Annotated in this window: 55 protein-coding genes, 2 tRNA genes and 1 riboswitch (2 of these 58 only partly in view); of the genes, 26 read left to right on the forward strand and 31 right to left on the reverse strand. The window is 54.0% G+C overall.

Features of this window, described 5'->3' with window-relative positions; all coding sequences use genetic code 11:
• The 9 genes from AC2FJE_RS05165 to AC2FJE_RS05205 form a co-directional block, all read right to left on the reverse strand.
• A protein-coding gene (locus AC2FJE_RS05165; protein ID WP_496755427.1) for an NAD-dependent epimerase/dehydratase family protein crosses the window boundary here: on the reverse strand, positions 1-956 show its 5' portion. 154 nt of this gene lie to the left of the window's left edge; only the first 956 of its 1,110 coding nucleotides appear in the window; it begins with the start codon at positions 954-956; its stop codon lies off the left edge, out of view.
• A gap of 311 nt (positions 957-1,267) precedes the next feature.
• A complete protein-coding gene (locus AC2FJE_RS05170) occupies positions 1,268-1,966 on the reverse strand; it encodes an SDR family NAD(P)-dependent oxidoreductase (RefSeq protein WP_496755428.1) in 699 nt (232 codons plus the stop codon).
• A complete protein-coding gene (locus AC2FJE_RS05175; protein WP_496760715.1) occupies positions 1,963-3,261 on the reverse strand; it encodes a DUF4910 domain-containing protein in 1,299 nt (432 codons plus the stop codon). The genes AC2FJE_RS05170 and AC2FJE_RS05175 overlap by 4 nt, the downstream gene beginning before the upstream one ends.
• Before the next feature lie 2 nt (positions 3,262-3,263).
• Positions 3,264-4,532: a methyltransferase domain-containing protein gene (locus AC2FJE_RS05180; protein WP_496760716.1), complete on the reverse strand. Its 1,269-nt coding sequence runs from the start codon at positions 4,530-4,532 to the stop codon at positions 3,264-3,266.
• Positions 4,533-4,962: 430 nt separating this feature from the next.
• Positions 4,963-5,838 carry a hypothetical protein gene (locus AC2FJE_RS05185; RefSeq protein ID WP_496755431.1) on the reverse strand — a complete coding sequence of 292 codons (876 nt, stop codon included), beginning with the start codon at positions 5,836-5,838 and terminating at the stop codon, positions 4,963-4,965.
• Positions 5,839-5,850: 12 nt separating this feature from the next.
• Positions 5,851-6,948 (reverse strand): Gfo/Idh/MocA family protein, encoded by a 1,098-nt coding sequence (locus AC2FJE_RS05190; protein ID WP_282170090.1) that lies wholly within the window; start codon positions 6,946-6,948, stop codon positions 5,851-5,853.
• A gap of 604 nt (positions 6,949-7,552) precedes the next feature.
• Positions 7,553-8,212, reverse strand: a complete 660-nt coding sequence (locus AC2FJE_RS05195; RefSeq protein ID WP_282170089.1) for a hypothetical protein — start codon at positions 8,210-8,212, stop codon at positions 7,553-7,555.
• A 5-nt stretch (positions 8,213-8,217) separates the two neighbouring features.
• Complete coding sequence (locus AC2FJE_RS05200) at positions 8,218-9,075, reverse strand: hypothetical protein (RefSeq protein WP_496755432.1); 858 nt, start codon at positions 9,073-9,075, stop codon at positions 8,218-8,220.
• Between the two features lie 344 nt (positions 9,076-9,419).
• On the reverse strand, positions 9,420-10,553 hold the full coding sequence (locus tag AC2FJE_RS05205) for an aminotransferase class I/II-fold pyridoxal phosphate-dependent enzyme (RefSeq protein WP_496755433.1): 1,134 nt from the start codon (positions 10,551-10,553) through the stop codon (positions 9,420-9,422).
• A 154-nt stretch (positions 10,554-10,707) separates the two neighbouring features.
• On the opposite strand from AC2FJE_RS05205, the gene AC2FJE_RS05210 reads away from it, so the two are divergent.
• Together AC2FJE_RS05210 and AC2FJE_RS05215 are read left to right on the forward strand one after the other, a co-directional pair.
• Positions 10,708-12,453, forward strand: a complete 1,746-nt coding sequence (locus AC2FJE_RS05210) for a GMC oxidoreductase (protein ID WP_496755434.1) — start codon at positions 10,708-10,710, stop codon at positions 12,451-12,453.
• A gap of 385 nt (positions 12,454-12,838) precedes the next feature.
• Positions 12,839-14,014 carry a site-specific integrase gene (locus AC2FJE_RS05215; RefSeq protein ID WP_496760717.1) on the forward strand — a complete coding sequence of 392 codons (1,176 nt, stop codon included), beginning with the start codon at positions 12,839-12,841 and terminating at the stop codon, positions 14,012-14,014.
• 184 nt (positions 14,015-14,198) lie between these two features.
• On the opposite strand, the gene AC2FJE_RS05220 is transcribed toward AC2FJE_RS05215, so the two are convergent.
• From AC2FJE_RS05220 to AC2FJE_RS05235, 4 genes are read right to left on the reverse strand one after another with little or no spacing between them, the layout of a single operon-like run.
• Positions 14,199-15,293, reverse strand: a complete 1,095-nt coding sequence (locus AC2FJE_RS05220) for an SAVED domain-containing protein (RefSeq protein WP_496760718.1) — start codon at positions 15,291-15,293, stop codon at positions 14,199-14,201.
• 24 nt (positions 15,294-15,317) lie between these two features.
• Positions 15,318-15,785, reverse strand: coding sequence for a Mov34/MPN/PAD-1 family protein (locus AC2FJE_RS05225; protein WP_496760719.1), 468 nt, complete (start codon positions 15,783-15,785; stop codon positions 15,318-15,320).
• Positions 15,757-17,502 carry a ThiF family adenylyltransferase gene (locus tag AC2FJE_RS05230; protein WP_496760720.1) on the reverse strand — a complete coding sequence of 582 codons (1,746 nt, stop codon included), beginning with the start codon at positions 17,500-17,502 and terminating at the stop codon, positions 15,757-15,759. The genes AC2FJE_RS05225 and AC2FJE_RS05230 overlap by 29 nt, the downstream gene beginning before the upstream one ends.
• Positions 17,499-18,731, reverse strand: coding sequence for a cyclic GMP-AMP synthase DncV-like nucleotidyltransferase (locus tag AC2FJE_RS05235; protein WP_496760721.1), 1,233 nt, complete (start codon positions 18,729-18,731; stop codon positions 17,499-17,501). The genes AC2FJE_RS05230 and AC2FJE_RS05235 overlap by 4 nt, the downstream gene beginning before the upstream one ends.
• 976 nt (positions 18,732-19,707) lie before the next feature.
• Here AC2FJE_RS05235 and AC2FJE_RS05240 point away from each other — a divergent pair.
• Together AC2FJE_RS05240 and AC2FJE_RS05245 are read left to right on the forward strand one after the other, a co-directional pair.
• Entirely contained in the window at positions 19,708-21,351 is a 1,644-nt protein-coding gene (locus AC2FJE_RS05240; RefSeq protein ID WP_496760722.1) for an AAA family ATPase, read from the forward strand.
• Positions 21,348-22,235, forward strand: a complete 888-nt coding sequence (locus AC2FJE_RS05245) for an HNH endonuclease (RefSeq protein ID WP_496760723.1) — start codon at positions 21,348-21,350, stop codon at positions 22,233-22,235. The genes AC2FJE_RS05240 and AC2FJE_RS05245 overlap by 4 nt, the downstream gene beginning before the upstream one ends.
• 162 nt (positions 22,236-22,397) lie before the next feature.
• On the opposite strand, the gene AC2FJE_RS05250 is transcribed toward AC2FJE_RS05245, so the two are convergent.
• The 3 genes from AC2FJE_RS05250 to AC2FJE_RS05260 form a co-directional block, all read right to left on the reverse strand.
• Positions 22,398-23,576, reverse strand: coding sequence for a hypothetical protein (locus tag AC2FJE_RS05250; protein WP_496760724.1), 1,179 nt, complete (start codon positions 23,574-23,576; stop codon positions 22,398-22,400).
• Between the two features lie 877 nt (positions 23,577-24,453).
• Positions 24,454-24,822, reverse strand: coding sequence for a DUF3768 domain-containing protein (locus AC2FJE_RS05255; protein ID WP_496760725.1), 369 nt, complete (start codon positions 24,820-24,822; stop codon positions 24,454-24,456).
• Between the two features lie 342 nt (positions 24,823-25,164).
• A tRNA-Lys gene (locus tag AC2FJE_RS05260) sits at positions 25,165-25,240 on the reverse strand.
• Between the two features lie 211 nt (positions 25,241-25,451).
• On the opposite strand from AC2FJE_RS05260, the gene dapF reads away from it, so the two are divergent.
• Complete coding sequence (dapF, locus tag AC2FJE_RS05265; protein ID WP_496755533.1) at positions 25,452-26,294, forward strand: diaminopimelate epimerase; 843 nt, start codon at positions 25,452-25,454, stop codon at positions 26,292-26,294.
• On the forward strand, positions 26,291-27,547 hold the full coding sequence (gene mtaB / locus AC2FJE_RS05270; protein WP_496755435.1) for a tRNA (N(6)-L-threonylcarbamoyladenosine(37)-C(2))-methylthiotransferase MtaB: 1,257 nt from the start codon (positions 26,291-26,293) through the stop codon (positions 27,545-27,547). Before dapF ends, mtaB begins: the two co-directional genes overlap by 4 nt.
• Before the next feature lie 91 nt (positions 27,548-27,638).
• Here the strand turns inward: mtaB and AC2FJE_RS05275 are convergent, their stop codons facing one another.
• From AC2FJE_RS05275 to AC2FJE_RS05290, 4 genes are all read right to left on the reverse strand, one after another.
• Positions 27,639-28,424 (reverse strand): cytochrome c1, encoded by a 786-nt coding sequence (locus AC2FJE_RS05275; RefSeq protein ID WP_058272709.1) that lies wholly within the window; start codon positions 28,422-28,424, stop codon positions 27,639-27,641.
• Between the two features lie 17 nt (positions 28,425-28,441).
• Positions 28,442-29,773, reverse strand: coding sequence for a cytochrome b (gene petB / locus AC2FJE_RS05280; protein ID WP_108860628.1), 1,332 nt, complete (start codon positions 29,771-29,773; stop codon positions 28,442-28,444).
• A gap of 15 nt (positions 29,774-29,788) precedes the next feature.
• Positions 29,789-30,373, reverse strand: a complete 585-nt coding sequence (gene petA, locus AC2FJE_RS05285; RefSeq protein WP_058279154.1) for a ubiquinol-cytochrome c reductase iron-sulfur subunit — start codon at positions 30,371-30,373, stop codon at positions 29,789-29,791.
• A 116-nt stretch (positions 30,374-30,489) separates the two neighbouring features.
• The gene (locus AC2FJE_RS05290) at positions 30,490-30,738 is read right to left on the reverse strand and encodes a hypothetical protein (RefSeq protein ID WP_496760726.1); all 249 of its coding nucleotides are present in this window, start codon (positions 30,736-30,738) and stop codon (positions 30,490-30,492) included.
• Between AC2FJE_RS05290 and AC2FJE_RS05295 the strand changes: the two genes are divergently transcribed.
• The 3 genes from AC2FJE_RS05295 to AC2FJE_RS05305 all read left to right on the forward strand — a co-directional run bounded on the left by AC2FJE_RS05295 (position 30,737) and on the right by AC2FJE_RS05305 (position 32,445).
• On the forward strand, positions 30,737-31,285 hold the full coding sequence (locus AC2FJE_RS05295; RefSeq protein WP_496755437.1) for a helix-turn-helix domain-containing protein: 549 nt from the start codon (positions 30,737-30,739) through the stop codon (positions 31,283-31,285). The genes AC2FJE_RS05290 and AC2FJE_RS05295 overlap by 2 nt on opposite strands.
• Entirely contained in the window at positions 31,282-31,815 is a 534-nt protein-coding gene (locus AC2FJE_RS05300; RefSeq protein ID WP_496755438.1) for a GNAT family N-acetyltransferase, read from the forward strand. The genes AC2FJE_RS05295 and AC2FJE_RS05300 overlap by 4 nt, the downstream gene beginning before the upstream one ends.
• 186 nt (positions 31,816-32,001) lie before the next feature.
• The gene (locus tag AC2FJE_RS05305; RefSeq protein ID WP_108860625.1) at positions 32,002-32,445 is read left to right on the forward strand and encodes a c-type cytochrome; all 444 of its coding nucleotides are present in this window, start codon (positions 32,002-32,004) and stop codon (positions 32,443-32,445) included.
• Between the two features lie 52 nt (positions 32,446-32,497).
• Here AC2FJE_RS05305 and AC2FJE_RS05310 read toward each other — a convergent pair whose 3' ends face one another.
• Both AC2FJE_RS05310 and AC2FJE_RS05315 read right to left on the reverse strand, forming a co-directional pair.
• Positions 32,498-33,106: a glutathione S-transferase gene (locus AC2FJE_RS05310; protein WP_108860624.1), complete on the reverse strand. Its 609-nt coding sequence runs from the start codon at positions 33,104-33,106 to the stop codon at positions 32,498-32,500.
• A 74-nt stretch (positions 33,107-33,180) separates the two neighbouring features.
• Positions 33,181-33,792, reverse strand: a complete 612-nt coding sequence (locus AC2FJE_RS05315; protein WP_108860623.1) for an FMN-binding negative transcriptional regulator — start codon at positions 33,790-33,792, stop codon at positions 33,181-33,183.
• A gap of 53 nt (positions 33,793-33,845) precedes the next feature.
• Positions 33,846-33,993: riboswitch (FMN riboswitch) on the forward strand.
• Positions 33,994-34,065: 72 nt separating this feature from the next.
• Between AC2FJE_RS05315 and AC2FJE_RS05320 the strand changes: the two genes are divergently transcribed.
• The 5 genes from AC2FJE_RS05320 (at position 34,066) to cobO (ending at position 37,984) form a co-directional block, all read left to right on the forward strand.
• Positions 34,066-34,506 (forward strand): 6,7-dimethyl-8-ribityllumazine synthase, encoded by a 441-nt coding sequence (locus tag AC2FJE_RS05320; RefSeq protein ID WP_496755439.1) that lies wholly within the window; start codon positions 34,066-34,068, stop codon positions 34,504-34,506.
• Between the two features lie 94 nt (positions 34,507-34,600).
• Positions 34,601-35,701: a chorismate synthase gene (gene aroC, locus AC2FJE_RS05325; RefSeq protein WP_496755440.1), complete on the forward strand. Its 1,101-nt coding sequence runs from the start codon at positions 34,601-34,603 to the stop codon at positions 35,699-35,701.
• The gene (locus tag AC2FJE_RS05330; RefSeq protein WP_496755441.1) at positions 35,685-36,347 is read left to right on the forward strand and encodes an HD domain-containing protein; all 663 of its coding nucleotides are present in this window, start codon (positions 35,685-35,687) and stop codon (positions 36,345-36,347) included. Before aroC ends, AC2FJE_RS05330 begins: the two co-directional genes overlap by 17 nt.
• Before the next feature lie 44 nt (positions 36,348-36,391).
• The gene (locus AC2FJE_RS05335) at positions 36,392-37,327 is read left to right on the forward strand and encodes a DMT family transporter (protein WP_496755442.1); all 936 of its coding nucleotides are present in this window, start codon (positions 36,392-36,394) and stop codon (positions 37,325-37,327) included.
• 57 nt (positions 37,328-37,384) lie between these two features.
• The gene (cobO, locus tag AC2FJE_RS05340; protein ID WP_496721281.1) at positions 37,385-37,984 is read left to right on the forward strand and encodes a cob(I)yrinic acid a,c-diamide adenosyltransferase; all 600 of its coding nucleotides are present in this window, start codon (positions 37,385-37,387) and stop codon (positions 37,982-37,984) included.
• Between the two features lie 37 nt (positions 37,985-38,021).
• On the opposite strand, the gene AC2FJE_RS05345 is transcribed toward cobO, so the two are convergent.
• The 4 genes from AC2FJE_RS05345 to AC2FJE_RS05360 all read right to left on the reverse strand — a co-directional run bounded on the left by AC2FJE_RS05345 (position 38,022) and on the right by AC2FJE_RS05360 (position 41,013).
• Positions 38,022-38,219: a hypothetical protein gene (locus AC2FJE_RS05345; RefSeq protein WP_496755443.1), complete on the reverse strand. Its 198-nt coding sequence runs from the start codon at positions 38,217-38,219 to the stop codon at positions 38,022-38,024.
• A 373-nt stretch (positions 38,220-38,592) separates the two neighbouring features.
• Positions 38,593-38,958, reverse strand: coding sequence for an SPW repeat domain-containing protein (locus AC2FJE_RS05350; protein ID WP_496755444.1), 366 nt, complete (start codon positions 38,956-38,958; stop codon positions 38,593-38,595).
• Positions 38,959-39,067: 109 nt separating this feature from the next.
• On the reverse strand, positions 39,068-40,018 hold the full coding sequence (locus AC2FJE_RS05355) for an AraC family transcriptional regulator (protein ID WP_496755534.1): 951 nt from the start codon (positions 40,016-40,018) through the stop codon (positions 39,068-39,070).
• A 128-nt stretch (positions 40,019-40,146) separates the two neighbouring features.
• Complete coding sequence (locus AC2FJE_RS05360) at positions 40,147-41,013, reverse strand: branched-chain amino acid aminotransferase (protein ID WP_282119717.1); 867 nt, start codon at positions 41,011-41,013, stop codon at positions 40,147-40,149.
• Between the two features lie 158 nt (positions 41,014-41,171).
• Here AC2FJE_RS05360 and AC2FJE_RS05365 point away from each other — a divergent pair, with 158 nt between their 5' ends.
• The 7 genes from AC2FJE_RS05365 (at position 41,172) to AC2FJE_RS05395 (ending at position 47,075) form a co-directional block, all read left to right on the forward strand.
• On the forward strand, positions 41,172-41,684 hold the full coding sequence (locus AC2FJE_RS05365; protein ID WP_058272723.1) for a MarR family winged helix-turn-helix transcriptional regulator: 513 nt from the start codon (positions 41,172-41,174) through the stop codon (positions 41,682-41,684).
• Positions 41,681-42,382, forward strand: a complete 702-nt coding sequence (locus AC2FJE_RS05370; protein WP_058272724.1) for a response regulator — start codon at positions 41,681-41,683, stop codon at positions 42,380-42,382. Before AC2FJE_RS05365 ends, AC2FJE_RS05370 begins: the two co-directional genes overlap by 4 nt.
• A 69-nt stretch (positions 42,383-42,451) precedes the next feature.
• Positions 42,452-43,378 carry a histone deacetylase family protein gene (locus tag AC2FJE_RS05375; protein WP_282119718.1) on the forward strand — a complete coding sequence of 309 codons (927 nt, stop codon included), beginning with the start codon at positions 42,452-42,454 and terminating at the stop codon, positions 43,376-43,378.
• Positions 43,375-43,617 (forward strand): exodeoxyribonuclease VII small subunit, encoded by a 243-nt coding sequence (locus tag AC2FJE_RS05380; RefSeq protein WP_058272726.1) that lies wholly within the window; start codon positions 43,375-43,377, stop codon positions 43,615-43,617. The genes AC2FJE_RS05375 and AC2FJE_RS05380 overlap by 4 nt, the downstream gene beginning before the upstream one ends.
• A complete protein-coding gene (locus AC2FJE_RS05385) occupies positions 43,618-44,484 on the forward strand; it encodes a polyprenyl synthetase family protein (protein ID WP_496755445.1) in 867 nt (288 codons plus the stop codon).
• A gap of 14 nt (positions 44,485-44,498) precedes the next feature.
• A complete protein-coding gene (gene dxs, locus AC2FJE_RS05390; RefSeq protein WP_496760727.1) occupies positions 44,499-46,427 on the forward strand; it encodes a 1-deoxy-D-xylulose-5-phosphate synthase in 1,929 nt (642 codons plus the stop codon).
• A 213-nt stretch (positions 46,428-46,640) separates the two neighbouring features.
• Positions 46,641-47,075 carry a hypothetical protein gene (locus AC2FJE_RS05395; RefSeq protein WP_159090026.1) on the forward strand — a complete coding sequence of 145 codons (435 nt, stop codon included), beginning with the start codon at positions 46,641-46,643 and terminating at the stop codon, positions 47,073-47,075.
• A 78-nt stretch (positions 47,076-47,153) separates the two neighbouring features.
• Here AC2FJE_RS05395 and bfr read toward each other — a convergent pair whose 3' ends face one another.
• Positions 47,154-47,639: a bacterioferritin gene (gene bfr, locus AC2FJE_RS05400; RefSeq protein WP_108860610.1), complete on the reverse strand. Its 486-nt coding sequence runs from the start codon at positions 47,637-47,639 to the stop codon at positions 47,154-47,156.
• 359 nt (positions 47,640-47,998) lie between these two features.
• Positions 47,999-48,074 (reverse strand) — tRNA-Thr (locus AC2FJE_RS05405).
• Positions 48,075-48,297: 223 nt separating this feature from the next.
• Here AC2FJE_RS05405 and AC2FJE_RS05410 point away from each other — a divergent pair.
• Genes AC2FJE_RS05410 through arsB form a run of 4 tightly spaced genes read left to right on the forward strand, consistent with a single transcriptional unit; the run spans position 48,298 to position 52,407 of the window.
• Positions 48,298-49,131 (forward strand): arsenate reductase/protein-tyrosine-phosphatase family protein, encoded by an 834-nt coding sequence (locus tag AC2FJE_RS05410; RefSeq protein WP_496697450.1) that lies wholly within the window; start codon positions 48,298-48,300, stop codon positions 49,129-49,131.
• Positions 49,128-50,126 carry an ArsJ-associated glyceraldehyde-3-phosphate dehydrogenase gene (locus AC2FJE_RS05415; RefSeq protein ID WP_496755447.1) on the forward strand — a complete coding sequence of 333 codons (999 nt, stop codon included), beginning with the start codon at positions 49,128-49,130 and terminating at the stop codon, positions 50,124-50,126. Before AC2FJE_RS05410 ends, AC2FJE_RS05415 begins: the two co-directional genes overlap by 4 nt.
• Positions 50,123-51,388: an organoarsenical effux MFS transporter ArsJ gene (gene arsJ / locus AC2FJE_RS05420; RefSeq protein WP_496755448.1), complete on the forward strand. Its 1,266-nt coding sequence runs from the start codon at positions 50,123-50,125 to the stop codon at positions 51,386-51,388. Before AC2FJE_RS05415 ends, arsJ begins: the two co-directional genes overlap by 4 nt.
• Entirely contained in the window at positions 51,385-52,407 is a 1,023-nt protein-coding gene (arsB, locus tag AC2FJE_RS05425; RefSeq protein ID WP_496697456.1) for an ACR3 family arsenite efflux transporter, read from the forward strand. Before arsJ ends, arsB begins: the two co-directional genes overlap by 4 nt.
• 26 nt (positions 52,408-52,433) lie before the next feature.
• On the opposite strand, the gene glf is transcribed toward arsB, so the two are convergent.
• From glf to AC2FJE_RS05440, 3 genes are read right to left on the reverse strand one after another with little or no spacing between them, the layout of a single operon-like run.
• Positions 52,434-53,582, reverse strand: coding sequence for a UDP-galactopyranose mutase (glf, locus tag AC2FJE_RS05430; protein ID WP_496760728.1), 1,149 nt, complete (start codon positions 53,580-53,582; stop codon positions 52,434-52,436).
• Position 53,583: 1 nt separating this feature from the next.
• Positions 53,584-54,474, reverse strand: a complete 891-nt coding sequence (locus AC2FJE_RS05435) for a hypothetical protein (protein WP_496760729.1) — start codon at positions 54,472-54,474, stop codon at positions 53,584-53,586.
• Positions 54,471-55,271 carry a glycosyltransferase family 25 protein gene (locus tag AC2FJE_RS05440; protein WP_282119727.1) on the reverse strand — a complete coding sequence of 267 codons (801 nt, stop codon included), beginning with the start codon at positions 55,269-55,271 and terminating at the stop codon, positions 54,471-54,473. Before AC2FJE_RS05440 ends, AC2FJE_RS05435 begins: the two co-directional genes overlap by 4 nt.
• Before the next feature lie 586 nt (positions 55,272-55,857).
• Here AC2FJE_RS05440 and AC2FJE_RS05445 point away from each other — a divergent pair.
• Positions 55,858-56,745, forward strand: partial view of an ABC transporter ATP-binding protein gene (locus AC2FJE_RS05445; protein ID WP_496697462.1) — the start only. The gene runs 909 nt beyond the window's last position; 888 of the gene's 1,797 nt are visible here — the first part of the coding sequence; the start codon lies at positions 55,858-55,860; the stop codon falls past the right edge of the window.

The following is a 56,745-nucleotide window of genomic DNA, read 5'->3' on the forward strand; positions in this document are numbered from 1 at the left end:
TCTTCCGAGACTTGAAAAACCGCTTTGCCCTGATAGCCAAATTCGTCGCGGGCAATTGCGATAACACGCTCGGCCAAATTAGCCATAGAGATTTCGGGGTCTTCAATACCAATGTTGTAGGCTTCGCCCGGCTTTCCGTTCAACAGAATCTTGTAGTAACCGCAGACGGCATCCGCGACATAGCAAAATGTCCGAGTGGGCGCGCCATCGCTGAACATCACGATATCGCGTTCAGCAAAGATATCGCGGGCAAAATCCGGCAGCACTCGGCGGTCCGAAATTTTCAGGCCTGGGCCGTAGTTATTGAACGGGCGCGCTATCGTTATCGGCAGATCGTGTTGTTGGGCGAACACTACGCAAAGCGTTTCGCCGTATCGCTTGGACTCGTCATAGCAAGCTCGCGGGCCAGTGCACGACACATTTCCCCGGTACGTTTCCGGAGTTGGAATGTTTTCGGGGGTTGGATCACCGTAGATTTCGGATGTTGAAAAAAAGAGAAAACCTTTGATCGGTTTTTCCTTTGAATGCTGCGCCAAAGCGTAGTCCAACATATACCGCAATCCACCGACATTGGCGTCCATCGTCTTCAGCGCGTGTTGGCGGTAATAGATTGGCGAAGCGATCGAGGCCGCGTGGATGATGTAATCGAAATCGACCATGTCATCCGGCAACGGTTCCGTAATGTCATGGGTTACCAGTGCTAGGTTGTCATCATCCTGTATGGACTTCAGCCAATCCGGTACGCCGCGCATGTAATTGTCAAACACTGTTATCTTGATCGGTGCTTGACCCGAAACGTTGTTCCAATGGACCACGGATTGCACCAAATAATACCCCAAAAAGCCTGCCCCTCCGATAATCAAAAGGCTTCGGCCTGACATGGTTTCAAATTCTGGTCCAAGCTTGGAAGCGATATATTCCAAATCGGTGAACACAACTTCTTGAGCGGTTTTCACGAGGCTTCTCTCTGCAAACTCAATGATTGGTGATACGGAACTTTGAATCTCGCGATGAACACAACGCTGCTTACTGCAGGCATATTCTTTCTGGTTCGAAGTCTTGAAACCAAACGGAGACCTGGGTTGGTGTCGACTGTATTCAACTTGATTCACCGAAGAAAAATTTCATTTAGATCTTAGCATGCACCGCAGTGGATGAAGCAAAAGATTGTTAAGTGAATTCAACTTGCGACCCCGCCAAGTCAAACGGAGTGAATGCTGCAACTATCCAAGTTGCATTGTTGCAGCTTGGTTTTTTACCTGGACGGCTAGAACTTTTTAGCCGGGCGCACATGAATGTCGGTCACTTCCGCTGTGTTTGCCGACAACAAAGACTGCAGCACAATCTGCGATATGTCATCCGGCTGCAGTAGAAGGTCTGGATTATAAGCTCGGTTCTCTTCTGCGAAAATACCTTGCTGCATGGCACTTGCCGTTCGCCCAGGAAAGACGCTTAAGACACGGACGCCGACCGGGTTCAACTCATCACGCAAGGCGTCGGCAAAGGCTTTGAGCGCGTATTTGCTGGCTGAATAGGCGCCGGTGCCACCTCGGGCGTTGTTCCAAATCGATGAGTTCAAAAATACTACCGATCCATGTCGGGCTGATAGCGCGCGCGATAACGCCTTCGTCAGAACCCAAGGCGCGCGCAAATTTATTCTCCACATCCGGTCTAATTCCGTGATCGGCGCACGCGCAACGGTGCCCATGGCAAAGTCGCCAGCGGCGTGAACAAGTATATCAAGCTCATCGATAGTGGATGAAATTTTGTCGGCAGCAGCTTCCATCGCCCCGTCGTCAGAGAGGTCAACTTTATGCCAGATAAGTCGGTCACTCTGTTTCGTTTTACGCGACAATGCATGAACTTCGGCACCTTCGGCCACCAAAGCCTCGGAAATTGCGCCGCCGATTCCGCCGCTTGCCCCTGTAACCAAGGCAACTTGCGACTCAAATCGAGCCAACCTCATGACGCGATTACCAGCAAGCCATGTTGCAGCAAAATTTCAGCCGCACGCGCCACACGATCAAACCCAAGTTGAGATCGCTCCGCGATATCCAAAAGACTGTGATCCCCATCCGAATAGTTCAGCACCCAAAGCAACGCCATCTGCTGCTCCTTGGAATCCGATCTGCCACCAATCGCGTCATACAAGCCACGTCGTCCAAGCATCGGTTCCCCTTTCGGGTTGAGGTTCATGAACTTTTTGTCACGCTCAAGGATATCGATTACCTTCTCCAACCTAGTCAACGAGTCTTCCAACGCTTCCGGTCTGACGAATTCGGGATTGTCCGCCGAGGTATGATACTCTGGGAAACTGGCATATGGCGTTCGGGAAAAACAGCCCATTGGCATGTCAAAGCCCGGCGAACAAAACTGCCTTTCGTCATAACCATAGGGTTCGAATTCCAGCATTTTGTGATCCGGTTGATCCTGAATCACCAATCTGACTGCCCGGTTGATTTCTGTGTCATCTCGGCGGCTTTTCTTGTAGTGAATCGCCCCCGGATCGCCAAGGTTTGCCAGCACCAGACCATGCTTGACCCGGTCAACGGTTGCAGTGTTGCGCGCGAGCCAAGTGATCGAGCCAATTGTGGCGGGGATAAACAGAACACGGATTGTGTGCTGCGGCTGCGGCCCTTCCAATAGTCGACGTGCAAGTTCAGTCGCAACCACAATCGATGATAGGTTGTCATTAGCCAAAGAGGGATGGCAAATGTGGACCGACAGAAGAATTTCATCCTTCGTTTGCCCTGATATGACACACTCAGCGTAGGTGAGAGATCCGTCCTCAAGCGTCGCGTCCACGACGACCTCATATTCCCCTTCCTGCATAGCCTCAAGATCACGGTGCGGCAGACAAAAACCCCAGTTCTCCGCGTAGTACCCGGTTCTATAGGGAATCCATTCGGGATTCGAAGGATCCGAATGCAGGTGTGGCTTCAGTTCCGACAGTGACATACGGGTGTGCACCGGACGACTATAGCTTACGATATGCAGATTGTGCTTTTGGAAATCGATCACCCTGTTCCCGGAGGCATCAGCAACCCAAGCGTCGCGAATGGTCCATTCCTTTGGGACATGCCAATCCAGAACGAGTTCGCCTGAAGGGACCTCGGTGACGGAAAGTGGAATATGCTCGCCTATCAGCGAAAGCGTTTCGCGTACACCTGGGCCCGTGATTGAACGGCATATTGGATATAGGCGAACGAGCTGAGAATGAAGCAACTCCCCGACGGTGGTATCCGCGCGGTCCGCCATCATCACTACTCCAAGACCTTTACTTCGGGCAATGGAACAACAAATCTTCCGCCCCATTCGACGATACCCTTCATCGAGTCCATGATCTCTTCTTTGATGTTCCATGGAAGGATCAGCACATAATCGGGCCGAGTCTCGAAAATCTTATCGGGCGCGTGAATCGGAATACGTGTTCCTGGCAGCAACTTGCCCATTTTGGCAGTGCTCACATCAACGGTGTACTCAAGAAGATCCGTCTTGACGCCACAAAAGTTCAAAAGGGTGTTTCCCTTGGCGGGTGCTCCGTAACCGACGACGGTTTTTCCAGCTTCTTGTGCGTCCATCAGGAACCTCAACAGATCCCGCTTTGTTTTGTGAACCTGTTTCGCGTAATCCCGGTATCGATTGAGCGACGTTAATCCCTTAGCCACTTCGCGAACTTCAAGTTCGGCCACGGATGGCAACACCGGATGATGGGTATCCACGTCCTCCGCACGGCAGGCGAACACTCTCAACGACCCACCTTGTGGCGCGATCTCTTGCACCTCGAAGACCTTGAGCTTGTGGCGTTCAAAAATCTCCCGAACTGCAATCAATGATAGGTAAGAATAATGCTCGTGATAGATCGTGTCGTAATAGTTCTTTTCGATCAGATTCAGCAGATGCGGGAACTCCATTGTAAGCACCCCGCCCTCTGCCAAGGCGGGATGGAAGCCGCTCACAAAATCGTCAATGTCCGGGACATGGGCCAGTACATTTGCACCGTGCAGAAGTTTAGCCTGCAGGCCTTCGCTTTGCAGCCACTCACCAGTTTCACAGCCGAAAAAGCGAATTTCCGTTGGCAAACCTTTTTCGCGCGCGACCTTTGCGACTCCTGCCGATGGCTCAATCCCCAGCGTAGATACGCCATTTGCGTGAAAATATTGAAGCAGATAGCCGTCGTTGCTTGCGATCTCGACAACCCGGTGTTCCGGGCCGATCCCAAATCGTTCGGTCATCTCGGCGACATAGCCTTTTGCGTGATTCAGAATCGTCGACGAAAAGGACGAGAAATAAGCATAATCCTCATTGAATATGGTTTCGCGCTGTTCGACAGCTGGCAACTGGACCAGCCAACAGTGTGGGCAAACATATGCATGAAGCGAATAAAATGGCTCTGGCTCGAGAACTCTGGACGGATCTACATACGAATTCGCCAGCGGCGTGGCGCCTAGATCGACAAATGTTTCGGCTAAACCTTTGCCGCAACCTCGGCACGAAAGCTTGACGCTCTTTGGAAAAACCTGATCGGGCATAACAACATTCAAAACAATGAACAAACACGAATTTGGTAGCATAGATGGAACGTCACCCAAAGCCATTTTTCCTGACTAGGTAGACTCTTAGGTCGCCAATCAAACCTAAGTATCGGTTTCATTGATCTGTGAAAAATGAGGCATATGAAACAGCTGGTCACCGTTTGTTTCTGGCTTTTCAAGATTAGTCAGGAATCATCGGCGCTTAGCGTTCTGGCCCTTAGACCGATTTTAGCACCCGCACTATGGTTGAAAATCACAGCGTCAGCGCGCAGAGCATTGCGCATCGGATTCCGGCCAACCCCACCAGATATGCATGCTCCCGGATCCAAAAAACGCAATTGTATCGGGCATGCCTTATTGTTTGCAAAAGTTTGACAATAAAGACACCAGGAGTGTCGGAACGGCCGAGTAGCTTGACGGGCTCAATTCATGCATTGCGTCGCTCGCCAATGTATTTGTCAACCAACGCCTTTGTCCCACGAATATTTCCCGCGCTTGAAGCCCCGAACACAATCGACTCAACGCCCGGGAGCTCTGATATCCAGTGGATTGCTTCATCTGCGGGGATCGCCCCAGAGGCATAAACAGACATAGCGACAGCCCGCACACGTCCGGATTTCAATGCGTCAAGATAGGCATCATATCCACCAGACATACGGAAGCCGATCTTGTTGATATTCGAACAGATTATTGGGCGTTCAATGCCCTGCTTTTCCAGTATATCAAGAAGCAGCGGCATGTTCATTGTGATGTAAGCAGGCTCGGCGCCGTATTTCTCTTGGATGTGATCGTGGAAAATTCGGAAAGCCCGATGGAACCCCACGCCAATCAACAAATCAGCAAAGACGTTCTGTATGAAAACAACAGGAGTTTTTGCTCCCGTGAACATCTTCATCTCCATATCAATCATTGCCCTGGCGATGCCATCCATTTCTTTTGATGCTAGGGCTTTTGTCCCCGCAAGCGCGGTTGCAAACAGACCATCATTAGGCATGAGGTGTCTTATGGCCCCCAACATACCGTGGTCAGTTACGGCGTTGGCGTATTTATGCGCGTAGGGCATACAGGGGTAGAACTGGAAATCGCTGTAACGAACGGGATCGGCCCGAACACGATCAGCCACTTCTGAAATCTGATCGTGGGTCGTACACATGAAAGTGCGAATACCCACATCATAGGCAACATCCAGAACGTCCATAATCGCGTCAGTTCTCTGAAAACGCATCGCTTGCGCCCGCGCTTTTTCTTCGGACATGTGGTTGACGCCAAAAAACTGATTATCGCCGAAAAGCAACTTATCCACGTCATGCACTCCTTAAAGACGAAACCATCCACGCCTTTTCGCGGGCGCGGGCTGCGTGACGATCGGGGCTTCACCAACAGGCATACCGGTGTCGGCATTGGACAATATCATCGACATAGTTTTGTCGGTTTCGGTGGCAGAAGCAAAATCGTTTAAAATGAGGTCTGGTTTTCCTTGGGCCACAGCGGTGATAAATCCATCAAGCTGGGCTGAGTATTCTTCGCCTCGCAGATAGAACCACACGTCGTCCGTAAGATCTGTCGTATATCTGACGTTCCAGCCTTTGGTATAAGTCGGCAATTCAGGATCAGCATTTCGCAGATAAAGCTGACACTCCTGACGGTCAGCGAAAAGGCGTCCATTGGTTCCAATCATTGTGATCTTCGTCGACATTTTTCGATGGCTCTCGTCAGACCAGTTGACTGAAAGCTGTGCCGTGGGTCCATTATCCCATCGTAGGGTCGACATCACCTGATCATCTGCATCTTCTGAGAAAACGCGCGTGAGAACTGAGCCGGAAACCTGCGTTGGAGTACCAAAGAACCAGTTCAAAAGGTTCAAAGGGTGAGCCGCATAATCATAAAGGCAGCCGCCGCCTTCGGAATTGTCAGTGCGCCATGTGCTACGCCGATGACGCAGTACGACGGGTCCATAAGCTTCGGCCTGCACGTGTGTGATATTACCCAGTGCTCCGGAATTCAGGATTCTCCTGACTTCCTGGAACGCGCCAACATATCTGTAGTGATAGCCAACCTGCGTGACGACGCCCTTGTCTTTCGCCAACTCCGCCAAACGGAGGCTATCCTGCCAGTTAAGGCAAAACGGCTTTTCGCAAAAGACGTGCAAACCTTTTTCTAGGGCGGCGTAGGCCATGGACGCATGCAGACGTGACGGGGTCGCAATGACGACCGCATCCAAATTCTGAGTGGCAAGCATCTTTGCGTAGTCACTGTGAATTGTAACTTGCGCGTTCTTTTTTAGCACATCGCTGATGAATCTGGAATCATCACAGGCTACCGCATTGGCCATCGGATGCACATTGGCTATGGCATAGTGTGACAAGCCCATTTTACCCAGGCCAACAACGGCAATGTTGATTTTGTCCGCCATTCTCCAGTGCACCTCAAACTCATTAAAAAAATTGACGCATGTCGCCACGAAGGTTGCACAAACGTAGACAATTCCAGTGTCATACACCACCGGGCGAAATTCAAATTGCAATGCTAGTACTTTTTGACGCAGTGGATCTTCAGATGGGTATGGGTGCCTCGACAATCATTCAAAATGAACCGTAACAACTTGAAGTTCTTTGTTACCAACGCTGTTACATGCTAAATTTGTTGGTGCGACAGTAAATTGAAGTCTGCAATTACAGCCTCAGAATTAACACAGACGCCGCGTTGACAGCGCGACCTTCAATAAACGCAACTCGATTAGACGACACAAACAAAATCGGTAACAGTTTGAAACCACCCTAGTGTTATGTTTCTAAATTCGAAACACTCTTAGGCAGAATCACTCACACGAAGCCACATACAATGGCGACGCCAAAGGCTCATCGACATGACGCTTGGGCAATACCTTCGATCACCCCTGTGCAAAAAGACAAATAGCAAACGCGTGTCGGTTGGGGTTGACGTGCGCATCAAACGGCCGTTGGACCAGATCCATTGAATTTGTGCATCACCCAACATCTGCTGCTTAATAGAGGCCGCTAACGTTTGGCAAAGGCCTTTTCGTATCGGGCGTCAGGCCAGACGCACAGCAGACCGTTACTTACCCGTGCCAACAGTTCGGCGTCATCTTCGTGGTCCGTCACCACTGTGGCATCATCCAATTGTCCAGCATCAAAATACGCTTCGGCATTCGCAAGCTTGCCTGCGCGGCGCCACTTCCAGCCGGATCTTAAGGAAGCTGCTGCAAGCTCAGGTCGGGTTCCGGGGTAGCATTGCAGTAAGGGCGCGATAATAGCTTCATAACCATTTGAGAAAACGACAAACCGCGCCGGCCGAGCCTTGCCTATTAGGTCCTCAAGTGCTGTGTTGGCGAAAGTGCGACCAAGCTTGGGAGCGATGCGTGCCCAACTGCGAAGGGTCCATGGCATCAACGTCGCGATGGCCATCACACGAAGCCAATCACGATAGTCTCGCGCCCGTCGCCGCCCGCCAATGACCCTCCACGGGCGTGTCAAATCAAGACCGCGCAAGATTGCCGCTGCCAAAGGAGCAGGACGCGCATGGGCCAGAAAGCACTCGGTAGAATTGCGCAACCAAAGTGTCTCATCGAAATCCACGATCAGCAGCTTGCCCGCAGCTTTTTCCATGGCATGTGTGAGCTGTTCAGGAGAAGCAGTTTCGTAAAGGGGACGCTGCATCACCATTAACTGTCCATACCGCCTGAAGACGACCATTTGTCGTGCTGCACATGCTGCATCTCACGTACCACTTTTCTTGTTTGCTTGAACCCTCGCAAGCAGAGCCACCCCAGAATAATGCCCCCGTGAATAAGGTAGCTTTCGCTCAGATTGGATGGCAACAACAATAGCCAGATCGACAAGAACGAGAGTATTCGCAACACTTTAGACGGAAGTCCTACAAGGCCACTGCGTCCGTATCGGTACACGATGTATGGCACCCAACGGCGCAGGCATTGCGCAAATATGAGGGCTGCGCCCGCAGCAGGCAGGTAAAAGAACAGCAACGGAAACCCGTATTTCAGGATCTGTAAGGGTAAATAGACCCATACGCGGCTCAACTTATCGATCCGGTTGTACGCATAATAGACCGCCCGAAGACAACCCAGTAAAGTGATCCAAGTAAGCAGGTATAAGAGTACAAATAGCCCGGTTGCTTCGGGTTCTGTAACCCACGCAGCCAGCAATGCCCCAGGCGCCGCAAACGCCACCGCCCACAACCAAGCTTGGCGTTCGGAGAAGTACGTCGCGGCCCTGTCAAAGCCAGGCGTTACCTTGGCTTCATGTTCAAGGCTTGCCGACACCGCGTCGTTTTCGAAGTAGCCGATCTCGTAGACGGTCCAGAAAGAAATGTGGAAGAAAAAAATGGCTAGGGCGACGCTGATTGGATCCGATGAAAATGGCACGAATGCCAACAGAACCAACAGCAAATCATCGCCAAGATTATCGAGAAAAAACGGTAGGCCGGTAGACTTGTTGCGTTTGAAGCGAAACGAGTAGTCTAGCGGAACATACCTGCGCGGACTTTTTACATTGTTATCCATAAAGAACCTTTTACCGGGGCATTAGACGCACACGCATATCAATCACTATTCGTTTATATTTTGACGACTCTACGATTTTTTGACGTGGTCGCAAAACAGATCAAGTTTCGACATAAGACTGCTGCCGCATTTGCGAATAGATGCTGTTTCCCTAAATCATTGGAAGCAGAACGTTTCTTTCAGATGTAAAGAAGGACAGTTTTTGACGTCTCGAGACCTTTTTGGATGTCGACTGCACATCAGTTCGGGCGGCAGGACGGTGCTTTGCGCGTCAACTCTGGGCCCCTTTCAATCTAGATACCTACTTTCACAATCGCGCAAACCAAAGTCCGAGGCGCATGAAATTATCCCTTGGAAAAATCGCGCGCGACCATTTTCACCAATGCGAGTGGATATCGCTCTCCAATCCCGACCCGGCAACTGCGCCGCAAAATATCCAGTGTTCGCGGGCACATGTCCGGAGCATATTCGATCGGCCGTTGCGCCCATGCCCAAGGATCGACCTTTGGATGGAAGGTCCTTTTTTCCAGGATCGGATCCCAGTTTGAATAAACGTGTTTAGTGCTGTCAAAAACACGACTAACCCCGCGGCGTTCGGCAAAAGCCTCGGCTTCGTTTTCCGTATCAAATGTAACGACGACACCAAGTGCATTCTCGGGGTCATTTTGTGGAGTGAGGGGGAAGCGACCTTTTTCTAGTGCTTCTGTCACCACCTCGTATCGCTGCTTCATACGTGAGATAACGCGGTGCAGTTTAGACAGTTGCGTATTCATCATGGCACCAGAAATCTCGTTTGCCCGCAGATTCAGCCCAATGAACAAAGGAGAGGGTTCGGTAAACGCATCATTCCGATAGGAAATCCCGATGTCGTGGTAGTTAAACGCACGAAAGTAGTCGTTATCGCTGCTTAACAAAACTGCGCCGCTTTCGCCGATGGTTATGTTTTTGTGCTGATTGAAACTGAAGGCGCCAGCGTCGCCAATTGCTCCGCAGTACTGACCCCTGTACTTTATCCCGACGGCCTGGCACGCATCCTCTACAACCAATAAACCGTGTTTCTTCGCGGTTTTAAGTATTGCGTCCATGTTGCACGGGCGGTTGCTCATGTGCACCGGCAAAATCGCCCGTGTGTAGGGTGAAATTTTGTTTTCTATGTCCCTTGGATCAATCGCCAGCGTCTCATCAATTTCGACCAGAATTGGCACCGCCCCAACGTGGACGACTGCCGCCGCGCTTGCCATCCATGTATATGCGGGAACCAGCACCTCATCACCGGGCCCGACACCCAAAGATGCAAGGGCCACGGTAAGGGCCGAGGTTCCGCTGTTAACCATCAGCGTTTGTTTCGCACCGGTCAGTTCGGACAATCGTTGCTCAAAACGGCGACAGTATTGGCCAGACCCAGAGTTTCGAAGCAGATCACCCCGAGCGATCGCTGTTCCCGCTGCCAACCACTCTCTAAATCCCAAACGCTGCACGCGACCGTCCCCCTGTCCCTGTTTTCAGATGGCCGTGCGAAGGTTTACAGATCGCTAAAAAGATGTTTCCAATATTCATCTCTAATTTACTCGCAAAATTCACCAAATAACTTTTTCCAATCGCGCCAGATAAAAAGCGCTCCGACACAACAATATGGAAATTATTCAACTCCAAGAAGTACCGCATGAACAGGTGATTCGAACAGACGTACTGATCGTCGGCGGCGGAGCCTGCGGTTTGACCATTGCCCGAGAATTGATCGGGTCAGGTCTAAATGTGGTCGTGGCTGAAAGCGGTCTGCAACAAGAAACACCTGAACATTCAGCGCTCAACACCGTGGACATGCCCGATGCAGTTCGATCTCAAGCTCGGGCCAAATTCAATTCAGGTCTGGCGACACATTGGGATCAAGACAGCCAGCCATTCGGCGTCCGGTGTCGTGGCCTCGGTGGGTCCACATTGGCGTGGGCTGGGAAGTCTGCAGCTTTCAGCGAAATCGACTATCAGCAGCGGGAATGGGTTATCGGCTCGGGTTGGCCGATTTCACAGCGCGAGCTTGCACCATATATCGAGCGAGCCGGACAAATACTTAACCTTGGTCCACAGGTATACAACTCTGCTTTGTGGGAGCTTTTAGGGACGACTCCGGCGCAACCTTCAATCGACCCGGCGGTATTCGAGGATTGTTTCTGGCAGTTTTCGCGTGGCCGAGAAAACCCTCTCGACCTTTTGCGAATGGGGAGCGAATTCGCCAATTTGACCGCCAAAAACGTGCGTGTTCTGCTCAACGCTACTGCAACTAAGATAAACGTCGACACTACCGGAACCCGTTTCGAAAGCGTGAGTTTTGCAACGCTGTCGCCAGAAATCCGTAATGTTACAATCCATGCGGAAAAATGCGTCCTGTCGGCAGGAGCAATCGAAAACGCAAGGTTGCTACTGGTGTCCAACGATGTTCACCCAAATGGCTTGGGCAACCGTTTCGACCTAGTCGGACGCTATCTTTGTGACCATCTGCAGGCGGAACTCGGTTATTTTGACGCCTCCGACGCACAGAGAATGACGCAGCGATTTGGCTTTTTTGGCCTCCCCACAGATGGGCGCACGCATATGTACTCTAGTGGGCTTGCAACCTCCCCGGCAATTCAGCGAACCGAAAAGCTGTTAAACGGCGCTATTTTTTTTCTGGAGGAACGTTCTCAGGAAGATCCGGTCAGTGCGTTAGGGCGGTTATTGGGCGGCAAGAGCCAATCCAGATTGCAAGACGTGATGTTTGTGGCGCGAAGCCCGGTTTTTGCTCTTAAGGCCGCTGGAATGAAAGCACTGAATAGCGGAAAGCTCCCCAAATCCGTTCGCAATCAGATCGCCGAAGCTGCTGCTGCACTCTTTCCAAATTCCTCTGTCCGCGAATTTCGTTATCGAGGGCTCCCACACAAGCTGGATGGCATCGTGGCCCATGCAATAATCGAACAAGCGCCCAATCCTGAAAACAGAGTCGTGCTTTCAGATCGTCAAGATCAACTGGGACAACACCTACCCAAGGTAAACTGGTCGACCGGTTTTGAAGAGCGCCACACACTGCTTCAAATGGGGAAGAACTTTGTATCCGAGTTCAAGAAATGCGGCTTACCACCCCCTCAGGTTTCCGAGTGGCTGCGCAATGGAAAGCCGGATCAGGCGGATATGTTTGATGTCGGGCACACCATGGGGACCACGCGAATGTCACTGTCACCAAGGGAAGGGGTCGTTACAACTGATTTGAGAATTCGAGATATTGAGGGACTTTATGCTGCCGGCGGTTCCGTTATGCCAACGACGGGACACGCAAATCCAACACTTATGATGATGTCCCTATCGATTCGCCTTGCAGATCACTTTAAGCAAAAGGGGGCTTCTTAGGCTGAATACTCGTTTCGCAGGTGTTCAGGATGAGTCCATTCCCAAGCGGTGAACGGACGAACGATCCACTATTTTCTTTCGGCTGAAATCAGATCCCTACATACAATGAATGCTACGGTGCTTCTTTGATCACTTTGTAGCAAGGATGGATAATTAAAAAAGTGGTGAGCCGTGCAGGATTCGAACCTGCGACCCACTGATTAAAAGTTAGTTCAAATGGCTTTTATACGGTTTTCCATGTTGCGCTATGTTGGTGTATAACCATCTGAAATACATGCGTTTTTATTGAGATTCACTCGCGCTCTCCTCATACTGTTTGTCACAAAGTACCACGCCCGATGGTTGCTAGGTGGTTGCTGTGGCTGTTTTTGAGGAACCAGAGCTAATGAAATTGACTAAACGACAAATCGACAACGCTACATGCGATGAGAACAAAGCACGTCATCTTTGGGATAAGAGTTTAACTGGGTTCGGCGTCAAGCTGTTGCCCTCTGGAGCGAAACGATACGTCGTCAAGTACCGCTCTTATGGTGGAGGGCGCCGCGCCAAACAACGTTGGTATACGATTGGCACGCATGGGCAAATCCCATTTGAGCAAGCCAAAGAAGTTGCACGGCAGATTTTGGCGGCCGCGAAACGTGGCGAAGATCCACAAGGCGAAAAGCTAGCCATAAGAGGCGCTCCAAGACTTGTGGATGCTTGGGGGAAATTCGAACGCGAGGAGCTAGCCAACAAGAAGCCCGCGACCATCCGAGACTATACCTCATGCTGGGAGCGGCACATTGGCCCAAGGTTGGGCAGCAGCAAAGCTGTAGATGTATCGCGTTCGGACGTTAGCCGCTTACATCAGTCGCTGAGTGACACGCCATACTTAGCAAATCGGATGCTGGCCGTGTTGTCTTCATTGATGAACAGATGCGAAGCATGGGAGTGGCGAGAGCAAGGAACCAACCCATGCCGCTATGTGAAGAAGTTTGAAGAGCAATCTCGGGAACGGTTCTTGTCCGGCCCCGAACTTGAACGGCTCGGTAAAGCAATGCGCGATCTGGTAGATGAAGGTGCAATTTGGCCGGATGTAGCCAATCTAATCAGGCTCCTATTGCTGACAGGTGCCCGCAGGAACGAAATCGCCAAGTGTGAGTGGGACTGGGTCAACTGGGAACAGAAGCGAATCTCGCTGCCCGATAGCAAAACCGGGGCGAAACCACTGTTCTTGGGGGATAGCGCACTTCAGGTCTTACAATCACAGAAGGTTACTACCCGCGACCCTCATTCAGTTTACGTTTTTCCCGGCAAGAAGCAGGGTTCACCATTGGTCAACCTGTCAAAACCTTGGAAAGTGATCTGCAAGGCGGCAGAACTGAAAGACTTAAGGATACACGATCTTCGCCACACTGCGGCTAGTATCGCCGTGGGCCAAGGTGTAACCCTTCCGATTATTGGGCGTTTGCTTGGCCATACACAAACACAAACAACGGCTCGCTACGCTCATGTTGATAGCGACCCTACGCTGGCTGCGGCTAATGTAATTGGCAACGTTGTCGGTGAATCCATCCGATAAGTGCAACGCTCATCATCGACTGGCTTTGAGATGAATGGTCACAATTCCGAATTGGACATGATCTTGCGGCAGCAGGCGGAAAGCAGACCTTCGCTGCAGTTGCAAAGCAGCCACATAGGTCCAAGCAAAACGGCCTCTCTTCATGTTAAGCGAGCTTACGTGTGAAAGCTTACTAGATTTTGCGCTATTGGGCCGAGACAAACTCGGCTCTCTCGACTCCCCCTACTGGCATTCTCACGCCCCAAGGGTAGGAGGGATTCTGCCCTCGTTCATATTGGTAGACGACGATCTCTGGCAAGTTTCGTTTGTCGTAGCGCCGACCAAAGGTGAACACCACACTGTTCGGCGCAGCCAATACAAGGTGAACTCGCTTTACCCCTTTCATACTAATTTGCTTCAAGGTTTCCAAAAACTCCTGAGCAAGGCGGTTCTGCTTGCACTGCGACCAATGTGCATCTGAGGACAGTCTATCTAGTTCCATGTGTACGACGGGCGCAGTAAACGTTGACGCCAAATCCTCGTTGGAAACCGGATAGGAAAATGCCACCGCGAGTACTGCTTCATCTGATATCTCTAGGTCTTCTAAACCGGTAACCAAAAAGGAGCGTCCGTCGTCCGTACCACCTAAATCCCGCCAACCTTCTCGGATACGATCCCAATCGAAAATCGAGATCGCGCCTTCGTCGTCCAATAATACCCCTGTCAAAAAGGTGTATGGAACTGGAGTTAGACCACCATAAACTAAGCGAACATCGCTACGATCCACGCCATCTTTGTGGTGTTTCACCGAACGATGTGCCGCTGCAATCTCTTCCAGGGCTCTTGCCGGTTCGATGACCTTGCCGTCAAGCCGGTTTCTAAGATCCAGTAGTATTGACGTAGGCATCCCTGAGTGTTTCGACTTGGCGACGTCAACCAAAGGAGAGCCGTCATCATCACGTAACCCACGCCCTTCAACGACCAGAAGGCGTTTTTTCGAAGTCCGTTGAGCTTCTCCCCAAAAGCGCACGATGACCAATGCCAATGCAACTAAAACTACAAGAGCACAAATCGCAAGTATCCAGAGGTCAGTGGCCGCAATTGCTTCTTGAGCGCGAACAACTCCCTTGGGAACGGAGTCAAAAAACAACCGAATTAACGTTACGATGAGTGGTGGCCCAGCAAAAACGGCGATCAGGACGGCAAACGCGGAAGTCAGAAGGAAACGTTCTATTGACGTGACTCTGAACCACCAATCAGTAGCCTTTAGAATAAAATTTTCGAATAGTCTCTTAAGCATTATGGCTTTCTCTAGGGTTAATGATTACGCCTCCTGGACTACTTCAACAGGTGATGGGCGATAGCCATTGACAAACAAATGAGCGCTGCAATCAAATCTCCAGAACCACCGCAGTCTAACAATCAATAGAACTGCAAAATCGACGCCACCGGAACCATCAACCAAATCCTGCATTGCTCGCAAGTCTTGCAAGCTGGGTTGAACACTAAAACTAGGGTGCGAATGCCACTCACCCAAATAATTGAAGCGTTGGTAGTCCGTGCCAGTTTTGTCAAAAAACTCCGATAGATTTTGATCATGCACTTCAGCGTGACGTGTAAAACGAGTGGCAGAACCTGATACTGCGTCAACGGAGAATTCAACTAGCCTGAATGCTTGGTTTCCAACTTCTTCCGCCATTAGCATTCCTCCAATCTCTCTGCGACCAGCGCGCCGCAGGTGAGATTTCAGTTTGCGAATAACGCTATTCGGCAGAAAGAGTTGCACCGGCATCTTCCTTGGGAGGCAAATGCTCCTGCAGCAATTTCAACATTTCGTCTGCTGAGAGTTGGTCGGAAGTGGCCCCCCATTGGCCTTCTGGGGTCAAATCTATGGGTCTGGTATCAAATGGCTGCTCAAACAACCACTCGGATGAAAAGCCGATTACGTAGGCTGAAACAGGGAAGATACTAGCCTCTAAACGAGCCAAGATGTCGGAGGCAAAACGAGCAGCATGACCAGCTACGACGCCCACTTCGGCATCATCTGCTATTAGTGGACGTCCTTCTTGATCTTGACCGACATACCGTCCTTCATCTTCGGGTCTGATCCAATCAACACCTTGTTCCTCGCACCAAATCTCTATTTGCTTCCTTGCCTCTAGCGGCACAGGGTCAGTATCTGGTCGAGCACGAGCAACAAATCCACCAATACCCCCGGCGAAAACTTCTGCCCAAACCATGGGTTTCTTTTGTCGGGTCGCAACTGAAGAAACCATGTTGAACGCCACAGGCTCTCCAGTGGCGTCAATCAATAAGTCGCAAGACCCCAGCCCTTCTAAGGCTCCAGCCATCGATGCAGCGCTTTCTTGCCCTCCAAGTTGCATACGCAATGCTGTGATATCACACGACGGATTAATCTCGAGGAGACGGTTCCTAAGGGAAACAGCTTTGTGCGCACCCGTATCACTTAGAGTAAGTTCGTTTCGGACCACGTTTTGCGGGAAAAATATGTCTTCATCGATGAGCAGAAACGCACCGATCCCGGAACGGCACAAACTTGCCGCGATTTTGGAGCCAAGAGACCCACACCCTACGATACCGACTTTGAAATCTACGAATCTACAATAGTCGGAAGGAATTCGCGGTGCATCTTCTGGCACACTCATCGTCTTGTAGAGCATGACATTCCGTCTGTTGGGTTCGCCATATATCCAATATAGCTCCCAGTTTCCGGCGTCGCCGATCAATAGATGAGTGTCGTTGCCCGAGCCCATCAACGTGCTGGAGAGATCATCCAATCCGGCGTTGGCTAGCGCCTCATGCAGCGTCTCCTGTGAGTTGGCACCAATCATACCTGTTGATGGAACTCGCACTGCAAATCCGTTTTCTTCTCGAACAGCCTTAGGTAAGATGAGATCAGTCTCATATCTTGAGGCTTCTTTCTCTCCCAGTCGAATAATTGATGCGATGAGAACTGACCCTGCAAATCGATCACGAAGCGCAAGTATTTGAGATGACGATGCTGGCAAATCGTCGAGAGCTGCAATGTCTGCCGATGTGGTCAGAAAACGAAGATGCTTGCTCCTAAAGTCACGCCCTGTCGAAGCTACGTGTGCTGATCTGGCGTGGACTCTTTCACCGTCTTCTGGATTTTCTTCCGCCAAGAGCCTTTGGCAACTGGTCACCATGTCGGCACCTGTGATGCTCGGAAGCCAGTTGTCGGGCCTGTGTTCCAGACACAACTCGCCTTCCGGGCCATACTGGTGATTTGAAATCTGTGAACCGTCGCTAGTTCGGATCATCGGTGGTGCGTCTGGAAACACGCCGGGATATTCCATTGCCAAATCAAACGTCTTTTGACCGTGAACGATTTGGAATTCTACACACATCAGCAGGTCCGGCGTTGCCCGCCAGCTTTTCAGCTCAAGCCAATCAACCGCCGCTTCAAGCTCGGCTATGCGTGCTTTCTCCAGTGCTAAACGAGAGCTGTGAAGCAGCCACCAAGTCATGCAAATCCATCCGGTTTCTTGGGGGTGCGTGGTGTGTCTGAAAACGAAACTTGTGGCGCTCCCCCAGCAGCCACCGCTGTTGCGGGCCGAAGCAAACCTCCGGATCTTGCGAGCTTCATTGCTTCGTCACTTGCCGCATTAGTTAAATCGTGGCCCAACCGGTCTGCAAGAATGCTGGACATTCTCCTATGCTCAGCCAAACGGGCCGCCGCTGAAAAGTCTTCACGCGCTTGTGTCAGCCAGGTTTTAAACGCCTTCGCGCGCTCAGGATGGTCCTCCCATTTGTCAGCAAAGTTTTCGGTCGAGTCGGTCGGGTTTCTTACAATGAACTTGCCATCTTCAAACTCTATTCCATCCTCCATCCGAGTAAGAATCGCCAACAAAGCGGTGCCAATGGTCGTTTCCGTACTATACGCGTGCGCAGAAAGCGTGGTGATAATGATTGAAATCGGTGCATCCGTCATGTCGTCTGCGAACATAGTGTCACGATGCCGCTTTAGAATCATAATGGCTGCTTGCAGCGGCGTTCGTACCCGGTATGTCGGAATATCCTCGACACTAGCCTGCACGCCTTCAGCACGCATCTCTTCTAGCAAGATTTGCCGTCTTCGCGTGAACTCATCACCCATCCGTCGTTTGAACCACTCAGCGTAGCCGCGGGGATTTGAGCGCGGCCAGTCGCTTGTTGTTTCAAAGTAGGCTGGAAGCACCTCATTATCGGTAATAGCTATTGCTGTGTCGGCGAAATGAGCGTCCAGATTGCGTTCTTCTAGGAAACGGCGCTGATCAGAACCATTTGGAACGCTAGGAATTATATCCATGTGGAATTGCGCATCATCAGAATATTCCAAACGCCAACAACGCCGTTTGGGCGTCACTTCCTTTTTTATTCCTTTCGATTTTCGGTAAAGTTTGATCTCGTCGCCAACCAGCTCTTTTAAGTCATGTTGTGTGAGTTCAGTTTTCGAAAGAGAGGTCACTGAACAAACACAATCGATGTCATATTCCTCATCTTGTGATTGTGGCTTTATGACGGTGCCGAGCCGAAAAGACCCTTGCACGTAAACCTCAGGTTCTAAACGACCCACAGTGGAGTCTTCACGATGTAGCCAATCGCCGAGAGATTTGTAACTTTTTTCAGCTTGTTCGTATCGCGTAGGGGGAATCTCCAAAGACTTGGCTAGCGCTTCCAAATAGGTTTCAGCTTGTTTGGTAATGTTAATAGTCAATGAAATAATTCCTGTTTTGTTCTTATCACCAACTGGAGATTGTCAATGCCCCTGTCAAGGTTGTGTAGTAGGGTTTTTCCACAACTTTAGAAAATTTTCCGTCGCGCAATTCTTGCGGTTTGGGCAAAGAAAACCGAGCCAAACATTCAGGGAAGTGCGCAGCCGTCGGATGATCACTTTTTGGGCTGCTGGCCCAACATTATTGTGACCTCTGGAGTGTTGGCTTTGGGCCGCCCGTACAACTTTGCGAGGTGCGCTATCTGTGCATTGCGGCCCTTAGTGCATTGCGGCCCTTAGTTCGCACAGCGAGAATAGTTATCCTCCAACTTTCGCTACGTGCTTGCGCGGCGCCTCAACATTCCTCATACGGCACCCGTAGAAGCAATCTGGCGCTAGAACGCAGCACTTTCATTCGGAGTTATCGCCAGTACCAACATTACGTAGGAAAACCGAACGGCGATGCTCTGCGCGCTAGAGCGCCACTCGACACGGGTTCGCTGCAAACTAAGGTTAGCACTTTCGTTACAATGTCATGGCGCGTGAACACCGCGCAAATGGCGACCAAAAGATGTGGTTTTCTGCGCATTACAGATTCGGTCATTCTTCAACCCGGACACATAGGCTCTAGTTAAGGACTAAGCGTCCTTTTGCAGATTGGGGGACAAAGACTGCAGGCAGCCCAAACGCTACATTCGACACAGTTGCGGCGTGCCCCGCACCGCGCGTTTGAGCGATTAGAGCCATTTGCCATATACCCAGTATGACGCGGCGCTTGCTAGAAACACCGATCCAGCCACTAGTTTGGACACTGCTTAAATACTTGTGCCCACGGCGTTTCTTGAAAGTTGTTTTGCTCCTTTTACTCATCTGACAACAACTATAACGTTTATTTTGGCAAGCAGCCGCAGGTTTAAGCATAGCTGCCTTTTAATCTGTGTTCTGACGATCTTGCCAAGTTGCCAATAAGAGAAAGTCTATGAAGTTCAGTATATATCCGCACTCTAGAAGCGGACTTAACACAATCACGGGCCAGGTGGGATTGCAGCAGGACAACTGGGATGATTACCGTTTCAAAACAACCTACGGCCTATATTATCAGCCTACAACCAGCCCGGATCTTCTTTATGTTGGTGGCGTAAAGATCCTGAAGCTGAGCCAAAAAGAACTGGATCCCCTTCAGATTAATGAGCCATTTGAACGCCTCGATGATCAATGGTGTTCAGTGGGTGCCGATCTCGATTACTACGAGCGGCTTTCAACTATCGACGCTCGTGACCGAAACGAGATTCTGATAGCGCTCCGCGATGTAGTGGCCAATCCAACTCTCATTCCAGAATTTCAAAACGAGCTTGGTTGGCGAAAGTCACTCTTCCGAGACAATTCACGATGGGATCGCTTCCTTGATGATGCGACCGCCGTCCACAATAAAGACTTCTCCAAACTCGCCAATCTTGAAACACCATTCTCGTTCACGCCAAATGATTCTTCGGACGTGCTACCCCTGAATTTCTCCGCGCCGACCGTCCCGAATTACTACCAAGAAATGAGAAAGCTTGGCCCGAGTGAGAAAGAGGTGCTATTGCCTCAACGTGTCGTAGCTTTGATCGGGCGAAACGGCTCAGGAAAAAGCACGCTACTTTCACGGCTCTCTCATGTTGCTTTTGCGTCCGGATCAGCTCGCGAACAAAAGACGATACGAGACCTTGGCGTGTTTGATCCTCCCGAAATTAATTTCTCTCGCATTATCACGATCTCCTACAGTGCCTTCGACAGCTTTGATGTTCCGGGGCTTGATGGGCGGGACCGTGTTCAGGTCGCCAAAGACATAGCAGCGGGTCAGGGCCGGTTTGCCTATTGTGGTCTCCGCGATATCTCCGCCGAAGCCGAAGAACGCGAAAACGGTGTCATAAGCGCCACTGCCCCAACATCCGCACCTCAAGCGATCACACGACTAAAGTCGATTGAAGCACTCGCCTCTGAGTTCGAACGCTACGTCACAATGATCAACAATGGCGGGCGTCGCGTGCTGTTTCGCGCCGCGCTTGAACCGTTGCTGTCTGAACCGTCTTTTGCTCAGCGCGGCGAAGGGGGTGAAGCAGAATTTATTATGAATGAGCCGATGAGCTCGTTCATGAGTTGGAGTACTGGCCATAAGATTGCACTGCACGTGGTTGCGTCACTTACTGCGCGCGCCGCACGAAAGTCATTGGTCCTATTCGATGAGCCAGAAATGCATCTTCATCCGCCACTCATCGCCGCCCTTATGCAAGCGATCAGAATCATCCTTGAAGAGGTCAATGCCTTCTGCATCGTGGCGACCCATTCACCAGTTGTCGTACAAGAGACCCTTGCTCGTCACGTGCGCATCGTATCGCGAGCCGGTGACGCCCTCCATTTCAGGCAACCTAAGCTTGAGACTTTCGGCGAAAACGTCGGACTCCTAACATATGATATTTTTGGCCTTGTGGCATCATCAACCGACTTCCACGAGGTGCTTGACCTTCTGGTCGATGGCGACTTGAGCCTTGAAGCAATCGACGAACTTTTCACGCCGGCTTTGAGTGGCCAAGCGCGAGGTTACGTACTTTCTAAGCTCGCAGGACGTAACAAACAAAAATGAAGAACCTGCCACGTCCGTCAAAAATAACCGCAAGAGAAGATCTCGAAACTGTGCTTCACACCTACAAACATAAGGGTGAGGTGCTAGGCTATGATCCAACACGTTCTGAGATCGATGCTATTCTTACCATTTATGACCTGTACGATCAGACTCTAGGGGCGCCTTCCGATGCCTTGAAAGGGCCAGATCTTGCTCCTGGCCTCAAAGGTGCCATCAAGCATGCCTATCCTCAGACGTATAAAAGTGGCAAAATTCCCCACATACGAGAAGCAGCATTTGAGAATGTCAATCTCTGTCCGATCTGTGGTTTGGATCCTCCAGTGGTGCTTGACCACCATCTTCCTTTATCAGTCTTCGAACCCCTTTCGATCTATTCATGGAACTTGGTTCCACTATGCGAGGCCTGCAATAAAGCCAAGCTTGATGACCATTCTGGTAATTTCATACACGCATACTTCGACTTAGTGCCTGATGTTCAGTTTCTTCAGGTCGAAGTCTTTATTGAGAATGATGGGCTGATCACGGAGTATTCAATCGACGAAAATGCTGAGCTAGCCGCTCCGCTTCTCGCCAAACTTAAATTTCAAATGGAAGTTCTATCGCTGAATAGTAGGTTTCAGAAAGACGTGAACAGCATTCTTGTCGCCTACACGACCGGCGTACATATGGCTGCGGAACTCGGTGGTAGCGCTGGGGTCAAGCACTATCTTCAGAAGCAAGCTTCCGTAGAAACCCGAGCGTTCTATCGCAACCACTGGCGCCCAGTGCTTCTAAACGCACTCGCAATCCACGATGAATTCTGCGATGGCGGATTCAGAAGTGTTCTACCGGACGGTCAAGCCGAAACGATAGCCTACAACCTCACATCGAAGGAACTGGTTTAGGAAATCTGACAGCTTATCTTGCTTAGATGCTAATGCCCGTGCAGATGTTCGTCGTGCTTGCCGTTGGGCTTCCTGCTAACCTTAGCTGCGCAACGCTCGAACGATTGATTTCGTGTAGTATCTACATCAAAAGAGGCGGGAGTAACATCCCGCCTAGATATCCTATCGCTTACGTTTTGTGGGCTTTGACCATTTAACCTTAAACGGCCGGTAGTTTTTAAACCTCTTGTTATCTGCGAAGAAAAGCTTGAACACAGTGTTGATCCGGTGTCCAAGTTTGACTTCGGTGCCTTCTCTCTGTGATTGCCATTTCTTAAGGCCCGAGACAATTTTGTTTCTGAGCTTGGTGCCGTTACGCACGCCAAAGATCGTCTGCTCCATCGGCACCTTTGCACAATACTCAAACAGCCGAAAATCATGGTGTTTGTTCAACTCCCTCGCAGAGAACAGACAGGGTTCGCCTGTTCCAAATTTGCGGTAATCAACCTCTTTACCTAGGTAGGGTGGTTTAGTCATGTACCGTCCAAGTTTGCTGAAACTGCCTTCAAGAACGGTTGCCGTTTTGGAGAGTATCGGCAGTTTTGTGATGTTGCTTTTGAAGCCCTTGGCATGATCCATGAGTGCCTTGGGGTCACTAGTATCGTATCCCCAGCAGAGGGCGTGAGCATGTAGAGAAAAGAACTTCCCTTTCTGGTCTTTGGGATAGTTCTTCATCGCCTGAGCTTCGAGAACGCCAAGGGCATCCATAGACGTGTACTTGCGGATTGCTGACTGAACCTTCTGCTTAAATTTGAATACGTGAAACGTGCCGTGCCTCTCGTTGACCATATGTGCTTCATCAACAAAGGTTATCCAATACACCTTCAGGAGCGGATCTTTCTTGGCTCGGAGATAGAGTTTATGGAGTTGATCAATCGTCAGTTCTCCAAACCGTTTCCGAAGCTCAAGGTCACTGGCTGGCGTGTGATCTGCGTAGAGGCCGTTGCGGCCCAACAGCGCATCAAAGTCTGAAATATCATTTTTTACAAACCTGCGCTTCTCGTAAGAACTGAAAACAGTTTCGCTGTACTTGTCGCAAATTTCTCTGTGGATTTCTTTGCTGTGAGCCCGGTCATCGTCGAAGCGTGTAACTTTGTTTTTTAGGCTGAGTTTAGGGGGTGAGGTATTGATATCTTGTGTAGAAACTCTCTGTTTAGATAGTCTATCCCACTGTTTAGACTGTTTTTCAGTGTTCTTCGTTGCCTTACAAGCATGACTGCTTTTTTCCTTCTTTGTGCGCTGTTTCTTGGTTGTCCGCTTGGGATCAGATTTAGGTTTTTTCTTTCTTTTCTCAGGTCGCATCTTTGGATGCCCTCTTTGAATTGCAGCCACACCGGAGCCATCGGTTACAAAGGCAACCGTTTAGTTCTGCGCTGAGACTGGACTGTTTGATTTGGTGGCTACCGACCAGAGCAAAGGACTTAGTCAATGCTCTGGCCGGCCTCTCGCCGACACTTCTACAACTTTGCTGTTTGCAAGCTTTACAAGCTAAACGGATCAGGCGTTAGAACCGTACCTTGGTTCCAGAGCTAGATTTCCAATCTCTCGAAGTGGCGACACATTGGTCAGTCCCTTCGACATCCTGCCCGGTAAACTGGCGGCTTGATTGAGCGATGTAGTTTTCAAGATCGGCGATGGGATAACGGATAGCTTGGCCAAATTTCTTCCAATCCGGGCCGCTACCATTTGCTCGGCACTTCCTAAGCCACTGCACAGACATATTTAGATAGGATGCAGTTTGCTTCTCAGACAAAAACGCCGATGCGACGGCTCCTCTGGGTTTAGTCCGGCAAATTTCCTCTAGTCCCATTTCTGGGTTCAATTTCGTCTCCTGTCTTGGCGTCTTGCTGAGACTATCTCGTACGATTGAGACACTCAGCTTAAGCAACAAGGCAGCCCGGTACTTTAACTTGTATGACCTAGACTATACTTTCGCCTACATTGCTCCACCGATGTATACAGAGACCTTGGTAAACATTCTCCTAAGCCGTTAGGCGCTGTTCAACCAAATGGAAACTTCGCAATTGCTCCCACCTTATGCCTCTTGAGTATCAATCTTTCTTTCGGAAAATTCTTGAGACCAAAACTTTTTTGAGCTCAGTAGAGTTATTGGGAGGTGGGCTTTTGCAAACCTCAAAACGACAAAAGCCAGTTCTCCTTGGAGAACTGGCCGGAAAACTCAATATTCCGTGGACAGCAAAAGTGTCAAATACCTTGTTGTCTGTTGTGGATCGGTCGAATCCGGGGATTCATCATCAAGGTCTTTGTTGTAGTAGTTGATCTCCCAATCCACCGTCCGATTGTTCACCTTTATTGAACCGGCATCATGTTCGCCGCCAGCTTCTACACTTTTGTCACCCGCATCCCCGGCAAGCTGTTTCATGATCGCGTCAACGGTGGCTCTTCCAAGAAGATGTATCCCCATTGAAATCATGACAATGCCGCCTTCCCCTGTTTTTCGGAAGTGATCGTTTAAAACTTGGTTCTTCTGAGTGGGAGACATGTCGGCGGTCAATTTGACATGCGACGAGATTTTGCTGTCCGTCATGGAAAGCTCCTGTGCGTTTGAGATTTTTGATTGCTGTGAGGACGTACAGGCGGGTACAGCTTCGCTTTTTGGGCGTAGCCATTCTAGTTTTCTGTGCTCATTTGAAAGTTGCACGCGACAGTCATTTGCCGCTCTGTACATAGTCAGTGTACCAAAAACTCTTCATAATGTCAAAAAACATCATATTAGCAACGTCTTACGGCCTCGCCAAAAGAGAAAATCCACGCGTTCAACGAAACGGTTTTCCACCCATTTCTACGTCAATCTATGCCGCGTGGTTGCTAGGTGGTTGCTGTAGGCGTGAGAAAATCTCGCCTATTCTTGCTAACCCTTTGAAAAAAGTGGTGAGCCGTGCAGGATTCGAACCTGCGACCCACTGATTAAAAGTCAGTTGCTCTACCAACTGAGCTAACGGCCCACTCTTTTGTTGGATCTTGTCGATCCGTGGCGCTCTTTAAGTCATTTTCCCGACCGGGTTCAAGACCTTATTTGCACCTCGTTTCGCCAAAGTAATCAGTGTTTCCGGCGACCCGATAGGCGGCCTAATTAGGCAGGTGGCGCTGGGGGGTCAACCCCCTTTTTAAAGGAATCTGCGTCGCAGGGTGGATTCCTTTCAGGCGCAGGGTTATATGCGCGCCATGCAAGGATTACAGAACACTGGTTTGCCCTTCATGAAGATGCACGGGCTGGGCAATGACTTTGTCATTGTGGACGCGCGCGCGTCTGCAACGCGGATTAGTCCGGCACTTGCGCGGGGAATCGGGCACCGTCAATTCGGCGTAGGTTTCGATCAGCTTGCCGTGATCGAAAACGGCAGGTCGGATGCGCATCTGGTGTTCTACAATTCAGATGGATCTACCTCGGCAGCATGTGGAAATGCCACCCGTTGCATCGCCCGTTTCCTGATGCAGGAATCGGATAGATCCGACCTGACACTGACGACCGAACGCGGCACTCTTTACGCAAAGGACGCCGGGGACGGCCTGACCTCAGTGAATATGGGACACCCCCAACTAAACTGGAACGAGGTTCCGTTGTCTGAGGAGGTCGACACGCTGGAACTGCCCATCGAGGGAGCGCCGACGGCCACCGGGATGGGCAATCCGCATTGCACCTTTTTTGTTGATGATGCCGAGGCTATCCCTCTGACCGAGTTCGGTTCGCGTTACGAGCACCATCCACTCTATCCTGAGCGTACGAATGTCCAAGTGGCACAAATCATTGGACCGGACCACATCCGCATGCGCGTGTGGGAGCGTGGCGTGGGCATCACCCTGGCTTCGGGATCATCCTCATGCGCCACAGCCATTGCTGCTGCGCGTCGCGGCCTGACCGGACGCAAAGTGCAAATTGAACTGGATGGCGGGACGATCTGGATCGACTGGCGCGACGATGGCGTCTGGATGACCGGACCAACCCGCCACGTCTTCTCGGGCACACTGACACCGGAATTTCTGGAATCACTGGAATGAGCGCGCCGAAGTTCACCACCCTGGGCTGCCGCCTGAACGCCTATGAGACCGAGGCGATGAAAGAGCTGTCAGCGCAGGCCGGGCTCACCGACGCGGTGATCGTGAACACCTGCGCCGTCACGGCAGAAGCGGTGCGCAAAGCCCGGCAAGAGATTCGCAAGCTGCGGCGGGAAAACCCTAACGCGCGGCTGATCGTGACAGGCTGCGCGGCCCAGACCGAGCCTGACACCTTTGCCCAAATGGATGAGGTCGACGCGGTCATTGGCAATACCGAGAAAATGCAGCCGGAGACCTGGAAAGGCATGGCGGCGGACTTTATTGGCCAGACCGAGGCCGTGCAGGTCGATGACATCATGTCCGTCACCGAAACCGCAGGCCACCTGATCGACGGTTTTGGCACCCGCTCACGCGCCTATGTTCAGGTCCAAAACGGCTGTGACCATCGCTGCACTTTTTGCATTATCCCCTATGGCCGTGGGAACTCGCGCAGCGTCCCTGCCGGCGTTGTTGTGGATCAGATCAAGCGGTTGGTGGATCGGGGTTATAACGAGGTCGTACTGACCGGCGTTGACCTGACCTCTTGGGGCGCCGACCTGCCTGCGCAACCCAAGCTGGGCGATCTGGTCATGCGGATTCTGAAACTGGTGCCCGACCTGCCACGCCTGCGGATCAGTTCGATCGACTCGATCGAAGTGGATGAGAACCTGATGCAGGCCATCGCGACCGAACCGCGCCTGATGCCGCATTTGCACCTTTCCCTGCAACATGGCGACGATCTGATCCTGAAACGGATGAAACGCCGCCATCTGCGCGATGACGCCATCCGGTTCACCGAAGAAGCCCGCAAGCTGCGCCCCGAAATGACCTTTGGCGCCGATATCATCGCTGGCTTCCCGACCGAAACGGATGATCATTTCGAAAACTCGCTGAAACTGGTGACCGATTGCGATTTGACTTGGTTGCACGTGTTCCCTTACTCCAAACGCGACGGCACGCCAGCCGCCCGCATACCGCAGCAGGTGAATGGGAACGTCATCAAGGACCGTGCCGCCCGCCTGCGCGCGGCCGGTAACGCGCAGGTCACGAAACACCTGCAGACCCAAATCGGCAAAACTCATCACATCCTGATGGAAAACCCGCATATGGGCCGCACCGAACAATTCACCGAGGTCGCTTTTGAGGCACCACAGCCCGAAGGGCAAATCGTGAAGGCAACAATCACAAGCGTCACCGGCACGCAGCTACAAGCCTGATCCGGCCTTCATCTGGCCCCCTACCCGATTGCTACAAAAAAACCCCCGCAGCCGTTGGCGCGGGGGTTCAAACATTTCGGGCCTGTGAAACTCAGTCTCGTTTCTTGCCTTTGACACCCGCCCACAGGCGCTTGTTCACAAGGTACAGAAGCACCGACAACAGCGACAGGAACAGCACGCCGACAAAGCCCGAGTATTTGCGCTCCATCATCTTCGGCTCGGCCGTCCACATCAGGAAGGCTGCGATGTCTTCGGACAAGGCTTCGACAGTGGCCGGGTGGCCATCGGCGAATTCAACCTGATCTTCGGACAGCGGCGGTGCCATCGAGATCCAGCCTCCGGGGAAGGCCTTGTTCTCATACAGGATGGTGCCTGCTTCTTCTTTTTCTTCACCGGTATAGCCGTCCAGCAGCGAGGCGATGTATTCCGCGCCCCCCATGCCTTTGAAGAACTGATTGATCCCCAGACCATAAGGCCCGTGGAATCCAGCGCGGGCCTTGGCCATCAGGCTCAGGTCCGGTGCGCCAACACCGTCATTGACCGGGAAGTGGTCGGTCGGGATGGCCGGACGGAAATCGTCCAGCTCGGGATCGAACACTTCGAAGTTTTCTGCCGAATAGGCGATGACTTCTTCTTCCGAATAGCCCAGCGCTTCGAGATCACGCAGAGGCACATAGCGCAGGCCGTGGCAGGCTGCACAGACCTCGGTATAGATCTGAAGGCCGCGCTGCAGCTGGTTTTGATCCCAGGTACCAAAGGGGCCTTCAAACGAGAAGTGGAAGTCTTCGATGTGCTGCTCGCCCCCACCTGCTGCGAAGGACGCAGCAGGGGTAAGGGCCAAAGCAAACGCGGCACCGATTGCAAGTTTCTTGAACATGTTTCCGGTCCCTCTTCTTACTCGGCCGGCGTGGCGTCGGCGTCAGCCTTGCCATAATGCGCGTTGAAGTCTTCTTCGATGGTCTCTGGCTGTGGCAGCGGTTTTTCGATGACACCCAGGATCGGCAGGATCACGAAGAAATAAGCGAACCAGTAGGCGGATGCGATCAGCGAGAAGGTCGCATAGGGCTCTTCCGCGGGCATTGCACCCAGCCACATCAGGGCAAAGAAGTCGATGATCAGCAGGTAGAACCACCACTTGAACATCGGGCGGTATTTGCCCGAACGCACGGTCGACGTGTCCAGCCAGGGCGCCAGCGCCATTGCCAGGATCGCACCGAACATCGCAATCACACCAAAGAACTTGGCGTCGACGATGCCACCGGTGATGAAGCTGGCAAATTGTACAACCCAGACTTCACCGGTAAAGGCGCGCAAGATCGCGTAGAATGGCAGGAAGTACCATTCGGGAACGATGTGTGCAGGCGTTACCAGCGGGTTGGCTTCGATGTAGTTGTCCGGGTGGCCCAGATAGTTCGGCATGTAGCCGACGATGGCCCAGAACACGACCAGGATCACGGCCAGTGCGAACAGGTCCTTGATCACGAAGTACGGCCAGAATGGCAGGGTGTCTTTCTCGGCATCGGCTTTCGACGTGCGGCGAACTTCAACACCAGTAGGGTTGTTGTTGCCGGTGGTGTGGAAGGCCCAGATATGCACGATGACCAGAGCCGCGATAACAAACGGCAGCAGATAGTGCAGCGAGAAGAAGCGGTTCAGCGTGGCATTGTCCACCGCGGGTCCGCCCAGCAGCCAGGTCTGGATCGCGTCACCCACAAAAGGGATCGCGCCAAACAGGCCGGTGATCACGGTCGCACCCCAGAAGGACATCTGACCCCAAGGCAGAACATAGCCCATGAAGGCAGTACCCATCATCATCAGATAGATAAGCATACCGATGATCCACGTGATCTCACGCGGGGCTTTGTATGAGCCGTAGAACAGGCCACGGAAGATGTGGATGTAGACCGCAACAAAGAACAGCGACGCGCCATTCATGTGAATGTAGCGCAGCATATAGCCGCCATTCACGTTGCGCATGATGTGCTCGATGCTGGCGAAGGCCAGATCGACATGCGGGGTGTAGTGCATCACCAGAACGATACCGGTGACAATCTGCAACGCCAGGCAGAACGCCAAGACGATGCCCCAGATCCACCACCAGTTCAGGTTCTTGGGGGTGGGGATCATGATGGTGTCGTAAATCAGGCCGACGATGGGCAAGCGGCTGTTCAGCCACTTCTCGCCGTTTGTCTTCGGCTCGTAATGATCGTGGGGAATTCCGGACATAAGTTTGGGTCTCCCTTAGCCGAGTTTGATGGTGCTGGCGTCGGTCCACTCAGCGGGCGGAACGGGCAGGTTTTCAGGTGCGGGACCCTTGCGGATACGTCCGGCCAAATCGTAGTGCGATCCGTGGCAGGGGCAGAACCAGCCACCAAAGTCACCAGCATCGCCCAGCGGCACACAGCCGAGGTGCGTACATACGCCCATCTGAACAATCCACGCGCCCGGCGCTTCGCCCTCGGGCGACGGCATCACGCGGTTGGCGTCGGTTGCCGGAGCATCCGCGTTCAGGTTGAAGTTGCGGGCCAGCGGATCAGGCAGTGCATCAACGCCTTCGGCGTCCTGTTCCTGCGCTTCTTGAATTTCAGCACCGGTGCGGTGGCGAACAAACACAGGTTTACCCAGCCACTTCACGGTCAGCTGCGTACCTGGCTCAACGCCGCTCACATCCACGCGGATCGAGGACAGCGCCTGAACGTCTGCCGATGGGTTCATTTGATTGATCAGGGGCCATACGGCTGCACCCGTCGCGACGACACCTGCGCCGCCTGCGACGTAGTAGAGGAAATCTCTGCGGGTGCCTTCGTGGTCTTCTGCGTGGGACACGAGGTTTTCTCCGATTCCGGCGCCCGGGGGTAACCCGAGCAAACATGCATCAGCACCGCATCAAAGCGGCGTCTCATCGCGGCTATCTATCCGGGAGAATTCGGTTCGTCCAGCGGTCATAGGCGCGCAGTGCGCCACAACAGGGCATTCATGTCACAACGAGGGGTGAAAGTTTCAAGATACGGACCTGTTTTTTGGCAAAAACACTCCGGTCCTCCGGCTTTTCCAAATGTGATTCGATTCACTTCGGCGGGATAGAACGGTGCAGAACCGACCCAGCCCCAAAAGGTTTTACAGAATGCCGATCCGCCCATCTTGAACTTTTCGTCATATTCGGGAATATTTCCGTATATGAGAAATTCCATGGAAGCCACCTCTGACAAACTGGCCACGCATTTGCGCGGATTGCGAGAGCAGCACGGCATGACCCTCGATACTTTGGCTGGAAGAACCGGTCTAAGTCGCGCCACCCTGTCGCGGATCGAGAAAAACGAAGTCAGCCCGACCGCCGAGACGCTAAGCCGTCTGGCAACGGTTTATGCAGTACCGATCTCTCAGCTACTTACCCCGTTGGAGCAAAGTTTCCAACCGATCGTCCGGCGGCACGACCAGCCGTTCTGGACGGATCGTGGGCGCGCGTTTCAACGTCGCAGCGTTTCGCCGCCCAGTGGGCACCTTTCGGTTGAATTGATCGAAGGAACCCTGACCGCGCGGCAGCGCATCGCCTATGATGCACCCGCAGTGCCGGGGCAAGAGCATCACCTGTATGTCTTGTCCGGGCAGATCGAAATCACGGTCGAGAGGAAAGCTTATGACCTTCGACAAGGGGATTGCCTGCGGTATATTTTATTTGGCGAAACCGTATTTGAAACGACCCATAGTCCCTGCACTTACGTGATCGCATTGTCATGACCGTTCAGACACCCAACGTCTTCCGCCTTACCCCGACGGATATCGACAACAATCTGACAGATCTATGCCGCACGCTTGTTGACAGCGTTGCCGACGGTGCCGCGATCAGCTTCATGATGCCGCTCGACCATGACAGCGCCGCGCGATTCTGGACGGTTGACGTCAAACCCGCCATTGAAACAGGCGCGCGGCACTTGTTTGGCGCATTTTATCAGCGTCGCATGATCGGTACGGTCCAGCTGTTGCTTGCCATGCCCCCAAATCAGCCCCACCGGGCAGAAATCTCGAAGATGATCGTTCACCCTGATGCCAGACGTCGCGGTTTGGGCAAGGCCCTGATGCAAGAGGCCCTGAACTCCGCACAAGAAGCCGGGAAGACACTCATCACACTAGACACGCGCACCGGAGACGTCTCGGAATCCCTTTACAGGTCTGTCGGGTTCAAACCGGCAGGTGTCATCCCCGATTTCGCATTCGACCCGGACGGAAAATCCCGTCACGCAACGACCTATATGTACCGATACCTTTGACTTAAGCTCGAATTCACGGTGACACCCGACATAGCAAGACGCGCCGCTTCTGCAAGGTAAATAAATGTAGAAATTCTGAGTTAAAAATAGATATTTTACAAAGGCTTAGTCGTGGTTGATTTCGATTGAACTTTGGACGCAAATGATCGAAAGGCGGGAAATCCCAATCTCTGCAGGACGTCCCTCATGTCAAAGCTCTTTGCACCAACCCTGATCCTCGCACTGACCGTGCCCTTTCAGGCGATAGCGGCCGGTGATCCGGCGAAAGGCGAAAAACTCTACAATCGCTGCTCTTCTTGCCACGCAATCATCAAAGATGGCCAAGTTCTGGTCAAAGGCGGCATCACTGGCCCGAATCTTTACGGCGTCGTCGGTCGCATCGCCGGAACCGAGTCAGATTACCTGAACGGAAGCGAGCGTTTGCCCATCGGAATGTTCACCGACGACATGATCCGGGCGGGCCAGGAAGGGCTGGTCTGGACGCAAGAGAATATCGCCACGTATTCCAAAAACCCGATCGCATTTATTCAGGAATATCTGGATGACGAAACCGCGCGCCCAAACATGAGCGTCAAACTGAAAAAGGGCGCCGATGACATCGCGGCCTATCTTGCGACGTTCAACGAATGATGTCTGTCGCTGGTCGTTCTGCCGTCAGAGCGACCAGCGCATTGATCCCCGATCAGGCCGGCGGTTGCGTTGCGACCATGCTGGGGCGTTCGACAAACTTCTCGTACCAAGCGGCCAGCGCGTCATTTCCCTTGCGCCACCCACGCGCATCGTGGCGGAAATCGACATAGCCCAGCGCGCAGGCCACTGCGACCTGCCCCATATCCAACGGTCCGGACAGATGCGCCATCCACCGTTGGTTCAACGCGGCGCAGGCGCGTTCTATCTTGTCCCATTGCGCATCGGCCCAGCCCTCCCATTGCTTGTCTTCGGGCCGCATCCGAGCCTCATAGGTGATCAGCAACGCCGCATCCAGAATACCATCCGCCAGCGCCTCAAGCGTCAGCACATCCCAATGCCGGGCACCGTCCTGATAAAGACCGGCCTGCCCGCGCGCGTCCAGAAACGCACAGATAACTCGGCTATCGAACAGGGTCGGTCCATCGGGGCGCTCTAACGCGGGCACCTTTGTCAGCGGAGCCTTGGCCAATAGCGGCTCGGCCGGGGACATTGGCGTCGTTGCAACATTCAGCAGTTCGACATCCTGCAACTGGTTTGTTTCATGCAACAAAACCATAACCTTACGGACATAGGGCGAAGTGGGGCTGAAATAGAGTTTCATAAGAGATCTCCCTGAATTGCCGGAACTCTACAGCACCAAATTTAAAACAAAACCCGTCAATTGGTGCGCCAACCTCACCCTCTCATAAATTTTTGCAGAGCATCAAGCTCGGACCCGATCCCGTCGTTTGCGATGTGTTCTGCCGCGCTCAGGCGGACTGCATCGGGCTTGTTTTGATTCAGCTTCCAGGTGCCTTGAATGTCGTCAATGCGAAACCCGAACGGCACAATCATACGCATCATCTTATCCAACGCGTCCTTGCTCATCTTGCCGGTAGTCCAAGGGGATTTGGGCAGCAGACGCGCCTCATAAAAGGCGGACTGGCGATTTAGCAGGTCCAGCAACTCTTCTTGCGGGCGCTGTTCTAACTGACCGATCAGATGCACAGCGACATAGTTCCATGTCGGAACCTGATCGTCGATCCCGTACCAATCCGGCGATACGTAACCATCTGGCCCCGTGACAGCGATTCTGGCTGGTTTAGGGTCTTTCAGCATGCGGACGATCGGATTGGATCTGACAAGATGCAGCTCGGCCAGCGTGCCATCCTCAGACAGCAGAAACGGCACGTGGCTAATCAACGGCGCTTCATCCGTCGACACCGCAAGAACCCCGAACGCGCGGTCACGCGCAAAGGCAACATGGCGCTCGGTCTCTTCCGCGCGAAAGGCTGGATTGGGATGCATGGCTGTCCTCCTGCAAAATCTCTTGCAGAACCGGCCGCACCTTGGCAAGGTCCGCCCGTTCTCAGGGCGGGGTGAAATTCCCCACCGGCGGTATGCGGGCGATGATCCGTAAGCCCGCGAGCGGCCCCGGTGTGCGGGGTGTCAGCAGATCTGGTGAGATGCCAGAGCCGACGGTTATAGTCCGGATGAAAGAGAACGTGCAGCGCGTCGGTCCTGGCTTGCGCCTGCCCGTGATCGCCTTGGGTGACGTGTCTGTTGCGAAAGGAGATCATGATGACACACACCCGCTATGCTTTTGTGAAAGCCAACTGGCATTCCGATATCGTTGACCAGGCTCTCGAAGGGTTTCTGGAGCTTGTCCCCGCCGAACAGGTTGACGTTTTCGACGTCCCCGGCGCGTTCGAGATGCCGCTGCTGGCCCGCGATCTGGCCCAAACCGGGCGCTATGCCGCGGTCGCCTGCGCGGCGTTTGTCGTGGATGGTGGCATTTACCGGCACGATTTTGTCGCACAGGCCGTGGTAGATGGGCTGATGCGCGCCAGTATGGACACCGGCGTTCCGGTACTGTCAGTCTCGCTGACGCCGCACCAGTATCAGGAAACCGATCACCACAATGCCATCTACCGCGCGCATTTTGTCGAAAAGGGTCGCGAGGCTGCGCAGGCGGCCCTGAAGATCACCCAAACGCGTGCGTCGTTTACGCGTGCCGCATAGGCACAGCTGGTTGGGGTTCCCCTGCCCCAACCGCAAATCCGCTTGAGGCCAAGGGCCTCGCCCGCTAATCACGACGCGCAAAGGAGCATGCCCCATGTCGATGAACAGTTTTGGCCACCTTTTCCGCGTCACCACCTGGGGTGAAAGCCACGGGCCCGCATTGGGTGCGACCGTCGATGGCTGCCCTCCGGGTGTTACGATCGACGAGGCGATGATTCAGCAATGGCTGGACAAGCGCAAACCGGGTCAGAACAAGTTCACCACCCAGCGGCGCGAGGCAGATCAGGTCAAAATCCTGTCAGGCGTGTTCGAAGGGCAAACCACGGGCACACCGGTGCAGCTGATGATCGAGAACACGGATCAGCGCTCGAAAGACTACGGTGATATCATGGACAAGTTCCGTCCAGGGCACGCCGATATCACCTACTGGCAGAAGTACGGCATCCGCGATTATCGCGGCGGCGGGCGCAGCTCGGCCCGGGAAACTGCGTCGCGTGTGGCCGCAGGCGGGCTTGCGCGTGAGGCGATCAAACAGATCGCATCAAATGTGCAGATCACCGGATACATGACCCAAATCGGCCCGCACAAGATTGACCGGAGCAATTTCGACTGGTCCCAGATTGAACAGAACCCGTTCTGGACCCCGGACGCACAAGCCGCCGAAGACTGGGCCAACTACCTGGACGAATTGCGCAAGTCCGGGAACTCGGTTGGTGCGATTGTCGAGGTTGTGGCCCGTGGCGTCCCAGCAGGCATCGGTGCGCCGGTTTACGCCAAGTTAGACACTGATTTGGCCGCTGCGATGATGTCCATCAACGCCGTCAAAGGTGTCGAGATCGGCGAAGGCATGGCCGCTGCCGAACTGACGGGCGAAGCCAATGCGGACGAGATTTTTATGGGCCAGAACGGCCCGCAATACAGCTCGAACCACGCGGGCGGTATCTTGGGCGGTATCTCGACTGGACAAGACGTTGTTGTGCGGTTTGCTGTCAAGCCTACCTCATCCATTCTGACCACACGCAAAACCATCACCAAATCCGGTGAAGAGACCGAGATCATCACCAAAGGCCGTCACGACCCCTGCGTAGGCATCCGCGCCGTTCCGGTGGGTGAGGCGATGATGGCTTGCGTGATCCTCGACCACCTGCTGCTGCATCGCGGCCAGATCGGAGAGAACCGTGGACGGATCGGCTGATCTGCGCACGCGCCTGCGGGCCGTCGTTGCGCAGCGTATGGAAACCGACCCGGCGCATGATCTGGCCCATCTGGACCGGGTCTGGGTAAACGCGCAGGCCATTGCAAACGACCAGACTGACATGCCGGTGCTGCTGGCCGCCGCTTATCTGCATGATCTGGTAAATTTGTCCAAGGACGACCCAGACCGCCATTTGGCATCGCGCCGATCGGCCGAAGAATCAGAGTCTATTTTGCTAAACTTGGGCTATTCTGCAGGTCAGATCCACGCAATCAAACATGCAATCGAGGCACACAGTTTTTCGGCCAATATCACGCCGGAAACGCCCGAAGCCTGCATTCTGCGCGATGCCGACAGGCTGGACGCACTGGGCGCGATTGGAGTTGCCCGGAATTTCTCGGTTTCCGGTGCTTTGGGACGGTCGCTTTATGATCCGGCAGATCCCTTTGCTGCCAACCGCCCGCTGGACGACCTGCATTTTTCAATCGACCACTGGAAGGTCAAACTACTGGGCCTTCCTGGCGATATGCTGACCGAGGGTGGCAAAGAGATCGCACAGCGCAGAATCACACGCATGATCCGCTTTCTGGAAGAGTTCGCGCAAGAGATCGGCAGCCCTCTGCCAACCGATTGGACGAATCTGTAAACGACGCGTTGATCTTTCCCCGCCAAAAGCGCAGGTTCGCGCCGATGGCAAAACCCTTAACATCGCATCGACCTTTGCTGGCCGTCGCTCTGAAAACGAGCGCGGTGTTTTTGTTCACGGTCATGGCGGCGATTGTCAAAGCGCAGTCCGATCACTTCCCACCTGGCGAGATGGTGTTTTTCCGGTCCCTTTTTGCCATTCCGGTGATTGTCATCTGGCTGATGGCGCGCGGAGAATTGGCGCAAGGGTTCAAAGCCCGCAAACCTTCGGGTCATTTCTGGCGCGGCGTGTTGGGCACCACGGCGATGGGGCTTACATTTACCGGCCTTGGCTTGATCCCGCTGCCCGAAGCGACGGCGATCGGCTATGCCACCCCGATTTTCACCCTGATCCTTGCCGCGGTGATGTTAGGCGAACGCATCCGTAAGATCAGAATCGCGGCCGTGTCCATCGGGCTTTTGGGTGTCCTGATCATGATCTGGCCCAGACTGGGTGGCAACAACATGGAAGCTGCTGCCACCTTCGGCGCATTGTGTATTCTGGGTGCGACCGTTGCCCGGGCCTTTGTGCAGATCCACATCCGGCAGTTGGTGCAGGTCGACCATCCTGCGGCCATTGTCTTCTATTTCTCGATGACGGCGACCATCCTGTCCGGGCTGACCGTCTTTTGGGGGTGGGTCATGCCCACATGGGAACAGGCAGGCTTTTTGATTCTGGCTGGTCTGATCGGAGGTGTGGCGCAGATTCTGGTGACTTCGTCCTATCGGTTTGGGCAGGCTTCGATGCTGGCGCCCTATGATTACACCTCGATGCTGTTTGCCATCGTCATTGGTTATGTCTGGTTCAGTGAACTGCCAACGCTGGTCATGCTGGCCGGAGCGGCGCTGGTGATTGTGGGGAACGTCGTGGTGATCTGGCGCGAACATCAACTGGGCTTGGAGCGCGGCAAGGCGCGCGCGGTCACGGATCCCAAAGCCTGACCTTTACCTTTGCAGAACTTCCCCTAGGGTGTGCCCAACACAAGATGAGGGTTTCCCATGAGCGACGCACAGGACCACAAGGAAAAGATGCAAAAGGTGCAGGCCCAGCACCGCAAGAAAGTGTCCGAGGCAGTTGATCCGGACCGCGGGCTGGTGCTGATCAACACTGGCAAGGGTAAGGGTAAGTCCTCGGCCGCGTTCGGGGTCGTGATCCGTGCGCTGGGTTGGGGCCAGAAGGTCGGCGTTGTTCAATTCATCAAAGGCAAGTGGAAAACCGGCGAACGTCGCTTTTTCGAAGAACGCGATCTGGTGACATGGCACACGATGGGCGAAGGTTTCACCTGGGACACTCAGGATCGTGAGCGCGACATTGCCGCCGCAAACGCCGCCTTTGACAAGGCACGCGCCCTCATGTCCAGCGGTGACTACGATCTAGTCGTTTTGGACGAGATCAACATCGCGCTTCGGTACGAATACCTGTCGGTTGAACAGGTGATCGATGGGCTGAAAGAACGGTCTGACAAGACCAGCGTGTTCCTGACGGGTCGGGACGCACCTCAGGCGTTGCGGGACTATGCCGATCTGGTCACCGAGATGACCGAGGAAAAGCATCCGTTTCAAGCCGGAATCAAAGCCCAGCGCGGCGTGGATTTCTGAGCATCAGGGTCTAAACAGCCCCCCCCTTCAGGGGCTGTTAAGCTGGCGGGTTTTCGTTGAGAAACCTGACCGATCCGCGTCGACACGCAGCGCTGGCCGGCAGCGGTTGCGCGGCCCCGTCGCCTTTGGTTGCCTTGGACTTGTCGACATAGGCGCAATAATCGTCGTCACAGCAACACCCGCAAGCGGTGGCCGCTTCGTGCCGCGCCATGATTTCGTCAAGTGAGTCACCCATCGTCATTTCCTGTTGCGCGTGTCGTTTCCGAGGCGGTGGCGCGCTCTCACCAAGCTATACGCTAAGCCCGCAGACCGCCTCGAAACCCCGTGCTGGATGCTAACACATCTGGCTTTGATCTTTATCTGATTATTTTTGTCGGAATTTGCAAGATCAAAATAACACTTCCTGGATAACCCCGCAGTTGATCTGCCGTGGACGAAATTATGTCAGTCGTTTTGAGAAAACCAACTTCCTGAAAACTCCCTTTTTAGGCCCACATATTCTGGCAAATGCCGCGATAAACAGACCAGAGAGCCGCCTGTCGATGAGACAAGCGGCTCTGGGATTTGGGCAATTCACGTTGTTGCGGTGAACCCAAGGTGCGTCAGGTTCAGGCCGTAACACCCTGCTCTGGCGCGCTAAGCGAGATGACAGCGACCACAGCAGCACCGTTCAGCCAGTAAAAGATCGCATCCATTCCTGAAAACCCAAAAAGGCTGGGCGCGGCCAGGAAAACAACGCCGACCAGAAGATCGACCGCCAAGTGAAAGTTGTAGGGAAGAACGCGCCAGATCCCCAAATGGTGATCCGTCAACACCGTCAAAACAAACGCCGCGACGCCGGTGACCACCGACAGCCACAACGCCATCGGGTTGGAGTGCCCCAGTCCAAGCAAAAAGGGCAGCCCCATCAGCGCAAAGGCAACAGGGTAGTCCAGATAAGCGTGAATATTGCGGGTGACAAAGCGGAGAGACATGAGAGTTCCTTTCCTGATATGGGATGACCTCAAACTAGGAAAGGAACTCAGAACGTTTAATTCCGGATCGTTCGCGAAACGTTGCAGATCGTCCAGAGTTTCAATTCGATCAGTGCATTGATCGATAGGCGGCTGGCGATACGCCAACCTGTTTCTTGAACACCCGTGAAAAGGCGGCTTCCGAGGCATAGCCGACCTCGGCCGCGGCATCGGCCACGTTCCAGCGTGCCTCAGTCAGTCCGTGACACGCAATCTGCATCCTCCAATCGGTCAGATATTGCATGGGCGTTGTCCCCATCTTCTCTGCGAATAGCTGTGCGAACGCAGTGCGAGACATTCCGGCCTCACGTGCCAGAGACTCGACGCTCCACTCTTGCGCGGGCGAATGATGAAACGCAGTCAATGCACGTGAAATGCGGGAATCGGCGAACCCGGCAAGCGCGGTGTCGCTGGGGCTTTGATGTTCTAGATGGGCGCGGATGGCCTGCGCGAACAGGACCTCGGACAGTTTCAGCGCTATAAGGTCACCACCGATCCGCGCGCCATTGATCTCGGACCCGATCATACGCAGGGTGGCTTCGATCCAGGCTCCGGCTTCCTCGCCATAGTTTTCGATCAGGATGTATGGGGGAAGCCGATCAATCAGCATATGCCCTGTTCCCTGTCGCCCCGGCGGCCCGGTGAAAGAGAAATGACCGCAGATCAATTGCGTATCGCGGCTTTTGTCTTCGCCGCCATAGATCAGAACCCCGTCGCCCTTGTACCCAGCCTCTTCCAACACCTGTTCAAGCGGCAGGGCATCCAACGGTTGAACCTCATTGCACAATAACGCGTGGGCGGATCCGTGCGGGATCACGATCAGGTCCCCTTGCTTCAATCGCAAGGTTTGTCCTGTGTTAGAGACGAATACTTTCAGCTCTCCGCGCTGTACAAAGTGAAATCTGGCCACATTTTGATAGGCCGGCACCTGTATACCGAAGGGCGGCGTGAAAGAGGTTCGAAAGTAAAACGTGCCCTTCAAGGACAGGCGGGTGAGAATATCGCTAAGCAGATCCAACATTGGATTAAGATAGCCGCGGCTGCGCGTTCGTCCAGCCATGCGGACGATCTGCAAGTCTTTATGAACAAATGGCAATGAAAAAGCCCCCGCGATAGCGCGAGGGCTTCTGTCAATGCATCAGAGTGTTATCAGGCGCGGACCAGTGCCTCATAATCGGCAGCGATCTCGCGGGTCAGGTCTCCGACCTCAAACGTATAATCGCCGATCTGTCCCACCGGGGTCACCTCGGCTGCGGTGCCAGTCAGCCAGCACTGTTCGAAATCCGCCATTTCCTCGGGCTTGATGCGGCGCTCGTGGACGGTGATACCTTTGTTTTTCAGCATCTGAATGACGGTCTGACGGGTGATCCCGTTCAGGAAGCAATCAGCCAGAGGTGTATGTACCTCACCATCTTTTACGAAGAACACATTCGCACCTGTCGCTTCGGCCACGTAACCGCGCCAATCCATGAACAGCGCGTCCGAGCAGCCCTTGGCCTCGGCCTTATGCTTCGAGATGGTGCAGATCATGTACAGACCCGCCGCCTTGGCGTGCACCGGAATAGTTTCCGGGCTGGGGCGTTTCCATTCTGCGATATCCAGCTTGGCACCCTGCATCTTGGCGTCACCATAATAGGCACCCCAAGGCCACACGGCGACGGCCATCCGGACCGGGTTCTTGGCTGATGCCACACCCATGTCTTCCCCGGAGCCACGCCAGACCAGCGCACGGACATAGGCGTCCTGCAGACCGCTGGCTTTCAGCGCTTCGTCCTTGGCGGCCTCGATGTCATCCACCGAATAGGGCATAGGCATGTCCAGCGCTTCGGCCGAGGCAATCAAACGCTCAGAATGTTCGCGACTTTTGAAAATCTTGCCGTTATAAGCACGTTCACCTTCGAACACCGAAGACGCATAGTGCATCGCGTGGGACAGGATATGCACATTGGCTTCGCGCCAGGGCACAAGTTTGCCATCCAACCAGATGACGCCATCACGATCATCATACCCCGCCATGCGAAACCTCCTGACATGGGATCAATTTCCGATTATTGCGTAAATTAAGTCCACATCGGACATAAAGTTGCGCAAAAACTGCGATTCGATACCCGTCCACTCTTGGAATGTCAATAACGCTGACATAAACTCGGGTCGAGTAACGAATGAGGCATACTATGTCGGATACCCGCCCCGCCCCAGCCTTTGGTGGCGAGAGCCTGTTGTTTTTGACCGACGAACAGTTGCGGCAGGGGATCGAGGCGATGTTTTTCGCCTATCGCGGCTTTACCGCAGATCCTGATCGCATACTGACCGAAATGGCCTATGGACGGGCGCACCACCGGGCAATCCACTTCATCAACCGCGCGCCGGGTACGACTGTCAACAACCTTCTGGCCATTCTGGGCGTAACAAAACAGTCTCTGAACAGGGTTTTGCGGACGTTGATCGACGACGGTCTGGTCGAAAGCCGGGTCGGATCAGTGGACAAACGCGAAAGACACCTATTTCTGACAGAACAGGGCAAGGCGCTAGAGGCCAAACTGTCTGAGGCCCAGCGCGTCCGAATGCGTGCGGCGTACAAAAAGGCGGGACCCGAGGCTGTGTCGGGGTTTCGTAAAGTGCTTGAAGCAATGATGGATGCTGATATGCGTCATGCCTATACGAAACTGCGGGATACCACCTCATGAACGAAATGGATGCCCATCTGCTGATCGTCGACGATGACGAGCGCATTCGCGATCTGTTGAAGAAGTTTCTGATGCGGAACGGATTTCTGGTCACCGCTGCAAGGGATGCAGCACATGCACGGCGGGTGCTTTCGGGGTTGGATTTCGACATGATCGTGCTGGACGTGATGATGCCCGGCGAGGATGGGGTCAGCCTGACCAAGGCGCTGCGCGAAACCCATACCACTCCTATCCTGCTTTTGACCGCGCGCGGCGAAACCGAACATCGCATTGCCGGGCTTGAGGCCGGTGCGGATGACTACTTAGCCAAACCGTTCGAGCCAAAAGAGCTGTTGTTGCGGATCAATGCAATCCTGCGGCGGATGCCGGAAACGCCTGCGCAGGACGCGACGGCGAAGATACTGCATCTTGGTCCGATCCGGTACGATATCGAGCGTGGCGAGATGTGGCAGGGCGAAGACCCGGTGCGCCTGACGGCGACCGAAAGCCAGTTGATGAAGATTTTCTCGGCCCAGCCCGGAGAGCCGATCAGCCGAACCAAACTGGTCGAAGATCTGGGCCGCGACAAGGGTCAGGCGCAGGAACGCGCAGTGGACGTTCAGATCACCCGTCTGCGCCGCAAAATCGAACAGGACCCCAAGCAGCCGCGTTACCTGCAGACCGTCCGCGGCGCCGGATATATGCTGGCACCAGATTGATTCAGCCGTGGCGCGGCGCTTTCTTGCCTTGGGCGAGGATAATTATGGCCAGATGAAGATGGGATCCCGATGACAACCGCCCTTTTGACCCACGCCGATTGCCTTGATCACGTGACACCGCAAGGTCACCCCGAGAGGGTGGCGCGGTTAGAGCATATTCTGCATGCGTTAGAAGGCTTGGAACTGACACGTGTAACCGCCCCTTTGGCGGCGGATGACGACCTGCTGCGCGTGCATCCGGAAAGCCATATCCGTGAAATCCGAAATAACAGACCCTCCGATGGCTTCAAACAGATTGACGGCGACACCTTCATGTCTCCGGGGTCGGTGGACGCGGCTTACCGGGCTGCCGGTGCGGTTGTGCGGGCGGTAGATATGGTTTTGGGTGGCGAAGCCTCGAATGCGTTTTGCGCCATCCGCCCGCCCGGTCACCATGCCGAAACCGAAACGGCAATGGGGTTCTGCCTGTTTGGAAACGCCGCGCTGGCGGCCAAGCACGCATTGGATCATCATGGATTGAAACGCGTAGCCGTCGTCGATTTCGACGTTCACCACGGAAACGGCACGCAGGATCTGCTGTGGGACGAAAGACGTGCACTGGTGATCACCAGCCAGCAAATGCCGCTGTGGCCCGGATCGGGGCGCCCGGATGAAACCGGCGCTTATGAGACCGTTTTGAACATCCCGCTGGCACCCGGCACTGGTGGGACCGAGATGCGGACAGCTTACGAAACGCAAGCCTTCCCGAGACTGCGCGCATTCAAGCCGGAACTGATCATCATCTCGGCAGGTTTTGATGCGCATCAGGACGATCCGCTGGCCAACTTGAACTGGTCTACAGGCGATTTTGCCTGGGTTACCGCTGAGCTGTGCAAGATCGCCGATGAGCTGTGTGAAGGTCGTATCGTCTCGACTTTGGAGGGCGGGTATGATCTGAACGCCCTTGCCGAGGCCACTCGTGCCCATGTGGAAGAACTGATGAAGGCAGCCCGATGACCGATACTCCTGTTGATCAGATGACATTCGAACAAGCGATGAAAGAGCTTGAGGCCGTTGTCGGCCAGTTGGAGCGTGGTGACGTGGCGCTGGATCAGTCCATTGCGCTGTATGAGCGCGGTGCCGCGTTGAAGAAACGCTGCGAAGACGAATTGAAGCGGGCTGAAGAAAAGGTCGCAGCCATTACTTTGGATGCCAATGGGCAGCCAACCGGGACGACGCCTGTCGAAGGTCAGTAAATGTTCAAGGAAATTCTGGCGCAGGACGCCTCGCGGATTCAGGCTCAGTTCGATCTGGTCCTGAGCGCGCTGGACGAATTGGATGTTACCCGGGCGATGGCCTACACCACGCAGGGCGGCAAGCGATTGCGTGGGTTTCTCGTGATGGAAAGCGCGCGGATGCATGGCATCGACTCAACACAGGCAATCTGGCCTGCGACAGGCATCGAAGCCCTGCACGCCTATTCGCTGGTCCATGATGACCTTCCCTGCATGGACGATGACGATCTGCGACGTGGACGTCCGACCGTGCACTTAAAGTGGGACGAAGGCACCGCCGTTCTGGCCGGTGATGCCCTGCAGACATTGGCCTTTGAGCTGTGCACCCGGCCCGAGGTCGGAATTGCAGAGGTTCGTGCTGAATTGGCTCTAACCCTGGCCCAAGCAAGCGGTGCGCAGGGAATGGTGCTGGGGCAAGCGCTGGATATGGCGGCTGAAACAGCGGCCGCACCGCTGACACTGGAGCAGATCACCACGCTGCAGGCGGGCAAAACCGGTGCTCTGATTGAATGGTCCGCCTGCGCCGGTGCGCGTTTGGCCCAGGCAGATCCCGAACCCTTGCGCCAATATGCCCAGGCGCTTGGCCTTGCTTTTCAGATCGCTGATGACATTCTGGATATTGAAGGTGATGCCGAGAAGGCCGGCAAACGATTGCAAAAGGACGCCGAGGCGGGCAAGGCCACGTTTGTTTCGCTTTTGGGCCTGAACGCCGCGAAATCCCGCGCCGCAGAATTGGTTGATCAGGCCTGCGCCGCGCTGGATGGATACGGTGCCAAGGCTGAAACCTTGAAGGACGCGGCACGCTTCGTTATTGCCCGGGACAGCTAAGCCAGGAACGCCACATGTCTGACCACCCGAATACGCCCCTACTGGACCTTGTGAACCGCCCTGCGGATCTCAAGCAGTTTTCGGACGCGCAGTTGCATCAGGTGGCGCAGGAATTGCGGACCGAGACAATATCGGCCGTGTCCGTCACCGGTGGACATCTGGGCGCGGGTCTGGGCGTGGTCGAATTGACGACCGCCCTGCACGCCGTGTTCGACACGCCGCGCGACAAGATCATCTGGGACGTTGGTCATCAGTGCTATCCACACAAAATCCTGACCGAACGGCGCGACCGTATCCGTACGCTTCGCATGAAGGACGGGCTGAGCGGCTTCACCAAGCGCAGCGAAAGCCCCTATGACCCGTTTGGCGCAGCACACAGCTCAACCTCGATCAGTGCCGCGCTGGGGTTTGCCGTTGCGCGCGATCTGGGCGGTGTGACGCCCGAGGGATTGGGTGACGCGATTGCCGTGATCGGTGACGGTTCAATGTCTGCAGGCATGGCCTTTGAGGCGATGAACAACGCCGGACACCTGAAGAAACGCCTGATCGTCATTCTCAATGACAATGAAATGAGCATTGCACCGCCGGTTGGTGCCCTGTCCAATTACCTGTCCCGAATTTACGCTGAAGAGCCGTTCCATGATCTGAAAGCCGCTGCCAAGGGTGCGGTGTCCCTGTTGCCGGAACCCTTCCGCGAGGGCGCCAAGCGCGCCAAGGAGATGCTCAAGGGCATGGCCGTGGGCGGCACATTGTTTGAGGAGCTGGGCTTTTCCTATCTCGGCCCGATCGACGGGCACGATATGGATCAGCTGTTGCCTGTCCTGCGCACGGTCAAGGCCCGCGCCACGGGCCCGATCCTGATCCACGTGCTGACAAAGAAGGGCAAGGGGTATGCCCCAGCCGAGCAGGCCCGCGACAAAGGCCATGCGACAGCGAAGTTCGACGTCGTCACGGGCGAGCAGAAGAAAGCTCCCTCAAACGCACCGTCTTACACATCGGTCTTTGGCAAAACGCTGGTGGAAGAGGCCGCGCGCGATGACAAGATCGTTGCGGTCACCGCCGCGATGCCCGACGGCACCGGGCTGAACTTGTTTGCGGAACGCTACCCTTCACGCTGTTTCGATGTGGCGATTGCCGAACAGCACGGCGTGACCTTCGCCGCCGCTCTCGCCGCCGGCGGGATGAAGCCCTTCTGCGCAATTTATTCAACCTTTTTGCAGCGCGGGTACGATCAGGTCGTGCATGACGTAGCCATTCAGCGCCTGCCTGTTCGATTTGCGATCGACCGTGCGGGTTTGGTGGGCGCGGATGGCGCGACCCATGCGGGGTCGTTCGATATCGCCTATTTGTCCAACCTGCCCGGCATCGTGGTCATGGCCGCAGCGGATGAGGCCGAGCTGGTGCATATGGTGGCCACAGCCGTCGCGCATAATGAAGGCCCGATTGCGTTCCGCTATCCTCGCGGCGAAGGTGTCGGCGTCGACTTGCCGGAACGTGGCGAGGTTCTGGAAATCGGCAAAGGCCGGATCATCCAAGAAGGCGCGCGGGTCGCACTGTTGTCCTTCGGGACACGGCTGGCCGAAGTACAGAAAGCGGCCGAAGCTTTGACTGCGCGTGGGATCACCCCCACTATCGCTGATGCTCGATTTGCCAAGCCCTTGGACCACGACCTGATTTTGGATCTGGCCGCCAACCACGAGGCGTTGATCACCATTGAAGAAGGTGCCATAGGCGGCTTTGGCAGCCATGTTGCCCAGCTTTTGGCCGATGAGGGCGTCTTTGACCAGGGTCTCAAGTATCGCTCGATGGTTCTGCCTGATACCTTTATCGAACAGGCCAACCCCGCAGATATGTATACAGTAGCGGGCCTGAATGCCGAACAGATCGAGGCCAAAGTGCTATCTGTTCTAGGTGTAGCAACCATCGGCGAAAAACGCGCCTGAGGCACGACGCTAACCAACTGAATTTCACCGTTGTTTGAAAATCCGTAAGCACCGTTTTTGGCGTAATTTTCGGAAAGCCGTCGAATTCATCCGGTTTCGGGTGAGTCCTTGAGAACACAGAAACCACTTGCGTCCCGGCGCGCCGTTCCTGCACGCCCGCTTTTCTGATAGTGGTAAGAAAAACGAAAACTCCACCCTTGAGCAGGCGGGCGGATGAGAAACACGATAGCAGCGTTGGCGACGCTCGTTCTGATGAGTATGCCGGCAAGTTCAAAAGAGATTCAGGTTGGCAATGATCCGGGTGGGCGGATTGTGGATCGTATGGTTCAGATCGAAATCGCCAACCGGACAAACGCGCAGTTTCAAATCATCGGAGATTTTTGCCACTCTAGCTGCACCATGCTGCTGGGTGCGGACGAAGTTTGCGTTTCGCCCGAAACTATCTTTGGCTTTCATGGCCCCCATCGCTCGAACCGAAAGAAAATGACGGCAGATGAGTTCGACAGGAAAAGCGCGTCACTGTCCAGCTACTACCCAAACCCGGTCAGAAACTGGTTCATGTCCAAAGCGCGGTTTGCCGGACCAAATGAGCTTTTGTTCGTGACCGGTGAGTACCTGATAGGTCTCGGCGTGCAGGAATGTGCTTAGGGCAACGACGCCCTAATCCTGCAACCACCCGCTGAAAGGAACCCCAATGCCCACGGCCATTGTCGCCAACACGACCACCTATTCGGCGTCTTCCATTTTGGTTGCATTGAGTTGAGCGAAAAGTTCGGGCCCGACGCGATCATACAGTTCGATCTGAGTCTCCAGAAAGTCGATATGACCTTCCTCATCCGACATCAGGCTTTCGAACAATCCCATCGAGACATAGTCTCCTGCCTCTTTGCAGACATCCCGCGCCTCTTTGTAGAGCGCGCGCGCGCTTTGTTCCGCCGCCAGATCGCATTCCAGCGTTTCCCGGGGGTTTTCGCCGATCCGCAGGGGATCAAGTTTTTGCAGGTTGGGATGACCTTCCAGGAAAATGATCCGCTCGATCAGTTTGTCGGCGTGTTCCATCTCTTCAATGGATTCTTCTCGACTTTTCTTGGCCATGCTGCCAAGGCCCCAATCGTCTTGCAGGCGATAATGCAACCAGTATTGGCTGACGGCTGTTAGTTCGTGGCGCAGAGCTTTGTTCAGGTATTCAATTACCTTTTTGTCACCTTTCATGATGAAACTCCTTGGCTTTGTCTAAGAATTGGCGTGGAAACAACTTTTTAAGCTGAATGCTACCACCAGAGCAGCTTAACCCAAAACCTTCAAATATCTGTTTTAAAACAGGTAATTGAAAATTTCCTGACGATTCTCGTTTGAATCAGAACCCGTCACTTGAAAGCGTTTTTCCACCGCACATACGATTCCCTGATACCTGCTTACCGATCGCAAGCATGGCCCTTGCGGATCAAAATCACGCAGGCAAATAGCTACGGAGATTGAGCTGCGCTAGCATCCGATGATAGCCCGCAGGATCAAACCAAAAGTGAGATACGAGGTAGGCCGCTAGTTTAGCTTAACTATCCAAGGGAAAGTGGTGCCTCAAGAGGGACTCGAACCCCCGACCTTGTCCTTACGAAGGACCTGCTCTACCAGCTGAGCTATTGAGGCAAGCGACGGTTCCTTTAAACCCTCGGGCAGATGCGTGCAAGTCTCGATATCCTCGGACGCCTACCGGTGTGTGATGGTGATTCCCGCAGCTCAGATCGCTTGAAGCCCATTCCATCACCACGCTCCAGCAAGAATATCACGCCTGCTCCAACGCTTACGCGCACCTTCGATGGCCATGTATTTTCGGTTGACTGGGTTGTCTTATTTTAATATTTCATGAAATATGATAGAACAGATAACAGACCAATTGGCCATCCTGGGTCATCCGCAGCGTATCCTTGTGTTTCGCATGCTCATGCGACGTTTTCCTGACAGTGTTCCGGCGGGCGAGTTGGCGGCGGAGCTCGACGTGAAGGCCAGCACCTTGTCGAACTATCTGAACGCGCTTCAGCGTTCCGGGCTGGTCAAGCAGGAACGTTCCGGGACATCTCTGCTCTATTCGATTGAAATGAAAAACGTGCAGCAGATGCTCGACTATCTGATTGTCGATTGCTGTCGCGGTCGCCCTGATATCTGCATGCCGTTTGCTCAGGGAAATAAGGCGGCGACGGATCGGAAATTCAACGTCTTGTTTTTGTGTGTGGGCAATTCTGCCCGGTCGATTTTTGCGGAATCCCTGCTGCGCACGCTGGGAGGTGACCGGTTCAACGTTTTCTCGGCCGGCACGCAACCCACATCCGAGCTCAACCCGATGGCCGTGCAAGTTCTGGACGACAAAGGACATGACACATCCATCCTGCGGTCCAAGAACATGTCCGAGTTTGCAACCCCCGGCGCGCCCGAGATGGACTTCGTCTTCACGGTCTGCAATCAGGCCGCGAATGAGGAATGCCCCGCTTGGGAAGGCCAGCCAATCAGTGGCCATTGGGGCATGCCGGACCCGGTCAGGGCCGAGGGCACGGATGCCGAAAGAAGCCTTGCATTTCAACATGCATATGGCGCGCTCAAGCGCCGGATTGAGGCCTTTACGTCTTTGCCGGTCGAAAGCCTCGACCGGATCGCACTGCAAACTGCTGTTGATGACATCGGCAGGACGCCCACTGAGGACATGAAATGACGACTTATGCTGTGAACGGATTGGGCCGGATGGGGAAACTGGCCTTGAAACCGCTGCTCGACAAAGGCGCAAAGATCGCCTGGATCAATGACGCAATAGGCGATCCCGAAATGCACGCGCACCTGCTGGAGTTTGACACTGTTCATGGGCGCTGGGATGCCGCGTTCGTGCATGACGCCGACAGCGTTACGATCAACGGCACCCGCCTACCCTTTATCGGCACCAGAGATCTGGCGGAACTACCGCTGGACGGTGTCGATGTGGTGATCGACTGCACCGGTGTTTTCAAGACCCAGGCCAAGCTGGCCCCCTATTTCGAAGCGGGTGTTAAGAAGGTTGTTGTCTCGGCCCCGGTCAAAGATGGCCCGACCGCCAACATCGTTATGGGCGTGAACGAGGCCACTTATGATCCGGATGTCCACAGCATCGTGACGGCGGCCTCGTGCACCACGAATTGTCTGGCCCCAGTGGTCAAGGTCATCCACGAAAACCTTGGTATTCGCCACGGGTCGATGACCACAATTCACGACGTGACCAACACGCAAACCATCGTGGACCGCCCCGCCAAAGATCTGCGCAGGGCGCGATCTGCTTTGAACTCTCTGATCCCGACCACCACCGGGTCGGCCACGGCAATCACGCTGATCTACCCAGAACTCAAGGGGCGGCTGAACGGCCACGCGGTGAGGGTTCCCTTGCTGAATGCCTCGCTGACCGACTGCGTCTTCGAGGTTGAGCGTGAAACCACAGTCGAAGAGGTCAACGCGCTTTTCAAGGCAGCGGCCGAAGGTGAGTTGAAAGATATCCTTGGCTATGAGACGCGGCCGCTGGTTTCGACCGACTACACCAACGACGAACGGTCCTCGATTGTGGATGCGCCTTCGACCATGGTGGTGAACGGCACGCAGGTGAAGATCTATGCGTGGTACGACAATGAAATGGGTTACGCCCATCGTCTGGTCGACGTTGCCCTGATGGTTGGTGCATCGCTGTGACCCAAAGGTCCGAAGGTATGTCGGCCTATATCACGGTCACAGCAGCCTATTGGGCCTTCATGCTGACCGACGGGGCCCTGCGTATGCTGGTGCTGCTGCACTTTCATAGCATGGGATTCTCGCCGGTTCAGTTGGCATATCTGTTTGTTCTGTATGAGATCGCCGGCATGGGCACGAACCTTGCCGCCGGTTGGATCGCGGCGCGGTTCGGGCTGACCTCGACGCTTTATGCAGGGCTGGCACTGCAGATTGCAGCGTTGCTGGTTCTTACGCAACTAGACCCTAATTGGGCGATCCCGGTAAAAGTTGTCTTTGTGATGATTGTGCAAGGGGCCAGTGGGGTTGCAAAGGACCTGGCTAAGATGTCCTCAAAATCCGCCGTCAAACTGCTGGCCCCGACCGAGGGCGGAGGGTTGTTTCGCTGGGTCGCGATTTTGACCGGCTCGAAGAACGCTGTGAAAGGGTTTGGGTTTCTGCTTGGGGCGGCACTGTTGGCGACAGTGGGCTTCATGTGGGCTGTTCTGGCAATGGCGATCATACTTGCCGCATTCCTCGTCGCCGTCATCCTGTTCATGCCGACCGGTCTGCCCAAAGGGCGCAAAGGCGCCAAATTCTCCGAGGTCTTTTCAAAATCCGCCAATGTGAACTGGCTATCCGCCGCTCGTGTCTTCCTGTTTGGGGCGCGGGACGTGTGGGTCGTGGTCGGCATACCGATCTATTTCTACGCGGTGCTGTCGGACGGAACCGAGGATGGCAACCGTGCCGCATTCTTCATGATCGGCACGTTCATGGCCGTTTGGGTCATACTTTACGGTGCTGTTCAGGCCAGCGCGCCGAAAATCCTGCGTGCAAAGGAACGCTCGGAAGGGGATCTGATCCACGCTGCCAAGAATTGGGCCGCGGCGCTGTTTTGCGTGCCTGCTACCCTGACCATCGCGGTTCTTCTCTCATCCGGCCCCGAGACATGGCTGACCGTTACGCTGGTTGTGGGCCTATTGGCATTTGGGGCAATCTTCGCCGTCAATTCGGCGCTGCATTCATACCTCATCCTGGCCTTCACCAAGTCCGAGCGTGTGACGATGGATGTGGGGTTTTACTACATGGCCAATGCGACTGGCCGCCTGGTCGGCACTGTCCTATCGGGACTTACCTTTCAGATTGGCGGGCTTTCACTGGTTCTGGGCACCGCTGCTGCTATGGTCGCGCTGGCCGCCCTGACATCCGGCAAACTAACCGACCAGACGAATGAGGCATATACATGAGCATTTTCGAACGCTACCTGACCGTCTGGGTCGCGCTGGCCATGGTTGGCGGCGTATTGATCGGACTGGTTGCACCCGGCCTGGTTCAACTGATCGCCTCGGCCGAAGTGGCCAGCGTCAATCTGGTCGTGGCCTTGCTGATCTGGGCGATGGTCTACCCCATGATGGTCGGTGTGGATTTCGGCGCAGTGGCGGGCGTTGCACGCCAGCCACGCGGGCTGATCGTGACGCTGGTGGTCAACTGGCTGATCAAACCATTCACCATGGCCTTTCTGGCAGTTCTGTTCTTTGAACACGTCTTTGCACCATGGATCGAACCTGAAGACGCGGCTCAATACACCGCCGGGCTGATCCTGCTAGGTGCAGCACCGTGCACCGCCATGGTGTTCGTCTGGTCTCAGCTGACCAAGGGCGATGCGACCTATACGCTGGTGCAGGTTTCCGTAAACGACTTGATCATGGTGGTGGCATTCGCCCCAATCGTGGCCTTTCTGTTGGGCGTGACCGACATTCAGGTTCCATGGCAGACACTGGTTCTGGCAACTGTGTTGTATGTGGTATTACCGCTGATCGCCGGCCTGATAACGCGGCGTACCTTGGGATCGCCCCAGGCCATCGACGCATTTTCCGCACGTGTCAAACCGTGGTCGGTCATGGGCTTGATCGCCACTGTCGTCATTCTGTTCGGCTTGCAGGGACAGACTATTCTGGCCAAACCGCTAGTGATCGTCCTGATCGCGGTACCAATTCTGATACAGAGCTACGGCATCTTTGCCCTGGCTTATGGTGCAGCCTATGCCCTAAAGGTGCCGCACCGGATCGCCGCACCCTGCGCAATGATTGGCACGTCCAATTTTTTTGAGCTGGCTGTCGCTGTAGCCATCAGCCTGTTCGGATTGAACTCGGGCGCGGCACTAGCAACGGTTGTCGGCGTTCTGGTTGAAGTTCCGGTCATGCTGTCACTGGTCGCATTTGCAAACCGCACACGCGCGCGGTTCCCCGAACCCGCGCCGTCGTAAACCTAACTAACGCTCCATCGTGTGTGTCAGAGAACTGGAACAAAGAACGGCTTTAGCCGTTCCTTTTCCGAGATCGCAGACAGCACCGCCCAGGCGGTATCCAGCGACTCGCGGATCGTGACATCCATATCCAGGTACCGATAGGTTCCCAGACGGCCAACGAACGTGACGTTTTGGGTGTCTTCGGCCAGCGCAACATACTCACTCAGCAGCGCTTTTTCCTTTACCTGACGGATCGGGTAATAGGGAATGTCATCCGGACCCGCCGCGCGGGAAAACTCGCGATAACAAACCGAGCCCTCGTGCGTTTCCCAAGGGGCAAAGTGCTTGTGCTCCGTGATCCGGGTAAAGGGCACCTCTTCCTCGCCATAGTTCATCACCGCGCAACCCTGATAGTCGCCGTCATAGGTAAACCGTTCGAAATCAAGGGTGCGATAACCCAGGCGGCCATGCTCATAGTCGAAATAGCCATCAAGCGGGCCAGAATAGAACACGTGATCGAAGCCATCCGCCATGTTGCGATCGAAAGTGGTATTCAGCTTAACAGTGATACCAGGGTGATCAAGGATGCCACCAATCATGTCGGTATACCCGTTCTCGGGCATGCCCTGGAATTTATGGAAAAAGTAATTGTCGTCGTAGTTGAACCGCACCGGCAAGCGTTTCAGGATCGACGCCGGCAGCTCGGATGGGTGACATCCCCACTGTTTGATCGTGTAGCCCTTGAAAAACGCCTCATACAGATCACGACCGACGAACCGCATCGCCTGTTCCTCGAAACTCTGCGGGTCGGTGATGGATGTGTCGGCCTGCTCTTCGGTGATAAACGCATGCGCTTCGTCCGGGCGCATGGTCTTGCCGAAGAACTGGTTGATCGTATGCAAGTTCACCGGCAGCGAATAGACCTGCCCGCGCGAGGTGGTTTTGACCCGGTTCTTATAAGGCAAGAAGTTGGCGTATTGGTTCACATACTGCCAAACATCTTCGTCATCCGTATGGAAGATATGTGGCCCGTACACATGGACCATCACGTCGGTATCGGCATCCCGTTCTGTGTGGCAGTTTCCACCGATATGGTCACGGCTGTCGACCACGGCGACATCATGCCCTTGTTCCGCAAGTTCCCGACCGATCACAGCCCCAGACAATCCGGCCCCAACCATCAAAAACTGCATATCAGGGGCTTTCCTGTTTCATCGAAATCGTCGTCATGTCGAGGGGTTTGATCAGCTGACGGCGGGCAATTTTGAAAATCCCCGACCGCGCCTCGCTGGCACTGCGGAACTTCGGCAGGACCGAAATCCACGCCCGGCACATGTGCCATCCCAACTGCAAACGACCCGAGATGGGTTGCCCACCTTGCAGGATCGCGGCAAAGACGACCGGAACGGTACGCCGCGACAGATCAAACATCTGCTTTAGAACGGCCTCTTCTTCCTCTGAGCTGAGGTTATTCGACTCGGCCATCGCAGCTTTCAGGTTCTTTCCGATCGGCCGCGTGTGGTGCATCGCGATCTCGTCCAGAATGGCGGTTCGAAACGCGCCAGCCTCGACCCATCGGCACCATATATAGTCCAGACCATAGCCGCTCATGGTGCCCTGAAAAAGCGGCAGTGCTTTCTGCAGGATATCCTTGTGCAGGCACGGGGCCATGATCTCAATATAGTTTGTGTACCGCAGCACGAAGCCCGGGCATTGGCTGAATACAAAATGCGAGAAATAGCTTTCGGGGGTCAGCGACGGTTGTGCAATACGCAATCCGTGAATCTGCATGGCATCAAACAGCGCATTTACATCCGTAGCGCTGATGTCCAGATCGTCATCCGGCAGCCAATAGTAGTCATACTTATCAAGGTCACGGTCAGCGAGGGTTTTGAACAACCCATCCCATTTGCCGCCTTTTACCAGCACAGCCTCGACACCGGGTTCAGGTTTGAATGCCGCAAATGCCTCGTCTGAGAAATAGCTGATCAGAAGATCGTAGGTGCGATCTTCATAGGGAATTTCTTGCCACCGATGGTGCAATGACTTGTTGCCCGCACGGACAACCACAAGGCTATTCTTCATGCGCGGTTCCGAACCCGATTGCCGGCCTGCATCAAAGGGCCGAGCCCTTCAATCATGTCTGGGTTCAACGGATGGCTCAACCGTCCGTACGTGTATTTTGTCTGGTACATTAGGTTTCGAACGAATCTGGCCATGGGCGAGCCGGGTTTCATTTTACTGCGGCAGTGATCAATCGTGCTGTCTACCTCTTTGCGCTCTGCGACCATCTGCTCGGCAAGTGTGAGGATAGGCACGTTGTGTTCCCAATAGAATTTCAGGTCGATGTCGATGGGGCGCGCAATCGGAGCCTCAATCGCCAAAAGCCGAGCGGCAGCACGTCGGCCGATGATATAGCCCGTGGTTCTGGGTGGCAGACGGTCCGACAAGACAAGGTCCTGATCTGCAATTGATTTAATGACCTGCCCGTTATTTCCCGACACGCCGTCGATTTTGATCATGACGTCTTCGAAACATTCACCACAGGCAGCCAGTTCACTGAAAAACGGTCTGGGATCCTGCACGAACGTCGCATCATCTTCCAAAACAAGGCTGACATAGTCGGAAGAGTCAGCAATTTCCTGCCAAATCTGACGATGCCCAAGGGTGCAGGCGACCTCGTTGCGGCTGAGCGGGCGCTTGAATTTAATCCGGTTCATGTCGGCATCATACAAATGATGCAACTCTGAGTTGTTTAGCTGATCTCCGGCAATAGCGTCGCAAAATTCATGATTCAAGCCAAAGCGGGCAAATTCGCTTTCGCAGAATCGTCGCCGTTCAACATCTTTCGGCAAACTCAGAATGACAGCCTTAATCGACACTGTTCCATTACCAATAATACATGCACCGCGTTACTATGGGCCATATTTACCAAGCACAAGGGCAAAAGGTCTACCCTTTTCCCCCTACGCATCAAGGATTTCCAGCGGCAAAAAATCGCTGAATTTCAGTCGTTACTCTCACGCTACAGTAATCTGCCCCACAATATCAGAGCTTCCATTTTTTCAAGCATATACATATCACAATGAATCCAAAAAGAAAATCATTTGACCTGATCACTCGCGGTAACGCGAGAAACTGCCGGCACCTCAATCTACTGGTCAGAATTCAGGGATCTTTCGTGGCAGAAAGTACATTCAGGACGCTATAAAGTTGTGCTGACACCTTCCGGCTTTGACTTTAAGTGCCACGCAGAGGCCCCGCGCGCGAAAGCCCACAATACACCGCGTCATCTTGTCAAAAGAGAACATCAAAACCTTGCACATCGCAGCGCCAGCCCTTATTTGACGGAGCCTCTGCGCAACCTTTTGATTGGGCAACACTGTCGCGCCATTTGATCTGCCCTTTAGGCGGGAATGATTATAGGTTATCTGAGCGAGCGCATGATTTCACGATCTGGAGAATGCAATGATTAAGCGTGCCTGGACCGAATGGCGATCAGGCTATATGGGCCGCCTCATTGGCGAGAGTTTTTTTGCCCAAGGTCCTCTTTATGCCGTCGCCATTGTTGCGATGATCGCCGTTGCCGCGACCACTGCTGGCTCGGCCTTCATGATGGAATACATCGTTGATGCGATGACCAGCCCCGATATGCGTGAGTGGGCGTTTGCAATCGCTCTAGGCGTTGTTCTCTTGTTTCTGACCAAAGCGGTGGCCTCCTATATCCAGTCTATATACTTGGCGCGTGCGGGGAACCGGATCATTGCGATGCAACAAGACCGCGTGTATCGTAAGCTGTTGCGGCATGGCATTTCGTTCTTCGCCCAGAATGAATCCTCTGACCTGCTCATGCGTACGACACACGGTGCACAAGCTGCCCGAACTTTGATTGATGTGGTGGTTACCGGTTTTGTTCGCGACGCCTTGACCCTGGTGGGCCTGATAATCGTTATGGTTTACCAGCAGCCCGTTCTGTCCATTATGTTTTTTGTTGTCGGACCCGTGGCTTTGCTGGGCGTGCGTTATCTGTTGAAAAGCGTGCGCTCGATCATGCAGCAAGAGTTCAAATCGCTGGCAGAAATTATTCGTGTGCTGCAGGAAACCTCGGCCGGCATCAAGATCATCAAGGTGTTCTCTCTTGAGGATCGGATGATCAACCGTATGGAAACAGCCATCCTCAAGGTCGAAGAACGCTCGAACGATATTGCGCGGCTGCAGTCGATCGCTAGCCCGCTGATGGAGTTTCTGGCCGGTCTGGCCGTTGCCGGCGTTCTGGTCGTTTCGACCTTGGGAATTGCAGGTACGGAACAACCAACAGCTGGGCAGTTGATGTCTTTTATCACAGCGTTGCTGATG

The organism is Ruegeria sp. CDSC002, assembly GCF_059610905.1.

Excerpts from the sequence above, each read along its gene's own strand:
- aroC (WP_496755440.1), top strand. The coding sequence starts at position 34,601 with ATGTCGATGAACAGTTTTGGCCACCTTTTCCGCGTCACCACCTGGGGT.
- AC2FJE_RS05395 (WP_159090026.1), top strand. The coding sequence starts at position 46,641 with ATGAGAAACACGATAGCAGCGTTGGCGACGCTCGTTCTGATGAGTATG.
- glf (WP_496760728.1), bottom strand. The coding sequence starts at position 53,582 with ATGCAGTTTTTGATGGTTGGGGCCGGATTGTCTGGGGCTGTGATCGGT.
- AC2FJE_RS05350 (WP_496755444.1), bottom strand. The coding sequence starts at position 38,958 with ATGTCTCTCCGCTTTGTCACCCGCAATATTCACGCTTATCTGGACTAC.
- AC2FJE_RS05180 (WP_496760716.1), bottom strand. The coding sequence starts at position 4,532 with ATGCCCGATCAGGTTTTTCCAAAGAGCGTCAAGCTTTCGTGCCGAGGT.
- AC2FJE_RS05210 (WP_496755434.1), top strand. The coding sequence starts at position 10,708 with ATGGAAATTATTCAACTCCAAGAAGTACCGCATGAACAGGTGATTCGA.
- AC2FJE_RS05220 (WP_496760718.1), bottom strand. The coding sequence starts at position 15,293 with ATGCTTAAGAGACTATTCGAAAATTTTATTCTAAAGGCTACTGATTGG.
- AC2FJE_RS05230 (WP_496760720.1), bottom strand. The coding sequence starts at position 17,502 with ATGACTTGGTGGCTGCTTCACAGCTCTCGTTTAGCACTGGAGAAAGCA.
- AC2FJE_RS05310 (WP_108860624.1), bottom strand. The coding sequence starts at position 33,106 with ATGAAACTCTATTTCAGCCCCACTTCGCCCTATGTCCGTAAGGTTATG.
- AC2FJE_RS05365 (WP_058272723.1), top strand. The coding sequence starts at position 41,172 with ATGTCGGATACCCGCCCCGCCCCAGCCTTTGGTGGCGAGAGCCTGTTG.
- bfr (WP_108860610.1), bottom strand. The coding sequence starts at position 47,639 with ATGAAAGGTGACAAAAAGGTAATTGAATACCTGAACAAAGCTCTGCGC.
- AC2FJE_RS05200 (WP_496755432.1), bottom strand. The coding sequence starts at position 9,075 with ATGGATAACAATGTAAAAAGTCCGCGCAGGTATGTTCCGCTAGACTAC.
- AC2FJE_RS05170 (WP_496755428.1), bottom strand. The coding sequence starts at position 1,966 with ATGAGGTTGGCTCGATTTGAGTCGCAAGTTGCCTTGGTTACAGGGGCA.
- AC2FJE_RS05355 (WP_496755534.1), bottom strand. The coding sequence starts at position 40,018 with ATGTTGGATCTGCTTAGCGATATTCTCACCCGCCTGTCCTTGAAGGGC.
- AC2FJE_RS05410 (WP_496697450.1), top strand. The coding sequence starts at position 48,298 with ATGATAGAACAGATAACAGACCAATTGGCCATCCTGGGTCATCCGCAG.
- AC2FJE_RS05370 (WP_058272724.1), top strand. The coding sequence starts at position 41,681 with ATGAACGAAATGGATGCCCATCTGCTGATCGTCGACGATGACGAGCGC.
- AC2FJE_RS05315 (WP_108860623.1), bottom strand. The coding sequence starts at position 33,792 with ATGCATCCCAATCCAGCCTTTCGCGCGGAAGAGACCGAGCGCCATGTT.
- AC2FJE_RS05255 (WP_496760725.1), bottom strand. The coding sequence starts at position 24,822 with ATGACGGACAGCAAAATCTCGTCGCATGTCAAATTGACCGCCGACATG.
- AC2FJE_RS05305 (WP_108860625.1), top strand. The coding sequence starts at position 32,002 with ATGTCAAAGCTCTTTGCACCAACCCTGATCCTCGCACTGACCGTGCCC.
- AC2FJE_RS05225 (WP_496760719.1), bottom strand. The coding sequence starts at position 15,785 with ATGCCGGTGCAACTCTTTCTGCCGAATAGCGTTATTCGCAAACTGAAA.
- AC2FJE_RS05335 (WP_496755442.1), top strand. The coding sequence starts at position 36,392 with ATGGCAAAACCCTTAACATCGCATCGACCTTTGCTGGCCGTCGCTCTG.
- AC2FJE_RS05250 (WP_496760724.1), bottom strand. The coding sequence starts at position 23,576 with ATGCGACCTGAGAAAAGAAAGAAAAAACCTAAATCTGATCCCAAGCGG.
- AC2FJE_RS05175 (WP_496760715.1), bottom strand. The coding sequence starts at position 3,261 with ATGATGGCGGACCGCGCGGATACCACCGTCGGGGAGTTGCTTCATTCT.
- AC2FJE_RS05195 (WP_282170089.1), bottom strand. The coding sequence starts at position 8,212 with ATGCAGCGTCCCCTTTACGAAACTGCTTCTCCTGAACAGCTCACACAT.
- dxs (WP_496760727.1), top strand. The coding sequence starts at position 44,499 with ATGTCTGACCACCCGAATACGCCCCTACTGGACCTTGTGAACCGCCCT.
- AC2FJE_RS05380 (WP_058272726.1), top strand. The coding sequence starts at position 43,375 with ATGACCGATACTCCTGTTGATCAGATGACATTCGAACAAGCGATGAAA.
- petB (WP_108860628.1), bottom strand. The coding sequence starts at position 29,773 with ATGTCCGGAATTCCCCACGATCATTACGAGCCGAAGACAAACGGCGAG.
- AC2FJE_RS05360 (WP_282119717.1), bottom strand. The coding sequence starts at position 41,013 with ATGGCGGGGTATGATGATCGTGATGGCGTCATCTGGTTGGATGGCAAA.
- AC2FJE_RS05345 (WP_496755443.1), bottom strand. The coding sequence starts at position 38,219 with ATGGGTGACTCACTTGACGAAATCATGGCGCGGCACGAAGCGGCCACC.
- dapF (WP_496755533.1), top strand. The coding sequence starts at position 25,452 with ATGCGCGCCATGCAAGGATTACAGAACACTGGTTTGCCCTTCATGAAG.
- AC2FJE_RS05290 (WP_496760726.1), bottom strand. The coding sequence starts at position 30,738 with ATGGAATTTCTCATATACGGAAATATTCCCGAATATGACGAAAAGTTC.
- AC2FJE_RS05245 (WP_496760723.1), top strand. The coding sequence starts at position 21,348 with ATGAAGAACCTGCCACGTCCGTCAAAAATAACCGCAAGAGAAGATCTC.
- arsB (WP_496697456.1), top strand. The coding sequence starts at position 51,385 with ATGAGCATTTTCGAACGCTACCTGACCGTCTGGGTCGCGCTGGCCATG.
- mtaB (WP_496755435.1), top strand. The coding sequence starts at position 26,291 with ATGAGCGCGCCGAAGTTCACCACCCTGGGCTGCCGCCTGAACGCCTAT.
- AC2FJE_RS05300 (WP_496755438.1), top strand. The coding sequence starts at position 31,282 with ATGACCGTTCAGACACCCAACGTCTTCCGCCTTACCCCGACGGATATC.
- AC2FJE_RS05275 (WP_058272709.1), bottom strand. The coding sequence starts at position 28,424 with ATGTTCAAGAAACTTGCAATCGGTGCCGCGTTTGCTTTGGCCCTTACC.
- AC2FJE_RS05240 (WP_496760722.1), top strand. The coding sequence starts at position 19,708 with ATGAAGTTCAGTATATATCCGCACTCTAGAAGCGGACTTAACACAATC.
- AC2FJE_RS05415 (WP_496755447.1), top strand. The coding sequence starts at position 49,128 with ATGACGACTTATGCTGTGAACGGATTGGGCCGGATGGGGAAACTGGCC.
- AC2FJE_RS05375 (WP_282119718.1), top strand. The coding sequence starts at position 42,452 with ATGACAACCGCCCTTTTGACCCACGCCGATTGCCTTGATCACGTGACA.
- AC2FJE_RS05295 (WP_496755437.1), top strand. The coding sequence starts at position 30,737 with ATGGAAGCCACCTCTGACAAACTGGCCACGCATTTGCGCGGATTGCGA.
- AC2FJE_RS05435 (WP_496760729.1), bottom strand. The coding sequence starts at position 54,474 with ATGAAGAATAGCCTTGTGGTTGTCCGTGCGGGCAACAAGTCATTGCAC.
- AC2FJE_RS05190 (WP_282170090.1), bottom strand. The coding sequence starts at position 6,948 with ATGGCGGACAAAATCAACATTGCCGTTGTTGGCCTGGGTAAAATGGGC.
- AC2FJE_RS05215 (WP_496760717.1), top strand. The coding sequence starts at position 12,839 with ATGAAATTGACTAAACGACAAATCGACAACGCTACATGCGATGAGAAC.
- AC2FJE_RS05385 (WP_496755445.1), top strand. The coding sequence starts at position 43,618 with ATGTTCAAGGAAATTCTGGCGCAGGACGCCTCGCGGATTCAGGCTCAG.
- AC2FJE_RS05320 (WP_496755439.1), top strand. The coding sequence starts at position 34,066 with ATGACACACACCCGCTATGCTTTTGTGAAAGCCAACTGGCATTCCGAT.
- cobO (WP_496721281.1), top strand. The coding sequence starts at position 37,385 with ATGAGCGACGCACAGGACCACAAGGAAAAGATGCAAAAGGTGCAGGCC.